We start from the raw sequence: 56,380 nt of genomic DNA, 5'->3' as shown, positions 1-56,380 counted from the left end.
TTCATTTCCGGTATGTTTCAAATAAACGGCAGCCATGCGAAGCTGGCGACAGCTCCGCAAAACAACTAAAGCTTTGAGTGAGCACTGAAAATTCTTCAAACGCTCACGCTTCGTCTCTTGGCCCTCTGGGCCAATGCAACAGGGGGCCGTCGCCATGCTGACCCTGCTCAACCTGCTCTCGGCCGTTACGCTTCTGGTCTGGGGCACCCACATCGTGCGTACCGGCATCCTTCGGGTATTCGGCTCGAGCCTGCGGCGCATCATCAGCCAGAACATGAGCAAACGCCCGCTGGCGTTCGTCGCCGGCATTCTGGTCACGGCCATGGTGCAAAGCAGCAACGCCACCGCCATGCTCGTCACCTCGTTCGTCGGCCAGGGCCTGATGGCCATGACCCCGGCCTTGGCAATCATGCTCGGCGCCGACGTGGGTACCGCGCTGATGGCGCGGGTGCTGACCCTGGACCTGTCCTGGCTGTCGCCGCTGCTGATCTTCCTGGGTGTTATCTTCTTCCTCTCACGCAAACAGACGAGGGCCGGCCAGCTGGGCAGGGTAGGCATCGGGCTTGGCCTGATCATCCTGGCATTGGAGCTGATCGTGCAGGCAGCTACGCCGATTACCCACGCCCAAGGCGTGAAGGTGCTGTTCGCCTCGCTGACCGGTGACATCATGCTCGATGCCTTGGTCGGCGCTCTGTTCGCCATGATTTCCTATTCCAGCCTGGCGGCCGTGCTGCTCACCGCAACGCTGGCCGGTGCCGAAGTGATCAGCCTGCCGGTGGCCATCGGCCTGGTGGTGGGCGCCAACATCGGTAGCGGGCTGCTGGCCTTCCTCAGCACCAGCATGCAAAACGCCGCCGGGCGCCGAGTGGCTCTGGGCAGCCTGCTGTACAAGCTGATCGGCCTGCTGCTGATCATTCCTGTGCTGCACCCGCTGGTGAGCTGGATGGACTCACTGAGCTTCAGCCCACAGGAGCTGGTCATCGGCTTCCACCTGCTCTACAACACGCTGCGTTGCCTGATCATGCTGCCCACGGTCAAACCCATGGGCCGGCTGTGCAACACCCTGCTGCCCGAACGGGAAAACGGCAACGGCCAGATTCGCCCGCGCCATCTCGACACCTCGGCGCTGGAAACACCCAGCCTGGCCCTGGCCAACGCCTCCCGCGAAACCCTGCGCCTGGGCGATATCGTCGACAGCCTGCTCGAAGCCATGCTCGGTGCCCTGCGCGGTACCCAGGCCGCCTTGCCGCAGCAGGTCCGCGCCCTCGGCGAGGACGCCGAAGCCTTGTACAGCGCGATCAAGCTGTACCTGGCGCAGATGTCGCGTGAAGACCTCAGCGAACAGGACAACCGCCGCTGGGCGGAAATCATCGAACTGGCGATCAACCTCAAGCTGGCCTGCGACCTGATCGAGCGCATGCTGCGCAAGGTCCAACAGCAGAAAACCAGCCAGCGCCGGGAGTTTTCCCAGGTGGGCCTGGAAGAGCTGACCGGCTTGCAGGAACAGCTGCTGGCCAACCTGCGCCTGGGCTTGTCGGTGTTCCTCAGTGCCGACCCGGAAAGCGCCCGCTTGCTGCTGCGGGAAAAACGCCGTTTTCGCGCCCAGGAACGGCGCCTTGCCCACGCCCATGTCAGCCGCTTGCAGCGCAAGGTACTGCAAAGTATCGAGACCAGTTCGCTACACTTGGAGCTGATCGCCGACATGAAACGGTTGAACTCTTTGTTCTGTAGCAGTGCCTATGTGGTACTGGGCGGCTCGGACACGGGCGGGCTGATGCTCGACAGCGTGCCGGACGAAGCCCGTCTGCCGTGATTTCGCCTACCTGAGGACCCAAGCTCGCCCATGCGTTGCCTGATGTTCGTTTGCCTGCTGATCTGCAGCCTGCCCTCATTCGCCCTCGACCGCTCGCGGGTTGAAGGTTACCTGTTGCCCAACGGCCTGCAGGTCATCCTGAAAAACGGTTATGAACGTGACCATGTGGCGATTCGCCTGGTGGTCGGCGTCGGCCTGGATGACTTCAATTGCGAGCAGAAAGAGCTGCCGCACCTGCTCGAGCACCTGCTGTTCAGCGGCATCGACGAAACTGGCGAGGGCGGCCTGGAAGAGCGCCTGCAATCGCTGGGCGGCGAGTGGAATGCCTACACCAGCAGCGCCGACACCACCTTCGTCATCGAAGCCCCGGCGCGCAACCAGCGCAAAATCCTCGATCTGCTGCTGGCGGTGATCCACGACACCCGCATCGATGCCAAGGCCCTGGCCACCGCCAAGCGCATCATCGAGCGCGAGGATGGCGGCCACTATGGCCACCTCCAGCGCTGGCTCGACCGCCAGGACATCGGCCACCCCGCCAGTGACCAGCTGGCCACCGAGCTGGGCCTGAAATGCCCGGAGCGCTCCAACCTCGACGACATGACCCTGGAGCAGGTGAACACGTTGCGTGACCGCTGGTACGCGGCCAACAACATGACCCTGATCGTGGTCGGCGGCCTCGACCGCCTGCTGCCGGCCTACCTGGAGCGCACCTTTGGCGAACTGCCCGCCACCGAGCCGGAGGAACGCCGCACCCTGGAAAGCATCGGCCAGCAAGCTGCACAGCGCCGCGACCTGACCCGCGGCTGGCTGGGTGACAGCGTCAAGCTGCACTGGCTGTTCGTCGAGCCGGTGCTGGACAACGACCACCAGGCCACCCTCGACCTGCTGTCGCACTACCTGGACTGGGCGCTGTACGACCAGCTGCGCCTGCGCAACGGGTTGTCCTACGGCCCTTCGGCAAAACGCGAAAGCTTTGGCGACACCGGCCTGCTAAGCCTCAATGCCGACCTGGAGCGCGAGGATATCGACCAGGCGGTCGAGGTGATGCAGAAATTGTTCGACCACCTGCGCAAGGAAGGCCTCGACCCGGACACCTTCGAGCGCATCAAGTACGCCAGCGTCGCCAAGGAAAGCTGGAGCACCCAGGGCAACAGCGCCTTGGCCGACTACTACTGGGGCGCGCTGAACGACTATAGCGACGGGCGCTTCGTCAACCCGGTGCGCAAGCTGCGCCAGGTCAGCCTGGCGCAGGCCAACCAGGCGCTGAAGGAAATGCTCAAGGAAGATGGCTATGTGCGTATCGAGAAACCATTGCTTGGCTATGATGAGCTCTACGGACTGGTTGCCTTGCTGTTGGGGCTGATCCTGGCAGCGGGGCTGTTGCGCTGGCGTCGGCATGGTCCGGAAAAACCGAGCGGTGCTACACGCGAGCAGTGAAACGACGGTATCCTTTTGCCAGTACCGGCCTCTTCGCGGGCACGCCCGCGAAGAGCCCAGCACAGTCACCTCACCCATTCTGTTGTAGCCCCCAATGCCCCAAATCCCCCACATCGTCCAGCGCATCATCGAACTGCTCAAACGCTACCCCGGCATCATCGCGCTCGGTGGTTTCCTCTCCGGCATCGGCAGTTTCATCCTGGTCGACCGCCAGGCTGGCCTGGCCAGCTGGGTAGCTGTGCTCATGCTGGTCAGCTGGCTCTGGCTGATGCTGGAAAACACCCTAACCGGCCTGTTCGCGCGCACCTTCAACCGCGAAATACCGCAGCCATTGCTGCGCTACGCGACGCAGATGATCCACCAGGAATCACTGTTCTTCGTACTGCCGTTCTTCTTCATCACCACCACCTGGAACAGCGGCCAACTGGTGTTCACCGGCCTGCTCGGTGCCGCCGGGCTGATTTCGATCATCGACCCGCTGTACTACAAGTGGCTGGCACCGCGGCGCTGGCTGTTCCTGGCGCTGCATACACTGACCCTGTTCGCCGCCCTGCTGACCGCGCTGCCGATCATCCTGCACCTGACCACAGCGCAAAGCTTCAAGCTGGCCCTGATTGCAGCCATGGCCCTGTCGTTCCCCAGCCTGGCCAGCAGCTTCCCGATCAACAACTGGCGCCGCGCCGTGGCCCTGGTGCTGGTCACCCTGTCGGTCGGCGGCGGGGGCTGGCTGCTGCGTTCCTGGGTGCCGCCAGCGACCCTGTGGATGACCGAAGTGGCAGTAAGCACCGAAGTGCTGAACCGCCAGCCGGGCGATTCGCTGCACGAAATTGCTGCCAGCCGCATCCGTAGCAGCGGCCTGTACGCCTACACCGCGATCAACGCGCCACGCGGCCTGAACGAGCGGATCTACCATGTGTGGCAAAAGGACGGCCAGGAAGTCGACCGTATTGCCTTGGACATCCACGGCGGGCGCAAGGAGGGTTACCGGGCCTGGACGCACAAGCAGAACTTCCCGCCGAACCCGGTGGGCAAGTGGCAGGTGAGGGTACTGACCGAAGATGGGCAGGTCATTGGCGTGCTGCGCTTCAAGGTGGTCGACGAAGCGCCCGCGGGGTGAGTGAAAGGGGCCGCTTTGCGGCCCATCGCCGGCCAGCCAGCTCCCACAGGGCCAGCGACAACCCGCTCCATGTGGGAGCTGGCTTGCCGGCGATGGGCTGCAAAGCAGCCCCCAAGGTCCGTGAAGACAGCACATAATCACCAAACAGCCCATGCCCGCTGCGCTATGATCAGGCCCTAAGCCTTAGCGCCGAGTCAGTAGCATGGAGCCGATGACCACCCCCAGCGCCACCCTGGACACCAGTAGCCAACCGGCCTGCCTGCGCATTACCGGTGACTGGACCCTGGCGCACTACGCCAGCCTCAAGCGTGAGAGCGAGCGCCTGCGCGCGCAATACGCTGCCGATACCGTCGCCGACCTCAGCCAACTGGGCCGCCTGGATACCGCCGGTGCCTCGCTGCTGGCCGAACTGCTCGGCTCCGAGCGCCTGTCGCGCTGCACCCACGGCCTGCCCGAAGCCAGCCGCGCTCTGCTCAAGAACGTCTACTGCTCGGTGCAGGACTACTGCATCCCGGTCAAGGAGCCCGAGCGTAACGTGCTGCTGTTGCTGCTGGAACGCATCGGCTGCGCCGTCGGTACCTTGTGGCAAGACACCATGCAGGTGCTCGGCTTCGTTGGCCTGATCCTCGAAACCCTGCTGCGCCGCGCCCTGCAACCTCATCGCTGGCGCTTCACCCCGGTCGTGGCGCACATCGAACAGACCGGCCTGGACGCCGCGCCCATCGTCGCCCTGCTGACCTTCCTGGTGGGGGCGGTGGTGGCCTTCCTCGGCGCCACGGTGCTGGCCGATTTCGGTGCGACCATCTTCACCGTCGACCTAGTGGCATTCTCGTTCCTGCGCGAGTTCGCCGTGCTGCTCACCGCTATCCTCATGGCCGGCCGCACCGCCAGCGCGTTCACCGCGCAGATCGGCTCGATGAAGGCCAACGAGGAAATCGATGCCATCCGCACCCTTGGCCTGAACCCCATGGAGATGCTGGTGGTGCCGCGCGTACTGGCGCTGTTGATTTCGCTGCCCTTGCTGACCTTCATCGCGATGATTTGCGGCATCGTCGGCGGTGCGGTGGTGTGCGCGCTGTCACTGGACATCTCGCCAGCCATGTTCCTGTCGCTGCTGCAAAGCGACATCGGCGTACAGCACTTCCTGGTCGGCCTGGCCAAGGCACCGTTCTTCGCCTTCCTGATCGCCGCCATCGGCTGCCTGGAAGGCTTCAAGGTCAGCGGTAGCGCCGAATCGGTGGGCGCACACACTACCTCGGCGGTGGTGCAGTCGATATTCGTGGTCATCGTGCTGGATGCGGTGGCCGCACTGTTCTTCATGGAGATGGGCTGGTGAGTGGCCAGGAACGCGTGATCGAGGCCCGCGGCATCTGCAACCGCTTCGGCCGCCAGAGCGTGCACGAAAACCTCGACCTCGACCTGTATCGCGGCGAGATCCTCGCCGTGGTTGGCGGGTCGGGCAGCGGCAAGTCGGTGCTGCTGCGCAGCATCGTCGGCCTGCGGCGGCCCGACGAAGGGCAGATCAAGGTGTTCGGCCAGGACCTGGCCGGCCTGCGCGAAGAGCAGCGTTCACTGGTCGAGCGGCGCTTCGGCGTGCTGTTCCAGAAGGGTGCGCTGTTCTCTTCGCTGACCGTCACCGAAAACGTGGCGTTGCCGCTGATCGAGCACGCCGGGCTGTCCCGTGCCGATGCCGAGCACCTGGCCGGAGTGAAGCTGGCCCTGGCCGGGCTGCCGATCTCGGCCGCTGACAAGTACCCGGCCTCGCTGTCGGGGGGCATGATCAAGCGCGCCGCGCTGGCCCGGGCCCTGGCATTGGACCCGGACATCCTGTTCCTCGACGAGCCCACCGCTGGCCTGGACCCGATCGGCGCCGCCGCCTTCGACCAGTTGATCCTGACCCTGCGCGATGCCCTGGGCCTGTCGGTGTTCCTCATCACCCACGACCTCGACACCCTGTACACCATTACCGACCGCATCGCCGTGCTGTCGCAGAAGAAGGTCCTGGTGGCCGGCCCGCTGGCCGAGGTCGAGCAGACCAACGACGCCTGGATTCAAGAATACTTTCATGGCCCACGCGGGCGCGCAGCCGAGCAGGCCGCCACCCGTGCCGGGCAGGAGCGCTGAGCAATGGAAACCCGAGCCCATCACGTTCTTATCGGCCTGGTCACCGTCCTGGTGGTGGCCGGCGCCATGCTGTTCGGCCTGTGGCTGGCCAAGTCGAGTGTCGACGACACCTTCAAGGACTACGAAGTGGTGTTCAACGAAGCCGTCTCCGGCCTGTCCCGCGGCAGCCCCGTGCAGTACAACGGCATCAAGGTAGGCGACGTGTCCACCCTGCGCCTGGACCCGAAAGACCCGCGCCGGGTACTGGCACGGGTGCGCCTGAGCGCCGACACCCCGGTGAAGGAAGACACCCAGGCCAAGCTGACCCTGGCCGGCGTGACCGGCAACTCGTTCATCCAGCTCAGCGGGGGCACCCCACAAAGCCCCGAGCTGAAAGGCAAGGACGGCAAGCTGCCGGTGATCATCGCATCGCCCTCGCCAATCTCGCGCCTGCTCAATGACAGCAGCGACCTGGTGACCAACATCAACCTGCTGCTGCACAACGCCAACCAGATGTTTTCCGAGGACAACATCGGCCACCTCAGCAACACCCTGTCCAACCTCGACAAGACCACCGGCGCCTTCGCTGGCCAGCACGGCAGCATCACCCAGGCCATCGAGCAACTGGTGCAGGTGGGCAAGCAGGCCAGCGCCACCCTGGCCGAAACCCAGGCACTGATGCGCAATGCCAACGGCCTGCTGGGCAGCGAAGGCAAGCAGGCAATCGGCAGCGCCGAGCAGGCCATGCAGTCACTGGCCGAGAGCACGGCCACCATCAACCGCCTGCTCGAGGACAACCGCGAAGCCATCGGCGACGGTGCCCAGGGCCTGAACCAGCTGACCCCAGCGATTCGCGAGCTGCGCGAAACCCTCAACGCACTCAAAGGCATTTCCCGGCAACTGGAGGCCGACCCTAGCGGCTACCTGCTCGGCCGCGACAACAACAAGGAGTTCCAACCATGAAACCGTCGCTGCGCCTGCTGGCCCTGGCGGCCGCACTGAGCCTGGCCAGTGCCTGCTCGATCCTGCCGCAGAGCGAGCCCGTCGACCTGTACCGTCTGCCGGTGAACCAGCCCGGCCGGACGGCGCCGGCGCTGGACTGGTCATTGCGCCTGAACAAGCCGCTGGCCAGCGAAGTGCTGGCCGGGCCACGGATTGCCGTGATTCCCCAGGGCGATGTGGTCAGCAGCTACAAAGGCGCGCGCTGGAGCGACGCAGTACCGGTGCTGCTGCGCAACCGCCTGCTCGACGGTTTCCAGCGTGACGGCCAGGTACAGCGCCTTAGCGCCGACGACAGCAACCTGCAGGCCGACTACGAGCTGGCTGGCGAGCTGCAGGCGTTCCAGGCCGAATACCGCGAGGGCGGGGCGGTGGAGGTAGTGATCCGCTATGACGCACGTCTGGTCCAGGGCCGCAGCCAACGCATTCTGGCCAGCAAACGCTTCGAAATCCGCCAGCCGCTGGCCGACAAGCAGGTATCAGCGGTGGTTGCCGGCTTCGGGAAGGCCTGCGACCAGCTGACCGGGCAGGTGGTCAGTTGGACCATTGCCCAGGCGGGTAGTGCACAGCCACCATCAGTCCGTTGAGTCAGGCCCGGTTCTATCTCCTGTCAGGGCCTCATCGCCGGCAAGCCAGCTCCCACAGGTACTTCGCATGCCTTGAAGTCTGTGAGGTCAAGGTGGGAGCTGGCTTGCCGGCGATGGGCCGCAAAGCGGCCCCAAAAAAGGTCAGGTGAAGAACCAGTAGCAGACGAAGATCGCTGCGATGACACCGGAAAACTCCGCCAGCAATGCGCAACCGACGGCATGGCGCACGCGCTGGATACCCACCGCACCAAAGTAAACCGCCAGCACGTAGAAGGTGGTTTCGGTACTCCCCTGAATCGTCGCCGCCACCAGCGCCGGGAAACTGTCCACACCGTGGGTCTGCATGGTCTCGATCAGCATCGCCCGCGCCGCACTGCCGGAGAACGGCTTGACCAGCGCCGTGGGCAGGCCTTCGACGAAGCGGGTGTCCAGGCCCAGCCAGGTCACCGCATGGCGAATACCGTCCAAGGCCAGCTCCAGGGCGCCTGAGGCCCGCAGTACACCCACCGCCACCAGCATCGCCACCAGGTAAGGCAACAGGCCCTTGGCCACATCGAAGCCTTCCTTGGCGCCTTCGACAAAGGCTTCATACACCTTCACCCGCTTCAAGGCGCCGATCACCAGGAACAGGATGATCACGCCAAACAACGTGAGGTTGCCCAGGATCGACGACAGGCTCGCCAGCGCGGCCGCCGAGAGGGTGCCGAGAAAGGCCATGAACCCGCCCAGCAGCAATGCACCGGGGATCAGGTAGGCGAGCACTACCGGGTCCCACAGGCGCAGGCGCTGCATCACCGCCACCGACAGCAGGCCGACCAGGGTCGAGACGCTGGTGGCCAGCAGGATGGGCAGGAACACCATGGTCGGGTCCGCCGCGCCTTGCTGGGCCCGGTACATGAAGATGGTCACCGGCAGCAGCGTCAGCGACGAGGCGTTGAGCACCAGGAACAGGATCTGCGCGTTGCTCGCCGTGGTGCTACTGGGGTTCAGCTCCTGCAGTGCGCGCATGGCCTTCAGGCCGATCGGCGTGGCGGCGTTGTCCAGGCCCAGACCGTTGGCGGCGAAGTTCATGGTGATCAGGCCCAGAGCCGGGTGGCCGGGCGGGACTTCCGGCATCAGCCGGGCAAACAGCGGGCCGAGCACCTTGGCCAGCCACTCGACGATGCCAGCCTTCTCGGCGATCTTTAGAAAGCCCAGCCACAGGGTCAGCGTGCCGAACAGCAGCACCATCACATCGACCGACAGCTTGGCCATGGCAAAGATGCTCTCGACCATCGCCGCGAAGATGCCGGCGTTGCCGCCTACCAGCCATTGGGCCAGGGCGGACACTGCCGCCACCAGGAAAAAGCCAAGCCAAAGGCCGTTGAGCATCCGTGTGTTCCCCCTGAAAAATGCCCGAATGATAGCGTATCGGGGCGTAAGGCTGGAGACCGCAGGCGAGGGCTGCGCCCTCGTATCGCGACACAAGGCCGCTCCCACAGAGTCGGTGTACGCCGGCCATTGTGGGAGCGGCCTTGCGTCGCGAAAGGGGCCGCAAAGCGGCCCCAAGATCTCACAGGCAACAAAAAGCCCCGACAGGTCGGGGCTTTTTGTTCAGCTCATCAGGCTCAGCGCTTGGCAGCTTCGCCAACCATGGCCGCTTCCTGTTTGCCGGCCATCAGCGAGGCGTAGTACTTCTCGCCCTTGGCGGCGTCGTACATACCCTCCCAGCGAGCAATGACCAGGGCTGCCAGAGCGTTACCCACAACGTTCAAGGCGGTACGGGCCATGTCCATGATGCGGTCGACACCGGCGATGAAGGCCAGGCCTTCCAGCGGGATACCCACGCTGCCCAGGGTGGCCAGCAGCACCACGAAGGAAACACCCGGTACGCCAGCGATACCCTTGGAAGTGACCATCAGGGTCAGCACCAGCAGCAGCTGCTGGCTCCAGGACAGGTCGATACCATACAGCTGGGCAATGAAGATGGCCGCGATGCTCTGGTACAGGGTCGAGCCGTCGAGGTTGAACGAGTAGCCGGTCGGTACCACGAACGAGCAGATCGACTTCGGTGCACCGTACTTCTCCATCTTCTCGATCACGCGCGGCAGCACGGTCTCCGAGCTGGAGGTGGAGTAGGCGAGGATCAGCTCATCTTTCATGATGCGCATGATCTTGATCACCGAGAAGCCGAACAGGCGGGCAACCAGGCCCAGCACCATGAAGGCGAAGAAGGCGATGGCGAAGTACACCAGCAGCACCAGCTTGGCCAGCGGCAGCAGCGAGCTGAAACCGAAGTTGGCGACGGTCACGGCGATCAGGGCGAACACGCCGATAGGGGCGTAGTTCATGATCATGTGGGTGACCTTGAACATGGTCTCGGAAACCGCCTGGAAGGTACGCACCAGCGGGTCGCGCAGCTCTGCCTGCAGGCTCGACAGGCCCAGGCCGAACATTACCGAGAAGAAGATGATCGGCAGCATTTCGCCACGCATCAGCGCTGCGAAGATGTTCGACGGGATCAAGTTCAGCAGGGTTTCGATGAACGCGTGCTCATGCTGCACTTCGGCCGCGGTAGCCTGGTACTTGGAGATGTCCACGGTACCCAGGGTGCTCATGTCGATGCCGGCGCCCGGGTGGAACAGGTTGGCCAACACCAGGCCCACGACGATGGCGATGGTGGTCACCACTTCGAAGTAGATGATGGTCTTCAGGCCGATGCTGCCCAGTTTCTTCGCGTCGCCAACCCCGGCGATACCCACGATCAGCGACGAAATCACGATCGGGACGACGATCATCTTGATCAGGCGAATGAAGATGTCACCAGCGGGCTGGAGGACGTTGCTGATCCACCATGCCTTTTCTGCACTGAAATGATTCAGTAGCGCGCCGATTGCAACACCCAGGACCAGACCGATGACGATCTGCCAGGCGAGGCTCAGTTTTGCCTTCTTCATGTCTTTACCCTTTGTTCTAGTGGTCATGGGCACCCAACGGAAACGCGCGTAACAGAGCCGTTGGCAAGGTCACGAGCAGCAGATGCTTCCGTCCGGCACCTTCATGTAAGGACACCGCAGGCGAGCGACAGGGCGCTCGGGCCGGCGAAAAAGGCGGCAACTATTGCGATGGCAAAGGGGGAAATCTAATGCCGGAAGCGCATACCCCATGCCGTTTATGCATAACATTTTTGACCAAAACGGGAGGTTCGCAAGTGCTTGATTTACAACGTTCGGAATCCCGAACAAGACCAAACCGCCATATTTAGGCAGATTTGGCAGGGTAAGAAGAACAGGGGCGATGGCTTGTTCGACAATCCGAATGGCCGAAATGCCACTTGAACAAGCGCCAGGTTGATCGAAAAAAAATTGATGTACGGTCGAGACAAAATGTGTCTCGAAGAGAAAATCGCGCAGGGAAGAGACGTTTCCTACATGGCTCCTCGGAAGTCAGGTCTGGCCAGATGCCCCTATGGCATCGCCGACCTGAAACTTCCGATTCCGCCTTTCCTGACCCGGCCCATTGCTGGAGGCACTCCCTGTACCCCTAGGCCACTCCGATCCTGCAACAATCAGAACAGCCCGGCCCCTTGGTCATGAGCAGCCCCTCCTCGGGGCGGCGCATCATAGAAGGCTGAAAATATAGAAAGGTTCAGCTTCTATTTCGTGACAGTGCATGACCTTTTCTCCGTACCGGGTGCAAATGCTCAGTACCAGTTCGGGTCACGCTTGAGCTGCTCCTGCAGCATCGCCTTCATGCCGTCGTCCGGCTTACCCAGCCAGCGGTACTGCGCGTGACGGGTGGGCGACTTGTCGCTCGGCAAACCTTCGGGTACCTCCACGAGCATCCCGTAGGCATCGTCCTTGTCCCAGCTGAACGCCACGATCAGGCGCTTGTAGGTGCAGTTGTCCTGGCGTTCGCACAATGGGCCGACCAGGTACTTGTCGCCGTCTTCGGTAACGGCAGACATCTGCTGCTGGGCACTGCCGGTCAGATTGACCACCCAATCAGGCAGACGTTCCTCGCCTTCAATCGTGTCCTGCCAGGTTTCCCGGTACTCCGGGTCCGAGCCGAGCAGCTGGTCGACTCGGACCTGGCCGTCATTGGCCGCCATCGCCGCCGCACTGCCGCCCAGTAACAGGGCGGCAGCCAGGGATGTCCAACGCTTCCTGCCCATCTTCAACCTCGTCCACGTCCAAAGAAGAAGGAGGCTACGAACAGCACCAAGAAGACAATGAACAGAATCTTCGCGATACCGGTGGCAGCGCCCGCGATACCACCGAAGCCCAGTACGGCGGCGACAATGGCGATGATGAGGAAAGTGATAGCCCAACTCAGCATGGTGGTTCTCCTTTCTTTTTTGAAATCGTTAAGGCCAGCGGTCAGAACACCCAGCGGTCCTGGGGTACGACCCTTTCCAGGGTGGCCGGTGACGCGGTGGCCTGGCCAGTTGGAAGCGGGTCGGCGGCCTTGACCAAGGTATTGGCACGGGTTGCCTGAATCTGCGTCAACAGGGCGGTCTGCGCCGCCACTTGCTCGGTCAGGCGCGCGGTCTGCCAGCTGTAATAGAAGAGGCCAGCGGCCAAGGTCAGCAACAGCGCCAGGCCGAGTGAAAGCACCTGGCTCAGGGGCAGTGCAGCGCTCTGCAAGCGGTTGACGGATTGGCGGGTCATGCCGGCTCCTCCTGCTGTAATTCTTGTTCAAACCTGAACAGGTAATTGCAGCCTGCATGCCAGCCTTACGAATCAAATAAACTCCATTTAAATCATATAGTTATGTGAATTCTGCAAAACCGGCAAGGACGTATCCTGCACGATGCCGCCCTGGCAGTCGTGCGAATTGCACGATCAGCCCTCGACCTTGGTCGCCACCTTGAGCAGGTCGGCATCCACCCCGCGCACGCCGATGATCTGCCGGGCGATTTCCACGGCAATGGTTTTCTGCTCGCTGCTGACCACCTCGCCCGAAAGCCGCACCAAACCCTCCTCGCTGGCCACTTTCAGGTTCAGGCCATCGAGGTTACGGCTGAAGCGGTAGCTGTTCTGGATCTTGTCGATGATCCAGCTGTCGCTCGGTTGCGGCCCAGTCGGCGTCCCCACCGGGGTTTCCCGGGCCTTGGCCATGGCGGCGCTATCGAGGCTGACCAGGTTGTTGACCAGGTGCACACCCTCGGTGGTACGCGCCACCACGCCGGCCAGCTCCTTGGCCTCGGCACTGTCGACCTTGCCGCGCAGGGTCACCACACCTTCGCTGCTCTGTACGTCTATAGGCGCCTTCTCGGTGGTGCGGCTCCATAACAGCCGCGCACGGATCACCGCGGCCAGGGTGGCATCCTCCAGGCGCTGGGCATAGGCACGCAGCGCCAGCGGGCGCTCCACCAGCTGGGCATTGACCCGCAGCTGGTTGTCGACTTGCTCGATGCCACGGGTAGCCAGCGCCACATGCTCGGCCAGCTGGCGTTCGACGTCGTTCTCCACCTCACCGGAAAGCCGCGCCTGCTTGCCGTCCACCTCGACCTGGATACGGAACGGGTCGAGCATGCGGTTCAGCGACAGGGCAGTTTGCAGGGCCCCCTCCAGGCGGGCGTCCTGCACCGGGCCGGCGAATGCCGGGGTGAACATCGGCAGCAGGGTGGTTGCCAACACGGCGGTGCGAATGGAAAAGGACATGGCAGTGCCTCCTTTTGTAGAGCAAAAGCTAAAAATCCTCGCAACCAATGTGCCACCGCAGACCTCTAAGGAAATCATCGGGATATCGAGGCCTTCCAGGCGTTGATTGGCCATTGGCTAGCATGCAAAGGACAGGTTCCTTCACAATGGACCATGCAACTTGCCCGATTTTTCCCACACTAAATGAAGATCTTTCCTAAAGGAGCGCAGCACATGGAGTCAGCCCAGGACAACCAAGGCCGCATTCTGCTGGTGGATGACGAGTCCGCGATCCTGCGCACCTTCCGCTACTGCCTGGAGGACGAGGGCTATAGCGTGGCGACGGCCAACAGCGCTGCTCAGGCCGAAGCCCTGCTGCAGCGCCAGGTATTCGACCTGTGCTTCCTCGATTTGCGCCTGGGCGAGGACAACGGCCTCGATGTGCTGGCGCAGATGCGTATCCAGGCCCCATGGATGCGGGTGGTGATCGTCACCGCACACTCGGCGATCGATACGGCGGTAGACGCGATCCAGGCAGGCGCCGCCGATTACCTGGTCAAACCGTGCAGCCCCGACCAGCTGCGCCTGGCTACCTCCAAGCAGTTGGAAGTGCGCCAGCTTTCCGCGCGCCTGGAGGCCCTGGAAGGTGAAGTACGCAAACCCAAGGACGGCCTCGACTCGCACAGCCCGGCCATGATGGCGGTACTGGAAACCGCCCGCCAGGTCGCTACCACCGACGCCAACATCCTCATCCTTGGCGAGTCGGGCACAGGTAAAGGTGAGCTGGCCCGGGCCATCCACGGCTGGAGCAAGCGCGCGCGCAAATCCTGCGTGACCATCAACTGCCCGTCACTGAACGCCGAGCTGATGGAAAGCGAGTTGTTCGGCCACACCCGCGGCGCCTTCACCGGCGCCAGCGAAAGCACCCTGGGGCGAGTCAACCAGGCTGATGGGGGCACGCTGTTCCTCGACGAGATCGGCGATTTCCCACTGACCTTGCAGCCCAAACTGCTGCGCTTCATCCAGGACAAGGAATACGAGCGCGTCGGCGACCCGGTCACCCGTCGCGCCGATGTGCGGATTCTCGCCGCCACCAACCTCAACCTCGAAGAGATGGTGCGTGAAAGCCGCTTCCGCGAAGACCTGCTGTATCGCCTGAACGTCATCACCCTGCACCTGCCGCCCCTGCGCGAGCGCAGTGAAGACATCCTGACCTTGGCCGACCGCTTTCTCGCCCGCTTCGTCAAGGAATACTCCCGGCCTGCCCGCGGCTTCAGTGACGAAGCCCGTACGGCCCTGCTCAACTACCGCTGGCCCGGCAACATTCGCGAATTACGCAACGTGGTGGAGCGGGCCAGCATCATCTGCCCGCAGGAACGCGTGGAAATCAGCCACTTGGGCATGGGCGAGCAGCCCGCAGGCAATGCCCCGCGGGTTGGCGCCGCGCTGAGCCTGGATGAGCTGGAACGCGCCCACATCGGTGCGGTGCTGGCCGCAAGCGACACCCTGGACCAAGCCGCCAAGACCCTGGGGATCGATGCCTCCACCCTGTACCGCAAGCGCAAGCAGTACAACCTATGAGGTGGCCGCCCATGAAGCTGCGCACGCGGCTTTTCCTCAGCATTTCGGCGCTGGTCACCGTGGCCCTGCTCGGGCTGCTGCTGGGCTTGGTCAGCGTGCTGCAGATGGCCACGGTGCAACAGCGACTGGTGCGCGATACCACCCACGCCCTGGAAATCGGGCTGAAGTTGCGCCAGAACCTTGGCGAACAGTTGACCCTGATGCTCGATGACGAGACCGCCCCGGAAAACCTGCGGCTATTGCAGGACAACTTCCAGACCCTGCTCAACCAAGGGCTGGACCAAGGTGGCGAGCGCACCGGTTTCAGCAAGGCCAGCAGCAATTACCAGGCTTTTCTCCAGGCCTACCGCGACAGCCCGGCGCCTTCGCGAAGCATGGGGGTTGAACAACCACTGGGGGCCGCGTTCAACCAGGTCCGCACCGACCTGATCGATTCCCACAAGCAGGCCTTGGAGCACATCACCCGCAGCGAGGAGCACACCCGCGATCACGCCTTGCTGGTCAGCGGCGTACTTGGCCTGATGGGCTTGGTGGTGCTGGTACTGGGCTTCATCACCGCGCACAACATTGCCCGGCGCTTCGGCCAGCCGATCGAAGCCTTGGCCATAGCGGCCGACCAACTCGGCAAGGGTAATTTCGACGTAACCCTGCCGGTCACCCAAGCCACCGAACTTAACCAGCTGACCCGCCGCTTCGGCCTGATGGCCGATGCCTTGCGCAAGCACCAGGCCACCAACGTCGATGAACTGCTGGCCGGCCAGCAACGCTTGCAGGCGGTACTGGACAGCATTGACGATGGCCTGCTGATCATCGACCGCCAAGGCCGGCTGGAGCACCTCAACCCGGTGGCGCAGCGCCAGCTGGGCTGGACCGATAGCCGCGTGGGCAGCAGCCTGGCCGAAGCCCTGCAGCGCCCGGAGCTGGAACAGCAGCTACGCCAGGTACTGCGCGGCGGCAACCTCGACCGCCAGCCGGACGACCTGAACATGGAGGTCGATGACGAAACGCGCCTGCTCGCCTACAGCCTGACTCCGGTCAGCCACCCGCAAGGGCCGATCCTGGGCGCGGTGATGGTGCTGCACGATGTAACCGAGCAGCGAGCCTTCGAACGCGTGCGCAGCGAATTCGTGCTGCGTGCTTCCCACGAGCTGCGCACCCCGGTGACCGGCATGCACATGGCCTTCGGCCTGTTGCGCGAGCGGCTCAAGTTTCCGCCCGAGGCGCGCGAACATGACCTGCTGGAAACCATCGGCGAGGAAATGCAGCGCCTGACCCAGTTGATCAACGATCTGCTCAACTTCAGCCGCTACCAGAGCGGGATGCAGAAGCTCGAGCTGGCTCCCTGCGCCATCGACGAATTGCTGGAGCGTGCACAACAGCGCTTTGCCGAGCCGGCGGTAAACAAGCAGATCGAGCTGATCACGGAGCTGGAGCCGCCGCTGCCGCGTATCCAGGCCGACGTCTCCCAACTCGACCGGGTGCTGGACAACCTGTTGCACAACGCCATCCGCCATACCGCCAGCGGCGGGCGTATCCGCCTGCATGCACGACGGCATGCGGAGCGGGTGATCATCAGCGTCGAGGACAACGGAGAGGGCATTGCCTATGGGCAACAGGGGCGCATCTTCGAGCCCTTCGTGCAGGTAGGGCGCAAGAAAGGCGGCGCGGGGCTGGGACTGGCGTTGTGCAAAGAGATCGTGCAACTGCATGGCGGGCGCATGGGCGTGTTTTCCCGACCGGGGCAGGGGACCCAGTTCTACATGGCACTGCCGGTCTGAATGTTGCCTGTCCTGGCCCCATCGCCGGCAAGCCAGCTCCCACAGGGATCGCACCGCACCTGAGGCCATTGCAATACCTGTGGGAGCTGGCTTGCCGGCGATGAGGCCGGTACAGGATCACTCAATGCTCAACCCGCCGCGGCAGCCGTCCGCGGGTCACCAGCTCAGCAAACTGCCGGGCATTCAGTGGCCGGGCAAACAGCCAGCCCTGGCCATAATTGACCCCTTCGCTGTTCAGCAGCACCGCCTGGTCTTCACACTCGATGCCTTCGGCAATCACCCGCAGGTGCAGGTCGTGGGCCATGCGGATGATATGCGGGGCAACACCGCTGCTGGCGGCGTCATGCCCAAGGGCATCGATAAAGGCCTTGTCGATCTTCAGGCAGTCCACCGGCAGGGTCTGCAGGTAGGCCAGGCTGCAATAACCCGTACCAAAATCGTCGATCAGCACCTGATGCCCTACTGCACGCAACGCCTGCAGATTGTCGCGCGCCACCACCACATCGATCAGGCCGCGCTCGGTCACTTCGAAGGCAATCTGGCTGGCCGCCACCCGGTGCATTGCCAGCAAGCGCGCAGCTACCCGGCCAATACGCGGCACCATCACATCGCAAGCTGCCAGGTTCACCGAAATGTACAAGTTGGGGTGCGAGCGCAGCAGTTGCCCTAACTGTTCCAGCACACGCTGCAGGACAAAGTCGGTGATCTGGCGAATCTGCCCGGTGTTTTCCGCCAGCGGGATGAACAGGTCCGGGCTGGTCAGGGTGCCGTCCGGGCGACGCCAGCGCACCAGGGCCTCGGCTCCGACACAGCGCCGGCTGTCGAGCTCGAAAATCGGCTGGTAGAGCACCTGCAGTTCGCCGCGGCGCAAGGCATTCTGCAATTCCGAGCTCATCGACCGCCGCTGCAGGATCAGTTGCAGCACCAGCCAGCCAATGCAGCAGGCCGCCAGCACACTGCCGGGGAACAGGAGCCAGAGCATGCCATTCATCCTCAACGGCAGGCTCGCCCGCGGGGCAATCAGCACCAGCTGGTAGTCCGGTGACTTGGTCGGCATACGGTAGATCAGGCGGTCGCTGAGCTCGAGCAGCGACTTGTGGCTGGTCGACCAGGCCGAGGGTGGCGGCCATACCTGTGGTGGGCCCAGCACAGGGATGGCCCGGGTACCGTTGTCCAGCACCACCACAAGGCTGCCGCCAGGGGGCAGGTCGACCACATCGGTCAGGTGGCCACGAGAGGTGGATACCACGAACTTGCCCCGCCCCAGCATCAACGCGGCCAGGTTTTCGTTCGGCTCGGTCGTTGTGTTCAGCCAGTAGCTGTAGGTCGGCCCCTGGATGTCGGGGACCCGCAAGGGTTCGAACGCCCGCTCATCACCGCGGTTCGAACAGGCGATATCCCCATCCACGTATGCCGCTTCATAAATGAAGCGTGAACTCAGGCCTACCTGCTGCAATGCCGTCAGCATCGCCGGGCTGCAGCCGCGCAAGGGCTGCGCCTGCAGCAGGTCGACCCCTTCGCGCAACTGGCCGAACACCTGCTCGAGGCGCTCGAGAAAGCGCTCGCCCTGGGCATTCATCTGTGCGCTCTCGCTTTGCTTCATCTGTTGCAGGGCAATGCCGATGCTGGCAGAGAGCAACAGTGCCGCGCTGGCCAGTGCTGCCAATGTGGCCAGCATCCAGGGACGGTAAAAAATTTGGCGCATCAAGGCGACGAAGGCTGACATCGAGGGCATCCAGTTGATAACTAAGGTATAGCAACTGAATCAGGAATCACCTCGCCGTTTGGCGTTTCGCTACAATCGCCGAGGGCCTGTTGTAGGAGCGGCCTTGTGTCGCGATAGGGCCGCAAAGCGGCCCTGGCAGTTTGTGCTGGAACCAAGATCTTGGGGCTGCTGTGCAGCCCGTTGCGACACAAGACCGCTCCTACACAAAGCCCGTCCCACCTTGGCAGCTCAACGCATCCGGTTGAGCACCTGCAGCATCGCGGCCGTCTGCGCATCCGGCATGCCATCGAAGCGCTGCGGGCGGAAACGCATCTGGAACGCGGCGATCACATGGCGGGTGGCAACATCCAGTACCCCGGTCTGCTCGATCGCATAGCCAAACCGCGCCAGCTCCTGCTGATACCAGCCAACGCTCGGCGGGTTGACGCTGAAATAGGCTTGCTGCCGTGCCACGGCATTTGCATCCGGCCAGACACCCAATCCGGCGTCGGCCAGGCGCTTCCACGGGAACAGCGGCCCTGGGTCAAGCTTGCGCAGCGGCGCGATATCGCTGTGGCCAATGATGTGCCGTGGCTCGATGTTGTTGCGTTTGACGATGTCCTTGAGCAGTGCGATCAGCGACTGGACCTGCGCTTCGCTGTAAGGGTGCCAGACCCGGCCATTCGGCGTGTCGGTGAAGCCCGGGTTGACGATTTCGATACCAATGGACGAGGAGTTCAGCCAGGTCCGACCCTGCCACTGGCTATCACCGGCATGCCAGGCGCGGCGGTTTTCATCCACCAGCTGATACACCGTCGCCGGGCCGTCGCCAATCAGGTAGTGGCTGCTGACTTCGCCATGGGTCAGCAACGCCAGGGAACGCTCCAGCGAAGCATTGGTGTAATGCAAGACCACGAACTGGATGCGGTTGTCCTGGTTGACCGAAGGGTGGCTACGGTCGATGCGCAGGCCTGTCGAGCAACCGGTGACAGACAACAGCAGGAAGGAAATCAGGGTTTTTTTAAGCGTGGAAAGCACGTCAGTAGCCTCAGCGTATGAGCGCTACAGTATAACGTGCTCCCCAAGGGCCGTGCTTGCCGCGAGTCAGCGGCTGCCGGCTATGCCTGCTCGACGCGGTTGCGCCCCGACTCCTTGGCCCGGTACAGCGCCGCATCAGCGCGCTTGAGCACCTGGTCGCCGCGCTCGCCGGAACGGAATGCACCCAGGCCGATGGACGTGGTGATCACCACCCGTTCGCCCTTGAAGTGGAACGGGCACGCCTCGACCGTGGCCCGTAGCACCTCGGCTATCTGGGCAGCGGCGGCCGGCGAGGTCTGCGGCAGCAACAGCACAAACTCCTCGCCGCCGAAGCGGGCGATGAAGTCACCGCTGCGCAGGCGCTTGCGCAACTGGTCGGCGACAATCTTCAGTACCTTGTCCCCGGCCAGGTGCCCATAGCTGTCGTTGATACGCTTGAAATGGTCCAGGTCGAGGATCGCCATCGCCAGATGGCCGCCGTGTGCCTGCCATTCGAGCATTTCGCGCTCGACCCGCTCGCTCCAGGCCGCACGGTTGGGCAAGCCGGTGAGGGGGTCGAGCAAGGCCTTCTGGCGCTGCTCTTCAAGGTGCTCGCGGTAGCCGAGCGCCTCCTGCTCCATGTTCGCCACCCGCTCCGACAGCCCTTGCAGGCGCCCAGCCAACTCCTGCTCGCGGCGATCACGCTCATGCTTGTGCTCGTCCATGGTCACCAACAGGCCTTCCAGGCGGTTTTCCAGGATGTGCTTGAGGCTGTCGACGTCGGCGGCACCTTGCACACTGCTCTGCAGCCCGTCGACGTGCTCACGCAGCTGGGTATCCAGCTCTCGGGCGGCCGAGCTGTTGTCGGCGTGACCGGCGCTGGCCTCGTGCAGGTGGCTCTGGAAACCTTCCAGGCGTTCGTTGAGCTGCTGCAGGTAGGTTTCGAATTCGTGCTGGCCGCTGTCGGTGATCGCCAGCATGAGCACAGCCAGGTCATCCAGCACCGGGATCAACTCATACCAATTCAAACCGCGGGCGACCCGTTCACGCATCTCGAGCGCCTGGGCCTTGTGTCGCTCCGGCAGGCTGAGGTCATCGAGCAGGCCGATCAGGGTGTGCTCGATGTGCTCGGCAACCTGGCTGTAGGGCGGCTCCACCGCGTAGGGCAGGGCATAGGGGCCGTCTTCGCCGAAGGTTTCTTCGAGTGTTTGCGCCGGTCCTGCTTCAGCCGGAGGCTCGCTGGCGACAGCTTCCGGTGCCGGCACATCGTCCGGTAGCGGCTGCGGCAGCGGGGCTGGTGACAGTTCGGCCGTTTCGATCAGCGCCGGGCCAGGTGCCTCCAGCGCGGGCTCTGGCCCTACGGGCGCCTCGACAACAGATGCTGATGAGGCTGGCAGCGGCTGCAGCGCGTCCACGTCGTCGGGCTGCGGAGCACCGACGTTGGCCGGTGCCGCCAAGGGCTGCGCCTCGGCAACCGGCAGCGTCAGCGGCACAAGCGCTGGCTCGCCTTGCGCGTCATCCTCGCGGCTGCCGAACAAGCGCTGCAAGAAGCCGGGGCGGGCGTCCTCCGCCGACTTGCCCAGGGCTGACAGCGCGCGGCCCTGCAAGCCGCTCAACTCGCCCAGCAACGGTGGCAGGTCGCGTGACTGGGCCACGCCACCGTCGAGCTTCTTCGCCAGCTTTTTCAACGGCCGCGACACATCGTTCGGCAATGGCAGGCCTTGCAGTTGGTCGACCAGCGCGGTCAGCGCATCGCTGACCTGATTCATGCGAGCTTCCCGGCGCTGTTCGGAGTCCAGCACCGCCTTCTCAAGACGCGGAATCAGCCCGGCAAGGCCAGCGTCCATGTTGTCGCTGCGGATAACCTCGCGCATTTCCTTCATGCACTGGTCCACCACCTTGTCACTGCCTTCGGCAGCCAGGGTGCTGCGTACCAGGCCGCGACGCAGCAGGTCGAGACGGGCGTCCCAACGGCGCTCGAGCTTTTCCTGCTGCTCGATGCTTTTCAGGTATTTTTCTTTCCAGCGCTCAGCGTCTTCAGTCATGCCCAGGTCCGCAAACGGTGATGGCAATTAGCTCAGGACCGGCAGCGTATCCACAGTCAATGCATCAGGCAATCGAATCTCGACAGCAACGGGAAGGTGGTCGGAAATTGGCTGCGCCAGCACCTCGACACGCTCCAGCGTGAGGCTTGGGCTGAGCAGAATGTGGTCCAGGCAACGCTGTGGACGCCAGCTGGGGAAGGTGGCCTCGACTTGTGGGGCAATCAGGCCCAGGTCGCGCAACGGCGAGTGCTCCAGCAGGTCGGTGGCATGGGTATTCATGTCGCCCATCAGCACCTGGTGGCGGTAACCGCCAATCAGCTCGCGGATGTAACCCAGTTGCAGGGCGCGGGTCTTGGCGCCGAGGGCCAGGTGCATCATCACCACGATCAGCGCATCTTCGCCCTCGCCAAAGCGCACCAGAATCGCACCACGCCCAGCCGGGCCGGGCAATGGGTGATCCTCGAGCAGTTGTGGCTTCAGGCGGCTGAGCACGCCATTGCTGTGCTGGGCAAAACGCCCAAGGTTGCGGTTGAGTTGCTGGTACCAGTAGGGGAAGGCACCCAGGTGGGCAAGGTGCTCGACCTGGTTGACATAGCCCGAGCGCAGGCTGCCGCCATCGGCCTCCTGCAAGGCCACCAGGTCAAAGTCGCCCAGCAGTTGGCCAATCTTCTGCAGGTTGCCTGCACGCCCGTTGTGCGGCAGCAAGTGCTGCCAGCTGCGGGTCACGTAATGCCGGTAGCGCTCGGTGCTGATGCCCACCTGGATGTTGAAACTGAGCAGCCGCAGACGACCATCCTCGGGCAGGCCAGGGGCCTGCAGGTGATGCTCGTTGACCTGCGGCTGGTGCAGGCCAATGCCACGCGCGGTTCTGAAGCGGCGCATGGGTTACGCCGCTTACTTAGCGGCGCGCTCCTTGGCGATCAGCTGGTCGGCAACGTTCAGTACGCCTTCCGGCCCGCCGGCAGTACCCAGGTCGAAGCGGTACTTGCCGTTGACCACCATGCTCGGTACGCCGGTGATCTCGTATTTCTTCGCCAGTTCCTTGGCCTGGTTGACCTGGCCCTTGATGGCGAACGAATTGAAGGTGGCGAGGAACTTGTCCTTGTCCACGCCCTGGGTGGCGAGGAAGTCGGCCATGTCCTGCGGGTCGGTCAGGCGCTTGCGCTGGTTCTGGATGGCATCGAACACCGCGGCGTGTACCTTCTGCTCGACGCCCATGGCTTCGAGGGTCAGGAACATCTGGCCATGGGCGTCCCATGCGCCACCGAACATGGCTGGTACGCGCTTGAAGTTGACGTCCTTGGGAAGTTTTTCAACCCACGGGTTGATGGTCGGCTCGAAGTGATAGCAGTGTGGGCAGCCGTACCAGAACAGCTCGACCACTTCGATCTTGCCAGGCACGGAAACCGGAACAGGGTTGCTCAGCTCGAGGTATTCCTTGCCGGCGACAGGCTCGGCGGCCTGGACGGCAGTCATACCGAATACGCTGGCAGCGACCAGCGCGGCGCTGAGAATCAGTTTACGCATGCTTTACTCCTGGGCAGTCATTGGTCGCCACGACGCGACCTGCACTGAGACAGGCCGGGAAGGGGCCGAGTTCTGTAGTGTAACGGCTGCGGACGGAAAAAAGGGCGGTCCGGCCGCCCTTTCATCATTGGCCTACAACATTAACTGAAGGTTAATGCGCCGCCTGTGATGGCCCTATCGCCGGCAAGCCGGCTCCCACCTCGAGCGCATCGACCTCAAGCCATGCAGCATCTGTGGGAGCTGGCTTGCCGGCGATAGGGCCATCACAAGCGGCCGAAGGGCCTCAGTGCAGGCCCTGGATGTAGCTGGCCAGCGCCTCGATGTCGTGGTTGCTCAGCTTGCCGGCGATGGTGCGCATGGTCATGGCATCGCCATCGTTGGTGCGGTTGCCTTCGCGGAAGTCGGTGAGCTGCTTGGTCACGTACTGTGCATGCTGCCCGCCCAGGTGCGGGAAGCCGGCCAGGGCGATACCCGCGCCGTTCGGCGAGTGGCAGCCGGTGCAGGCAGGCATGCCTTTTTCCAGGTCGCCGCCGTTGAACAGCGCCCGGCCACGTTCGACCAGCTTGGGATCGGCCGCGCCCACGCTGCCTTTCTGGCTGGAGAAGTAGGCGGCGATATCGGCCAGGTCCTGGTCGTTGAATGCGGCCAGCATGCCGGTCATCTCCAGTACGGTACGCTTGCCCGACTTGATATCGTGCAATTGTTTTTCGAGATAGCGCTGGCCTTGGCCGGCCAGTTTCGGGAAGTTCGGTGCCAGGCTGTTGCCGTCGGGGTTGTGGCAGGCGCCACAGACGGCCGTCTTGGCCTGGCCGGCGGCGGCATCGCCTTTGACGGGTTGCGCAGCAGTGGCCGCACCTGCGACACCCAAGGTCAACAGCAGACTCACGACTAGTTTGTTCATCAGCTAATCCAACACGGCTAAGGGTGAAATGTTATGTATCGGGACTGCCACTCATCCAAAGGATGACCAAACGGTAGTCCTCGGCACTGCAGTCCATGCACAATCCACGCGGCGGCATAGCCTTGAAACCCTGGGTCACGTGCTTCACCAGTACATCCATGCCTTGCGCCAGCCTTGGCTCCCATGCTGCCCGGTCACCCTGCCTGGGTGCCTGTGGCAACTGCCCGGTGTGACAGGCCGCACACGTGCGGTTGTACAACACCTCGGGATCCTGTGTAGCCTGTGCGCTGAAAAACGGCAGGAACATACCGACAGCAAGCAGCCATTTCGCCATGCGGAACGACCTTCAGGGTTGGGGGCCGCGCTGCGTTCTGTTGCGCGAGCTATTGTTCGACACCCCATGCCCGTTCTCCTTCGCCGGGAGAATGAGCACACAAAAACTGGGGCATTATATACTTCCGCCATCCAAACGGAAACGACACCGCTTGCCAGGCTCGGGCCTATAGAGTCAGGCAACACCCACATCGGATATCCCATGCAAGTCAAGAACCCCATCCTCGGCCTCTGCCAGAAAGCCAAATTCGCCCTCAGCGCTGCCAAGGTCGAACAATGCCCGGACGACCAGGGTTACGAGGTGGCTTTCGCCGGCCGCTCCAACGCCGGCAAATCCAGCGCCCTCAACACCCTGACTCATGCCAGCCTGGCGCGCACCTCGAAAACCCCCGGGCGCACCCAGCTGTTGAATTTCTTCAGTCTGGACGATGAACGGCGTTTGGTCGACCTGCCAGGCTACGGTTATGCAAAAGTCCCGATTCCGCTCAAGCAGCACTGGCAGAAACACCTGGAAGCCTACCTGGGCAGCCGGGAGTGCCTGCGTGGCGTGATCCTGATGATGGACGTGCGCCACCCGATGACCGACTTCGACAAGATGATGCTCGACTGGGCCAAGGCCAGCAGCATGCCGATGCACATCCTGCTGACCAAGGCCGACAAGCTGACCCACGGCGCGGGCAAGAACACTCTGCTCAAGGTGCAGTCGGAAATCCGCAAGGGTTGGGGCGACGGCGTGACCATCCAGCTGTTCTCGGCGCCCAAGCGCCTGGGCGTGGAAGAGGCCTACCGGGTGCTGGCGGACTGGATGGAGCTGGAAGACAAGCCAGCTGCTTGAGGGCCCTATCGCCGGCAAGCCAGCTCCCACAGGTACAGCACAGGCCTTGAGGGCAGTGATACCCCTGTGGGAGCTGGCTTGCCGGCGATGAGGCCAACACGGCCGAGGCAAATTCCGGGCAAAAAAAACCCCGGACTTCGTATGGGGAGGGGGAAGTTCGGGGTCCAAGTCCGGACCGCTAGGGCGGGGTCCAGATATCTGCCAACACTTAACACAACATAGGAGCATCGAAAGGCTTCACCAGCCATTCAGTTACTCTGAGTTCCGCTTCACCGGTTTAGTTCCAAAGCCCTGAAAACTATTTGCGATAGTTTCATGAAGCCTCAGCACCACTGGCACTGAGCGGTGCCAGGATCCGCATCCCTACATCACGGATCCTACACAGCTTTCCCCGCCCGATCAGTGAGCTTCGTCCCAATTCGCACCAATTCCTGCCTCGACCAGCAGCGGTACATCCAGCTGCGCGGCCTTGCTCATGTGCTGGCGAATTTCATCTTTCACCTGCTCCACCAGGTCCTCGCGCACTTCCAGCACCAGTTCGTCGTGTACCTGCAGGATCACCCGGGCGTCCAGCCCGCTCTCGCTCAGCCAGTTATCCACATTGACCATGGCCCGCTTGATGATATCGGCCGCAGTGCCCTGCATCGGGGCGTTGATCGCCGTGCGCTCGGCGCCTTTGCGCAGGGCCGGGTTCTTGGCATTGATATCCGGCAGGTACAGGCGGCGACCGAACAGGGTTTCGACAAAGCCTTGCTCCGCCGCCTGGGCGCGGGTGCGCTCCATGTAGGCCAGCACGCCCGGGTAGCGGGCGAAGTAGCGGTCGATGTAATCCTGCGACTGCTTGCGGTCTACGCCGATCTGCTTGGCCAGGCCAAAGGCGCTCATGCCGTAGATCAGGCCGAAGTTGATGGCCTTGGCACTGCGGCGCTGGTCGGTGGTGACGTCTTCCAGGGCTATGCCGAATACTTCCGCCGCCGTGGCGCGGTGCACGTCCAGGTTGTTGCGGAACGCATGCAGCAAGCCTTCGTCCTTGGCCAGGTGGGCCATGATGCGCAATTCGATCTGCGAGTAGTCCGCCGCCAGCAGCTTGTAGCCCGGGCTGGCGACGAAGGCCTGACGGATGCGCCGGCCTTCGGCAGTGCGGATCGGGATGTTCTGCAGGTTCGGGTCGCTGGACGACAGCCGGCCGGTGGCCGCTACCGCCTGCTGGTAGGAGGTGTGGATACGCCCGGTGCGCGGGTTGATCTGCCCCGGCAGCTTGTCGGTGTAGGTGCTCTTGAGCTTGCTCAGGCTGCGGTACTGCATCAGTACCTCCGGCAGCGGGTAGCCTTGCTCGGCCAGTTCGTCGAGCACCGCTTCTGCCGTGGATGGCTGGCCCTTGGTGGTCTTGCTCAGCACCGGCATGCCCAGCTTGTCGTAGAGGATCGCGCCCAGCTGCTTGGGCGAGCCGAGGTTGAACTCCTCACCGGCCAGCTCATAAGCCCGCTGCTCCAGCTCGGCCATCTTCACCCCCAGCTCACCGCTCTGCACCTGCAGCAGCGCGGCATCGACCAGCGCCCCCTGGCGCTCGATCTTGGCCAGCACCGGCACCAGCGGCATCTCGATGTCCATCAGCACCGGCTGCACGCTCGGCGTCTGCGCCAGACGCGCCTGCAGCGCCTGGTGCAGGCGCAGGGTGATGTCGGCGTCTTCGGCAGCGTAGGGGCCGGCCTTGTCCAGGTGGATCTGGTTGAAGGTCAGCTGCTTGGCGCCCTTGCCGGCGATGTCCTCGAAGGCGATGGTGGTGTGGTCGAGGTACTTCAGCGCCAGGCTGTCCATGTCGTGACGGGTGGCGGTGGAGTTCAGCACGTACGACTCGAGCATGGTGTCGTAGGCAACGCCGCGCATTTCGATGGCGGGCGAGCCATTGGCGAGGATGTTGATGTCGTACTTGGCGTTCTGCCCGACCTTGGCCTTGGCCGGGTCTTCCAGCAGCGGCTTCAGCGCCAGCAGCACGGCGGCGCGGTCCAGCTGGACCGGCGCGCCTTCATAGTCGTGGGCCAGCGGCACATAGGCCGCTTCATGCGGCTCGACGGCGAACGACAGGCCGACAAGCTGCGCCTGCTGTGCGTCCAGGCCTGTGGTCTCGGTGTCGAAGGCGAACAGTGGCGCCTGACGCAGCTTCTCCAGCCAGAAGTCGAAACGTTCCTGGTCGAGAATGGTTTCGTACCTGGGCTCGGTCTTGGCCACCGGCTCCGCGATCGGCGCGATGTCGTCACCGGCCTTGGCAGCGTCACGCTGCACCTCGGCGACCCAGCTCTTGAATTCCATCTCGGTGTACAGCGCCAGCAACGCGTCGCGATCAGGTTCGCCGCACACCAGGGCATCTACTTCGATATCCAGCGGCACGTCGACCTTGATGGTAGCCAGCTCATAAGACAGGAACGCCGCGTCGCGGTGCTCTTCCAGCTTGGCCGGCAGGGTCTTGGCGCCGCGAATGGCCAGCGTCGGGACCTTGTCCAGGTTGGCGTACAGGTCGCTGAGGCCGCCGCCGATACCGGTCAGCAGGCCCACCGCGGTTTTTTCGCCCACGCCCGGCACACCGGGGATGTTGTCGACCTTGTCGCCCATCAGCGCCAGGAAGTCGATGATATGTTCCGGGCCGACGCCAAATTTCTCGTGCACGCCAGCCACGTCCAGCACGCTTCCGGTCATGGTGTTGACCAAGGTAATGTGCCCGTCCACCAGCTGCGCCATGTCCTTGTCACCGGTCGAGATGATCACCGGGCGGCCCAGCGCGGCGCTGCTGCGCGCCAGGGTGCCGATCACGTCGTCGGCCTCGACCCCCTCGACACACAGCAGCGGGTAGCCCAGCGCCTTGACGCTGGCGTGCAGCGGCTCGATCTGTACCCGCAGGTCGTCCGGCATGCTTGGGCGGTTGGCCTTGTATTCGGCGAACATGGCATCGCGGAAGGTGCCACCCTTGGCGTCGAACACCACCGCGAACAGGCTGTCGGGGTATTGCTTGCGCAGGCTCTTGAGCATGTTCAGCACCCCCTTCACCGCGCCGGTCGGCATGCCTTTGGAGGTAGTCAACGGCGGCAGCGCGTGGAAGGCGCGGTACAGGTAGGAGGAACCGTCCACCAGGACGAGGGGCGCTTGGCTCATGAGCAGAATCAACCTTTTCGACGGGTCCGGCGCTAGAATAGCCAGAATCATTGACGACAAAGGGACAAGGTTATCATGCGTACACTCAATCGCCTGTTACTGCTCGGTCTGTTGGCCACCATGCCTGTCGTCACCCTGGCGGCGGAAGACGCCCCCTCGGCCGATCCCGAGGTGACCATTCGCACGGAAGGCGACAAAACCATCCAGGAGTACCGGCAGAACGGGTTCCTGTATGCGATCAAGATCACGCCGAAAAACGGCAAGCCTTATTTCCTGGTACGCGCCGATGGCTCTGATGGCAATTTCATTCGTTCCGACCAGCCGGACATGCTGATTCCGTCCTGGAAGATCTTCGAGTGGTAATCTGACGCGCACCGTTCACATCAACCCGGCACTTCCCGGCGGAAGTGCCCGTATGGGCAAATTTTCATCATGTCAGTCTTCACCCCCGTGACCCGGCCTGAGCTGGAAACCTTTCTGGCGCCGTACGCGCTGGGTCGTCTGCTCGATTTCCAGGGCATCGCCGCCGGCACCGAGAACAGCAATTTCTTCGTCAGCCTCGAACAGGGGGAGTTCGTCCTGACGCTGATCGAGCGCGGGCCCAGCGAGGACATGCCGTTCTTCATCGAGCTGCTGGACACTTTGCACGCAGCCGACATGCCGGTGCCCTATGCCATACGCGACCGCGACGGCAATGGCCTGCGCGAGCTGTGCGGCAAGCCGGCGCTGCTGCAGCCACGGCTGTCGGGCAAGCACATCAAGGCACCGAACGCCCAGCACTGCGCCCAGGTCGGCGAACTGCTGGCGCACATTCACCTGGCTACCCGCGAACACATCATCGAGCGCCGCACCGACCGCGGCCTGGACTGGATGCTGGCCTCGGGTGCCGAGCTGCTGCCGCGCCTTACCGCCGAGCAAGCCGCGCTGCTGCAGCCGGCGCTGGATGAAATCAGCGCGCACAAGGCACAGATCCTGGCCCTGCCACGGGCCAACCTGCATGCCGACCTGTTCCGCGACAACGTGATGTTCGAAGGCACCCACCTGACCGGTGTGATCGACTTCTACAATGCCTGTTCCGGGCCGATGCTGTATGACATCGCCATCACCGTGAACGACTGGTGCCTGGATGAACACGGTGCGATCGATGTGCCACGCGCCCAGGCATTGCTGGCGGCCTATGCGGCGCTGCGGCCGTTCACCGCCGCCGAAGCCGAGCTGTGGCCGGAAATGTTGCGGGTAGGCTGCGTGCGCTTCTGGCTGTCGCGCCTGATTGCAGCGGAATCGTTTGCCGGGATGGATGTGATGATCCACGACCCGAGCGAGTTCGAAGTGCGTTTGGCGCAGCGCCAGCAGGTGGCTTTGCACCTGCCGTTTGCCCTCTAGTCCAGCTTCTGCTTCTTCGCGGGCATGCCCGCTCCCACGGGGATAACACAAACCTCAAGGTTGTCGTTGTACCTGTGGGAGCGGGCGTGCCCGCGAAGAGGCCAGTCCAGGCTTACAACTGCTCCAGGCACCCAACCAGGTCGCCACCCAGCTTCTCCAGCAAGCGCTCATAGCCCTTGCCATCCACCGGGTCGGTACCGCCCAGGGCATCCAGCTCGGCCAGGCGCACCGGCAGCCCGGCGGTCAAGGTCTCGGCCAGCCGCGGCCGCAGCGGCGGTTCGCTGAACACACAGGTCTTGCCCACTTCCTGCAAGCGCTTGCGCATGGCTGCCACGTGCTGCGCACCCGGCTGCACCTCGGATGCCACGCTGAATACCCCGGTGTGCTTCAGGCCATACTCGGCCTCGAAGTAGTCGAACGCTTCGTGGAACACGAAGTAAGGCTTGCCGGCAATCCCGGCCACCCGCGCCTTGATCCGCCCATCCAGTGCGTTCAGGCGTTCGTCGAAGGCCTTGAGGTTGCTCTGGTAGCGCACCGCATTGGTCGGATCGATCTGCGCCAGGTCAGCCGCCATTTTCGCTGCAATCACCCGCGCGTTGACCGACGATAGCCACAGGTGCGCGTCCAGGCTGCCCGGGCGGTGATCATGATCATGGTCGTCGTGGTCTTCTTCCTCGTGGGAATGGCTGTCCTCGCCAAAATGCCGCAGTTTCATGCCCGGTAACGCCTGCACGGCCACCGTGGCCTTGCTGCGATTGCCCAGCACCCGCGGCAGGAAGCCCTCCATGTCCGGGCCGATCCAGTACAGCAGGTCGGCATCGCCCACCCGCCGTACGTCGGACGGGCGCAGCGCGTAGTGGTGCGGCGAAGCACCCGGCGGCAGCAATACCTCGGGGTTGCCAACACCATCCTGCACGGCGGCGGCAATCTGCTGCAGGGGTTTGATACTGGTCAGCACGCGCACATCGGCCTGGGCGGAAAATGCGATGAAAGCGACAAAAAGGACTAGGAATCGGGACACGGTGAATACTCGAGTCGTCAGAAACAGGTAACATAATAACGTCTCCATCCAGAACCGTCGCTGCCCATGTCCATCACGCCGCTGGCCAACCGTCCTCACGATCATTCCCATTGCGTACACAGCGCACTGGCTGAAGCCGACGCCTTGTGCACCCGCCAGGGCCTGCGCCTGACCGCGCTGCGCCGTCGAGTGCTGGAACTGGTGTGGCAAAGCCACAAGCCGCTGGGCGCCTACGATATCCTCGCCGTGCTCAGTGAGCAGGACGGCCGCCGCGCCGCGCCCCCCACGGTGTACCGTGCGCTGGACTTCCTGCTGGAAAACGGCCTGGTGCACCGCATCGCCTCGCTCAACGCCTTCATCGGCTGCAGCCACCCGGAACACCTGCACCAGGGGCAGTTCCTGATCTGCCGGGCCTGCCATGTGGCCATCGAGCTGGAACAGGACAGTATCAGCGACGCCATCATCAGCAGCGCCAAGGGCGTGGGCTTCACGGTCGAGACCCAGACGGTGGAAGTGGTCGGCCTGTGCAGCAATTGCCGGAGCGCGGCATGAGCAATGCACTGATCCGCCTGGAGCAGGTCGGCGTCACCTTCGGTGGCGAGGCGGTGCTCGACAGCATCGACCTGTCGGTCGCACCTGGCCAGATCGTCACCCTGATCGGCCCGAACGGCGCGGGCAAGACCACCCTGGTGCGCGCCGTGCTCGGCCTGCTCAAGCCGCACCGCGGCAAGGTATGGCGCAAGCCGAAACTGCGCATTGGCTACATGCCGCAAAAGATCCAGGTCGATGCCACGCTGCCGCTGTCGGTGTTGCGCTTCCTGCGCCTGGTGCCCGGTGTAGACCGCGCGGCAGCCTTGTCGGCGTTGCAGGAAGTGGGTGCCGAGCAGGTCATCGACAGCCCGATCCAGACCATTTCCGGCGGCGAGATGCAGCGCGTGCTGCTGGCCCGCGCCCTGCTGCGCGAACCCCAGCTACTGGTGCTCGACGAGCCGGTGCAGGGCGTAGACGTGGTCGGCCAGACCGAGCTGTACAACCTCATTACCCGCCTGCGCGACCGCCACGGCTGCGGCGTGCTGATGGTTTCCCACGACTTGCACCTGGTGATGAGCGCCACCGACCAGGTGGTGTGCCTGAACCGCCACGTGTGCTGCTCGGGCCACCCCGAGCAGGTAAGCGGCGACCCGGCATTCGTCGAGCTGTTCGGCCAGACCGCCGCACCCAGCCTGGCCATCTACCACCACCATCACGACCACAGCCACGACCTGCATGGCTCGGTGGTCGCCCCTGGCACCCATGTTCACGGAGCGCACTGCAAGCATGGCTGATTTTCTTCTCTACGCCCTGCTTGCCGGTTTGTCCCTGGCGCTGGTGGCCGGCCCACTGGGCTCCTTCGTGGTGTGGCGGCGCATGGCCTATTTTGGCGACACCCTGTCCCACGCCGCCCTGCTCGGCGTGGCCCTTGGCTTTGCCCTGGACGTCAGCCCGGCGCTGGCGGTAACCGTGGGCTGCCTGTTGCTGGCGATCTTGCTGGTGACCTTGCAGCAACGCCAACCGCTGGCCTCCGATACCCTGCTCGGCATACTCGCCCCCAGCACATTGTCGCTGGGCCTGGTGGTGCTGAGCTTCATGCATGATGTACGCATCGACCTGATGGCCTACCTGTTCGGCGACCTGCTGGCCATCAGCACCACCGACCTGGCCTGGATCCTCGGCGGCAGCGCGCTGGTGTTGCTGCTGCTCGCTGCGCTGTGGCGGCCGTTGCTGGCAGTCACCGTGCACGAAGAGCTGGCCATGGTCGAAGGCCTGCCGGTGGCCGGGCTGCGCATGGCGCTGATGCTGCTGATCGCGGTGGTGATTGCCGTGGCCATGAAGATCGTCGGCGTGCTGCTGATCACCTCGCTGCTGATCATTCCTGCCGCTGCGGCGCAACGTCACGCCCGTTCTCCCGAGCAGATGGCCTTGGGCGCCAGCCTGCTGGGCGTGACCGCGGTATGCGGTGGCCTGGCCATGTCCTGGTTCAAGGACACCCCCGCCGGCCCGTCGATCGTGGTCTGCGCGGCGGTGCTATTCTTGCTGAGCCTGGCCCTGCCAAAACGCTGAAAAACAGGGCGCGTGAAGGCGCGCCCTGCAACCTTTTCGCACGTAAAGGGTCTGTAAGACTTGTTTTCGAGCGTGCGCACCTGGGTGTAGACTTGCTCGCTTTTTGCGCAAATAGAGAGTCGCAGGAATGAAGCCGTTCGCCTCCCGTTATCTGCTTGTTGCCGCGTTTTCCCTGTTCCTGGCTGCGTGTTCCAGCGCGCCGGTCGAACAGGCCACCGCACCTGCCCAAGCCGATGCCTGGCAGCAGTTGCAACAGAACATCGCCAGCAACGAGCTGGCCACCGCCGAAGACCAGCTGGCAGCCCTGCAGGCCCAGGCGCCGGATGACGCGCGCCTGGAGCAATACCAGCGCCAGCTTGCCGAAGCCTACCTGCAACGCAGCCAGATCTTCCTGCAGAAGGGTGATGTGAACGCTGCCGCCACCGCCCTGGCCCGTGCCCGCGCGCTGATGCCGCAAGCCCCGGCGGTGACTGGTGGCGACGCCGTGACCCAGGCGCGCAAGGCCGAACTGGAGAAGGCTGAAGCGGCGCTGAAAGCGGCCGAGGCCAAGCCCAAGGCGCGCATCATCGACCCGGCTGCACCGAGCACCGTCGTGGCCTTGAAGACCACCGACAGCCGCGCCATGCGTCGCCAGCTGGATGACATTGCCGCCGATGTGGTGAGCTACCAGTGCGATGTGGTGTTCCAGGTGCCGCGCACCGAGGATGCGCCTTGGCTGAAGACCTTGCTGGAGAAGCGCGTGCGCAAGATCGACAGCGGGTTCGAGCTGAAGCAGAAGCACGAGATTCAGCGGTCGCTGCCGGCGCAGGTAGTTCTGGTTCCGCATCAGCAATAAGCCTCCCGGGCCCTATCGCCGGCAAGCCAGCTCCCACCTCGACCGCACCAATTTCAAGCCTGGTGCAGTACCTGTGGGAGCTGGCTTGCCGGCGATGGGCTGCAAAGCAGCCCCTTAGGCAGGCACAGCCTCCGCAGCCGCCTCCCGCTCCCACACCCGATGCCCTTCTACCGCTTTGACGAAGGCATCCACGGTCTTCTGCTCATCCCCCAGCAGCAACCCCTTGTCTTCTTTCAGCCCCAAGCTGCCCAAAAGCTCTTTGGTCAACACCATCGCCTTCAGGTGCTTGTAGCCCTCCAGCAGGAAATGCTTGGCCAACCCGCTGGTCGCCAGCGCATCGGTCGAAGCCTTGCCATCCGGCACGACAATTCCGTCGAACATGATCGATGGCATCCCCTCCATGGAAGCATCCACCGGCAGTTGCTTGCCGTCCGCAGCCTTCACCGGTGCTGAGGTCGGCCCCAGGAGCAATGGCCGGGCACTGTGTGCTTCGAGGGCCTTGACCAACTTGTCCACGCTGGCAGCGTCTACGCCATCTGCTACCAGCACGGCAATCTTGCGCCCCTTGATGCCAACCGAACCCGGGTGGTTCATCTGGCTCAGGGCAGGCGACTGCGCAAGCTGGCTTCCCTTCACTTGAACAGTGCCCGCGCTCGGAGCAGGCAAACCGAGGTTGGCAGCAACCGCAGCCGCCAGCTTCAGGTCGATGTTGGCGAGAATCTCATTCACTTCCCGAGCACGGATCGTCTCCCGCTCCACCTTGCCCAGTTCAAAGCTGTAAGCCTTGATGATGTGCTGCTGCTCGGTCGGGCTCATGCTCTGGAAGAACAACCGCGCCTGCGAGAAATGGTCGCCGAACGAATCGCTGCGCTGGCGGATCTTGTGTGCATCGATACGCTCCTGGTAGCTCTCGAAGCCGCCATCCTGCGCGGCTGGTGGCGTTTCCTTCGGCCAGCCACCGTCGATGGAATTGGGCTCGTAGGATGCGCGACCTTTGTGAACCACATGCTGATGCAAGGCGTCACGCTGGTTGTTGTGGTTAGGAGCGACGGGGCGGTTGACGGGGATCTGGTGGAAGTTGGGCCCGCCCAGGCGGCTAAGCTGCGTGTCGGTGTAGGAGAACAGCCGCCCCTGCAGCAAGGGGTCGTTGGTAAAGTCGATACCAGGCACGATATGACCTGGGCAGAACGCCACCTGTTCCACTTCAGCAAAGAAGTTGTCCGGGTTGCGATTCAGGATCATCTTGCCCAAAGGTGTGACCGGCACCAGTTCTTCCGGGATTATCTTGGTCGGGTCCAGCAGGTCGAAATCAAATTTGTGCTCGTCAGCTTCCGGCACAATCTGCACACCCAATTCCCATTCAGGGTAATCGCCCGTCTCGATAGCCTCCCACAAGTCGCGACGCTGGAAATCAGCGTCCTTGCCTGCCAGCTTCTGCGCTTCGTCCCATAGCAAGGAGTGCACACCCTGGCGCGGCTTCCAGTGGAATTTGACGAAACTGGCTACGCCCTGGGCGTTGATCAGGCGGAAGGTATGCACCCCGAAACCTTCCATCATCCGCAAGCTGCGCGGGATAGCTCGGTCCGACATCGCCCACATGACCATATGGGCCGACTCCGGTACCAGCGAGACGAAATCCCAAAAGGTGTCATGGGCCGAAGCGCCGGTCGGGATCTCGTTGTGCGGCTCTGGCTTTACGGCGTGGACGAAATCCGGGAATTTGATCGCATCCTGGATGAAAAACACCGGCATGTTGTTGCCCACCAGGTCGAAGTTGCCTTCATCGGTGTAGAACTTGACCGCAAAGCCCCTCACGTCACGCACGGTGTCGGCTGAGCCACGCGGGCCCTGTACCGTGGAAAATCGCACGAACACGGGCGTGATTTTCTCCGGGTCCTGCAGGAAGCCCGCCTTGGTCAGCTCTGCGTGGTTGCCATAGCTCTGGAAATAGCCATGCGCCCCCGTCCCTCGCGCATGCACGATGCGCTCAGGGATGCGTTCGTGGTCAAAGTGCGTGATCTTCTCGCGCATGATGAAATCTTCGAGAAGCGAGGGGCCTCGATCTCCGGCCTTCAGCGTGTTCTGGTTGTCAGCGATGCGCACCCCCTGGTTGGTGCGCAGCGCATGACCCGTCGCATCGCTACGGTCAGCCTCCAGGCTCTGTAACTTGGGGTTGGTGTTGGCCCGGTCCGGGGTCTGGGTGCCAGCGGCTTCGCTGTGCTTCGGCGCGTCCGTGTTCTTGCTGGGCATGGTCGGCTCTCCTCGTCAGTCTTCAGGCGTACCCGTTTCGGGCTTGTGCAAGTAGTGACCGGGAGGCTTTGCCGAGCGTTCAATCAGGATTACCGGTTGTCGCGATATGCCCGAAGGATTGGTGCATTACGAAATAAATGCTAAGAACAGCTATGGGAAAAGGCTAAAATGCGCGACCCCAGCCAACCGCTGACCCAAATTCCATGCGCCCCACAAGGTTCGCTACGTGATCGAGTTCCAACAGGTACACAAGACCTACCGCGTCGCCGGTAGGGAAATCCCCGCACTGAATCCGACCAGCCTGACCATCGAAGATGGCCAGGTGTTCGGCCTGATCGGCCATTCCGGCGCCGGCAAGAGCACCATGCTGCGCCTGATCAACCGCCTGGAAGAGCCTTCCGGCGGCAAGATCATCGTCGACGGCGAAGACGTTACCGCGTTCAACGCCAGCCAGCTGCGCGGTTTCCGCCAGCAGGTCGGGATGATTTTCCAGCACTTCAACCTGCTGGCCTCCAAGACCGTCGCCGACAACGTTGCCCTGCCACTGACCCTGGCCGGCGAGCTGTCGCGCAGCGAAATCGACAAGCGCGTGACCGAGCTGCTGGCCCGCGTCGGCCTTTCCGACCACGCCAGAAAGTACCCGGCGCAGCTGTCCGGTGGCCAGAAGCAGCGCGTGGGCATCGCCCGCGCCCTGTCCACCAACCCGAAGATCCTGCTGTGCGACGAGGCCACCAGCGCCCTCGACCCGCAAACCACCGCCTCGGTCCTGCAATTGCTGGCCGAAATCAACCGTGAGCTGAAGCTGACCATCGTGCTGATCACTCACGAAATGGACGTGATCCGCCGGGTCTGCGACCGCGTGGCAGTGATGGACGCCGGCCAGATCGTCGAGCAGGGCTCGGTGGCCGAGGTGTTCCTGCACCCGCAGCACCCCACCACCAAGCGCTTCGTCCAGGAAGACGAGCAGGTCGACGAAGGCGAGCAGCGGGACGACTTCGCCCATGTGCCGGGCCGTATCGTGCGCCTGACCTTCCAGGGTGACGCCACCTATGCGCCGCTGCTGGGCACCGTGGCCCGCGAAACCGGCGTGGACTACAGCATCCTCGCCGGGCGTATCGACCGCATCAAGGATGTCCCCTATGGCCAGCTCACCCTCGCCCTGATCGGCGGTGACATGGACGCGGCGTTTGCCCGCTTCAAGGCAGCTGACGTACATATGGAGGTACTGCGTTGATGGACGCCCTGAATTTCTTTGCCAACGTCGACTGGGCCGAAATCTGGCTGGCCAGCGTCGACACCATGATCATGCTGTTCGGCTCGCTGTTCTTCACCGTGCTGCTCGGCCTGCCGCTGGGCGTGCTGCTGTTCCTGTGCGGGCCGAAACAGATGTTCGAGCAGAAGGGTGTGTATGCGCTGCTGTCGCTGATCGTCAACATCCTGCGCTCGCTGCCGTTCATCATCCTGCTGATCGTGATGATCCCGATCACCGTGCTGATCACCGGCACTTCGCTGGGCGTTGCCGGCGCCATTCCGCCGCTGGTGGTAGGTGCCACGCCGTTCTTCGCGCGCCTGGTGGAAACCGCCCTGCGTGAAGTGGACCGCGGCATCATCGAAGCCACCCAGTCGATGGGCGCCACCACCCGCCAGATCATCACCAGCGCACTGCTGCCGGAGGCCCGCCCGGGCATCTTCGCGGCCATTACCGTCACCGCCATCACCCTGGTGTCGTACACCGCCATGGCCGGTGTGGTCGGTGCCGGCGGCCTGGGCGACCTGGCCATCCGCTTCGGCTACCAGCGTTTCCAGACCGACGTGATGGTCGTCACCGTGGTGCTGTTGCTGGTACTGGTTCAAGTCCTGCAGAGCGTGGGCGACAAACTGGTCGTGCATTTTTCCCGTAAGTAACCCCAATGGGGTCGGCCCGGCCGACCCGTTCGGGGGCCGTCGCGGCCCTCACAAGGAGTGATCAATGAAGAAGCTGCTTGCTGTTGTCGCCGCTGTCGCGGCCTTCTCGGCCCACGCCGAGTCCCTGACCGTTGCCGCTACCCCGGTACCGCACGCCGAGATCCTCAACTTCGTCAAACCTGCACTGGCGAAAGAGGGCGTGGAGCTGAAGGTCAAGGAATTCACCGACTACATCCAGCCGAACGTGCAGGTGGCCGAAAAGCGCCTGGACGCCAACTTCTTCCAGCACCAGCCGTACCTGGATGAGTTCAACAAGGCCAAGGGCACCAACCTGGTGAGCGTTGCCGGCGTGCACATCGAACCGCTGGGCGTGTACTCGACCAAGATCAAGAAGCTGGACGAGCTGTCCTCCGGCGCCACCGTGGTCATCCCCAACGACGCCACCAACGGCGGCCGCGCGCTGCTGCTGCTGGACAAGGCCGGTGTGATCAAGCTGAAGGACAACAAGAACATCCTGTCCACCGTGAAGGATGTTGCCGAGAACCCGAAAAGCCTGAAGTTCCGTGAGCTGGAAGCAGCCACCATCCCGCGCGTGCTGACCCAGGTCGATGCTGCCCTGATCAACACCAACTACGCGCTGGAAGCCAAGCTGAACCCGGAGAAAGACGCCCTGGTCATCGAGGGCAGCGACTCGCCTTACGTGAACATCCTGGTTGCCCGCCCGGACAACAAGGACTCGGACGCCATGAAAAAGCTGGCTGCTGCGCTGCACTCGCCTGAGGTGAAGCAGTTCATCAACGAGAAGTACAAAGGCGCTGTGGTTCCGGCGTTCTGATCCGAAATCCCCGGGGCCGCTTTGCGGCCCATTCGCCGGCAAGCCAGCTCCCACAGGTACAGCGCCAGCCTCAGGCCCTGTGAGGTCCCTGTGGGAGCCGGCTTGCCGGCGATTTGCCCTGGCAGCCAAACCATGAGGACCGAGACGTACGCCGGACTTTGTGGGAGCGGCCTTGTGTCGCGATAGGCCTGCGCAGCAGGCCCAAAAATCTCAATCCCGCTTCACAAGCCCGGGCAACTGCGCCACCAGCTTCTGGTTGTTGAACGGCGCCCGAATGAACCCGCGCTGACGCCCATCCGGCCCCACAACCGCCAGGTTGCCGCTGTGATCCACGGTATACCCCGGCTTGCTGGTATCGGCCGGAATGAACGGAATGCTCAAGGCATTGGCCAGCTTCTGGGTATCCTCGATCGACCCCGCCACCCCGACGAAATCCTTGTCGAAATAACCCAGGTACTGCTTCAGCTGGTTCGGCGTGTCGCGGTTCGGGTCAACGCTCACCAGCACCACCTGCAGCCGGTCGACGGCCTCCTTGGGCAGCTCGCTCTTCACCTGGCGCAGCTGGGCCAGGGTGGTCGGGCAGATGTCCGGGCAGTAGGTGTAGCCGAAGAACAGCAGCGACCATTTGCCCTTCAGGTCATCCAGTTGCACCGGCTGGCCGTCCTGGTTGGTCATGGTCACATCGGCCACGGTACGGCTCTGCGGCAGCAGGATGATGCCGGCATCGATCAGCTCGGTGGGGTTGGGCTGGTCGCGGCCATTGAGCACCTTGTTGACGGTCAGGCCCAGGATCAACGCGACCAGGGCAACGAGGATGAAGACGGTTTTCTGGGTTCGGGTCATAGGTTCAGCAACAGGTAGTGGTCGAGGAGCAACGCGATGAACAGCGCGAACAGGTAGCCGATAGAGTACTTGAAGGTGCCGATCGCTGCGTGCGGCCGGCTGCCACGGTACAACACCCAGGCCCATTGCAGGAAGCGCAGGCCCAGCACCAGGGCGCAGGCCAGGTACAGCGGGCCGCTCATGTGGATGGCGTACGGCAGCAGGCTCACCGCCAGTAATACCAGGGTGTACAGCAGGATATGCAGCTTGGTGTAGCGCTCGCCGTGGGTCACCGGCAGCATCGGGATATCGGCCTTGGCGTATTCCTCCTTGCGGTGGATGGCCAAGGCCCAGAAGTGTGGTGGGGTCCAGGCGAAGATGATCAGCACCAGCAACAGGGGCTCGGCGCTGACATGGCCGCTGACCGCCACCCAGCCCAGCAACGGCGGGGCGGCGCCAGCCAAGCCGCCGATGACGATGTTCTGCGGCGTGGCGCGCTTGAGAAAACCGGTGTAGAGCACCGCATAGCCGAGCAGGGAAGCCAGTGTCAGCCAGGCGGTGAGGGCGTTGGTGAACACCAGCAGCAGGGCCATGCCCAGTAGCGCCAGCGCCAGGGCGAACAGCAGCGCCGGCAGCGGCTCGACCCGGCCCTGGGCCAGCGGCCGCTTGTGGGTACGCGCCATCAGCGCGTCGATGCGTCGGTCCACCACATGGTTGACCACCGCCGCGCCGCCTGCACAAAAGCCGATGCCCAGGTTGCCGAACAGCAGCACGCTCCAGCTGACACCCGCACGGGTGGCAAGGAACATACCCGCCAGCGAGGTGATCAGCATCAGCACCACCACCTTGGGCTTGGTCAGCTCCAGGTAATCACGCCAACTGGCCCTCTGTGTGCTCAGAAGCGTCGCCACGAATCATTCCTCATGTGGTGGGAAATGCCCACGCCAGCCACGGGCCGCAGGCGCCAGCCATGGCCGACACCCACGCGAACTTTGTCGACCACACGGATGCGGTAGTTCACCAGCACCATGCTCAGCAGCAACAGCGCCCCACCAGCGTTGTGCGCCACGGCTACGGCCAGCGGCAGGTGCAGCAGCACATTGCTGATGCCCAGGCCGACTTGCACCACCAGCGCCAGCAGCACCAGCCGCGCCAGGCCAGGGAGGCCGCAGCGGTGCAGCTTCCAGCTGAGCATCAGCAGCACGCAGGTCACCAGCAATGCGCCCAAGCGGTGGCTGATGTGGATGGCCGTGCGCGCATCACTGTCCAGTTGCCCGCCCAGGTAATTGGGCCCGACGTGCTGGGTCAGATGGAACCCGTTGCTGAAGTCCGCCGCCGGCCACCACTGGCCGTGGCAGGTGGGCAGGTCGATGCAGGCGACGGCCGCGTAGTTGGCACTGACCCAGCCGCCCAGGGCGATCTGGCCGATCACCACCAGCAAGGCCAGCGCAGCGATCCGACGCAGGCTCAATGGCAGCTTTGGCAAGGGCGCAAAGGCCCGGGACAGACGCAGGGACAACAGGAACAACAAACTCAGGGTAGTGAAGCCGCCGAGTAGATGCGCGGTGACCACCTGCGGCCACAGCTTGAGGGTGACCGTCCACATGCCGAAGGCTGCCTGGGCGAGCACCACGCCCAGCAGCAGCAAGGGCAGGCGGTAAGGCTGGCCATCGCGGGCATGCCGGCGCAGCGCCTGCAAGGCGAGCAGGGCGATCACCATCGCCAGGGTGCCGGCGAAATAGCGGTGGACCATCTCGGCCCAGCCCTTGGCGGCTTCCACCGGGTGTTCGGGGAAATGCAGCTCGGCATGAGCCAGCTGCGCTTCGCTCTTGGGCACGCTGATGAAGCCGTAGCAACCCGGCCAGTCCGGGCAGCCGAGGCCGGCGTGGGTCAGGCGGGTATAGGCACCGAGCAGGACGACCAGCAGTGCCAGCAAGGTGGCGAACACAGCAAGGCGGAATCCGGGTCTGGCCATGGCAGGCTCCTAGCCGATGTTGGACAGCTTGAGCAGGTGGCGCAGGTCGTCCAGCACATGCTTGCCGTTGACCTTGGCGTCGTAGCGCAGCACCAGGTTGCCGTGTGGGTCGACGATCCACAGCTGCGGGCCGGCCTCGCCGACCTTTTGCAGGTAGCGTTGCGCATCCAGCGGGTAACGCTGCAACTGTGGGTATTCGCGGCCGAGCAACGCCTGGTAGTCGGCACTTGCCGGCTGGGCGGCCGCCAGGGCATGGCTGGCACGGCTGGCATCACGGCCCAGGCCGACCTGGATCTGCCGGGCCAGGTACACCAGCCGCTGGCAATCCTCGGCACAGGCTGTGGGTGTGCTCACCAGCAGCTGCCAGCGCTCGTCCTGGCCCGCCACGCCGATATCGGAAAGGCTCTCACCGTTGCCGATCATCACGCCGTGGTAGCTGCGGCCGTCCGGCACCCAGAACTTGAGCTTGTACATGCTGGTGGCCAGAACCATCGGCCCGAGCACCACCAGCAGAATCAACAGCAGCTGCAAACGCCCGCGGGCTCTGGGTTTGCTACGTTCAGGCACTTCCAGTGGAGTGGCGGTGGCCATGGCGTTTCTCCTTGTTGTGGTGCCAGCCGAAGTAGAGGTAGAGCAGTACCAAAGTGGTTGCCAGGGCAAACCACTGCACGGCGTAACCCAGGTGTTTTTCCGGGCCCATGGCAACGACCGGCCAGTCCAGGCGATAGGTCGCCGGGCCGGGCTCCAGGCGCAGCTCATGGGCGAAGCCTTCGCGATCGAGCTGTTGCCATAGCTGCGCGGCATCCACGGCAGTCAGCAGGTGCGGCCATTGGCCGCCTGCAGGGTCGGGGTGCAGCTGGAACGTGCTGCCAGGCGCGACATACACCGAAGCGTCCAGCGCCAACGCCTGGGCAGGGGTATCGAAATGCACCGGCACGCGGCGGTCCGGCCAGGGCAGCCAGCCGCGGTTGACCAGCAGCCACACGCCGCTGGCCTGATCATGGAAGGGTTGCAGCAGCTCGACACCGGCCTGGCCATCACGCATGCGGTTGTCCAGCAGCAGGCTGTGCTCGGCGTCGAAGCGGCCATAGAGATGCACGCGGCGGAAGGCATTGTCCTGGTTCGCTGTCAGCTGGGCCGTGGCCACGGGCGCTTCGACCCGCCGCTCGGCATAGGCGGCCAGCAGCACGCGCTTTTCCTCGGCACGGCCGAGTTGCCAGCAGCCAAGCGCGATCAGCCCCGGCAGCAGCGCAAGCACCACAAGGGTTGGTACCCAGCCCGGACGAAACGGCCTCATCGGAGCCTCGTCGGGCCGATCGCTATACTTATCCACATCACCGCATCCCCCCGGAGTATCGCCATGCTCAAGGCCGCGATTGTCCTGATGCTGTTGGCCACGATTGCCAGCCTGTTCAGCGGCCTGGTGTTTCTGGTCAAGGACGATGAAAACTCGACCCGTTTATTGAAAGCGCTGACCGTGCGAGTGACCCTGGCGGCGCTGACCATCGGCCTTGTCGCCTGGGGCTTCATCAGCGGTCAGCTCGTATCTCATGCCCCTTTCTGAAGTTTTCACCTGACCCTGTGGGAGCGGGCATGCCCGCGAATGCGATGTTGAATGTACCGACGCATTCGCGGGCGCGCCCGCTCCCACAGGGTTCTCTATTCACAGCACATAGACAAAGATGAACAACCCCACCCACACCACATCGACGAAGTGCCAGTACCAACTGGCCGCCTCGAAACCAAAGTGTTTCTCCGGGTTGAAATGCCCGCGCAAGATGCGCACGAACATCACGATCAGGATGATCGTGCCCAAGGTCACGTGCGCGCCGTGGAAGCCGGTGAGCATGAAGAACGTCGCGCCGTAGATACCCGACCCCAGCGTCAGCCCCAGCTTGGTATAGGCCTCGTGGTACTCGTAGGCCTGCAACGCGATGAAGCTGGCGCCCAGGACGATGGTCAGCGCCATCCAGAATTTCAGCGGGCCACGGTGGCCGCGACGCAGGGCATGGTGGGCGATGGTGATGGTCACGCTGGAGCTGACCAGCAAGATGGTGTTGATCAGCGGCAGGTGCCACGGGTCGATCACTTCCTTGGGCGGCGGGAACAGTTTCGGGTCGGGCGTGTGCAGCAGCGGCCAGGTGAATTCGAAGGTCGGCCACAACATGTGCGCAACACCCTTGGCCCCTTCACCGCCCAGCCACGGCCCGGCCAGCACGCGCACGTAGAACAGCGCACCGAAGAAGGCCAGGAAGAACATCACCTCGGAGAAAATGAACCAGCTCATGCCCCAGCGGAACGAGCGGTCCAGTTGCGGGCTGTACAGCCCCGCGCGGCTCTCCCGCACCACCGAACCGAACCAGCCGAACAGCATGTAGGCCAGGAACAACGCGCCGATGAAGAAGATCAGCGGCCCGTGCGACTCGGGGTGGCCGGCCTTCATGTCGTTGAACCAGGTACCCAGGCCGAACACCGTGATGAACATGCCGATGGTGGCGATGATCGGCCACTTGCTCTGCGCCGGAACGTAGTAGTGCTCATGACTTGCCATTGCTGTTCTCCTTCCCTTAACGGGCGCCCTGGACGTCCTGGGCCGCGACATGCGCGACCGGCGGGTGGCGAGCGGTGATGTCGAACAAGGTGTAGGCCAGTGTCAGGTGCTTCACGCTGGCCGGCAGGTCGCGGTCGACGATGAAGCGCACCGGCATCTCGATGCGTTCGCCGGGCTGCAGCACCTGCTGGGTGAAGCAGAAGCACTCGGTCTTGTGGAAGTACGCCGCGGCTTCGGCCGGGGTGATGCTGGGGATGGCTTGCGCACTCATCGGCCGATCGGTCGGGTTGTGGGCGATGAAGATCATCTGGTTCACCGCACCCGGGTTGACCTCCAACTGGTCGGCGGTGGAATAGAAGTCCCAGACCATGTCGCTGGCATTGGTCGACATGAACTGCACCCGCACCGAACGCGTCGGGTCGCTGACCTGGCTGCCTTCGTACTGCCCTCCGGTCTTGCCGTTGATGCCGAAGGCCTTGCACATCACGTCATAGATAGGCACCAGGGCGAAGCCGAAGGCGAACATCACCACCGTCAACATCAACAGGCGCAATACCAGGCGTTTCAGCGAAAGGCCGTTCATGGCACGGTTCCTATTTCACTTCCGGTGGCGTCTGGAAGGTGTGGTAGGGCGCAGGCGAAGGGATCGACCACTCCAGGCCCTCGGCGCCATCCCATGGCTTGGCCGGTGCCGGCGCGCCGCCGCGGATGCACTTGATGACGATGAACAGGAAGAAGATCTGCGTGGTGCCGAACATGAACGCGCCGATCGACGACACCATATTGAAGTCGGCGAACTGCAGGTTGTAGTCGGGGATCCGCCGTGGCATGCCGGCCAGCCCCACGAAGTGCATGGGGAAGAAGGCCATGTTCATGCCGATGAACGATAGCCAGAAGTGCAGCTTGCCGAGGGTTTCGTCATACATGTGGCCGGTCCATTTCGGCAGCCAGTAGTAGGCCGAGGCGAAGATGCCGAAGATAGCCCCAGGCACCAGCACATAGTGGAAGTGCGCCACCACGAAGTAGGTGTCGTGGTACTGGAAGTCCGCCGGGGCGATGGCGAGCATCAGCCCGCTGAAACCGCCGATGGTGAACAGGATGACAAAGGCGATGGCGAACAGCATCGGCGTTTCGAAGGTCAGCGAGCCTTCCCACATGGTGCTGACCCAGTTGAACACCTTCACCCCGGTAGGCACGGCGATCAGCATGGTGGCGTACATGAAGAACAGCTCGCCGACCACGGGAATACCGACCACGAACATGTGGTGGGCCCAGACGATGAACGACAGGAAGGCGATGGCGCCGGTGGCGTACACCATCGAGGTGTAGCCGAACAGCGGCTTGCGCGAGAACGCCGGGATGATCGAGCTGACCGCGCCGAAGGCCGGCAGGATCATGATGTACACCTCGGGGTGGCCGAAGAACCAGAACACGTGCTGGAACAGCACCGGGTCACCACCGCCGGCGGCACTGAAGAAGCTGGTACCGAAGTGGATGTCCATCAGCATCATGGTCACGACGCCGGCCAGCACCGGCATCACCGCAATCAGCAGGAATGCGGTAATCAGCCAGGTCCAGACGAACAGTGGCATCTTCATCAGGGTCATGCCCGGGGCGCGCAGGTTGAGGATGGTGGCGATCACGTTGATCGCGCCCATGATCGAGCTGATGCCCATCAGGTGGATGGCAAAGATGAAGAAGGTGACGCTGGCCGGCGCGTAGGTGGTGGACAGCGGGGCGTAGAAGGTCCAGCCGAAGTTGGGCCCGCCGCCCGGGCTGAACAGGGTCGAGACCAGCAGCAGGAAAGCCGCCGGCAGCAGCCAGAAGCTGAAGTTGTTCATCCGCGGCAGGGCCATGTCGGGCGCGCCGATCATCAGCGGGATCATCCAGTTGGCCAGGCCGACGAAGGCCGGCATCACCGCACCGAACACCATGATCAGGCCGTGCATGGTGGTCATCTGGTTGAAGAACTCCGGCTGGACGATCTGCAGGCCGGGCTGGAACAGCTCGGCGCGGATCACCATGGCGAACGAGCCGCCGAGCAGGAACATGATGAAGCTGAACCACAGGTACATCGTACCGATGTCCTTGTGGTTGGTGGTCAGCACCCAGCGCATCAGGCCCTTGGCCGGGCCGTGCGCATGGTCATGGCCGTGGGCGTGGTCGTCGATCACTGCACTCATGTCCTGTCTCCTGCAATCCATTGATTGCCGCGAGTAACCCGGTTCATTGCGCTTCTGCCTGCTTCAGCGCCAGCACGTCCTTCGGCGTGACCATGTCACCCTTGTTGTTGCCCCAGGCGTTGCGCTCGTAGGTGACCACGGCGGCGATGTCGACTTCCGAGAGCTGCTTGCCGAACGCGGCCATGGCAGTGCCGGGCTTGCCGTGGAAGACGATGCCCAGGTGGGCTTCCTTCGGCCCGGTGGCGATCTTCGAGCCCTTGAGCGCCGGGAACATCGGCGGCAGGCCCTGGCCTTCGGCCTGGTGACAGGCCACGCAGGTGGTGTGGTAGACCTTGTCACCACGTTCCACCAGCTCCTCCAGGGTCCATTCCTTGCTGGTCAGCTCCTTGAGCTTGGCAGCTTCGGCCTTGCGCTCGCCCAGCCAGCTGTCGTAGTCGGCCTTGGACTTGACCTCGACCACCACCGGCATGAAGCCGTGGTCCTTGCCGCACAGCTCGGTGCACTGGCCGCGGTAGATGCCGGGCTTCTCGATACGGGTCCAGGCTTCGTTGACGAAGCCGGGGATGGCATCACGCTTGACCGCGAAAGCCGGCACCCACCAGGAGTGGATGACGTCGGCAGCAGTCACCAGGAAACGCACCTTGGCGCCCACCGGCAGCACCAGCGGCTGGTCGACTTCGAGCAGGTAGTGCTCGTCCTTGGGTGCCTTGTTGTGGATCTGCTCGGTGGGGGTGGCCAGGTTGCTGAAGAACTCCACGTCCTGGCCCAGGTATTTGTAGTGCCACTTCCACTGGTAGCCGGTAACCTGGATATCGATGTCCGACTCGCTGGCATCGTAGATGTCGATCAGAGTCTTGGTGGCCGGGATGGCCATGGCCACCAGGATCAGGAAGGGGACCACGGTCCAGAGGATTTCCACCCAGGTGTGCTCGTGGAAATGCGCAGCCTGCTGGCCGGTGGAACGGCGGTGGATGACCATGGACCAGAACATCGCGCCAAAGACAACGATGCCGATGATCACGCAGATCCAGAAGATGGTCATGTGCAGGTCGAAGACGGCGTTGGAGACTTCCGTCGCCCCTGGGTGCATGTTCACGGTCCAGGCGGCGTTCGCCTGACCAAAAACCGACCACAACAGGAGGCCCATCCAGACATGTGGATGTCGCATCATTGCGGGTTCCCCTTCTCGTTCTTGTAGTCCCGGAGGCGTGGCCTGCGGCAAGAGGGAACGGTGGTCAAGACTACCTGGCTTCGACGACCGAGCCCCTGCTAAAAGCAGTTGGGCCTCATCAACGAATCACGTTCACCGGGAGTATAGACAGCGACCAACGGCACGCAACGAAGGCCGTGAAATGAACTTCATGAAAGGGCCGAACGCCCCGAAAACCGCGTGCTTGATAGGGTATGGCGCAATAATGGCATTTCGATATGCCTGAGCATGCACACGTTTGTGCGACTTATAACAAATACGTCTTAGGTATTCTGTATACCGAGCTAATTTAGTGTCTTCCGTTTGAAACGTAATGTCCCTGGAGTTGTCATGAACATCGCTGCTGTACGCGAGCAGGTAAGCCAAGCCCATCAACACGAAGGCCAGACCGGCCAACTGAAAAAGCGTCTCGAGCTGCAACTGCCCCACCTGCACCCCTCGATCCAACTGCCTGAGCAGGACGCCCAGGGTACTTTGGCGCGCTTCGTCAGCGCCTACATCGACCAGGTTCCGGAACTGCTGGAGGCCGCCCATGAGGTCGCCCGCGAGGCCGGGATCGAATCGCAGATCAAACCTGTACTGAAAATCGCCGAAGCCTACTTCCTGCAGCCGCCCAGCGTGATGCAAGGGCATGTGGGCCTGGACTGCCTGCTGGATGAGGCCTACCTGGCGCACCGCCTGGTGGAAGAGGTGAACGACCTGTACATCCGTCACTTCCAGCAACCGTTGATCCCGGTCGACACCACCGTCGCCAACCTGATTGCCCACCAGTTGATTGGCGAGACGTTTGCCAACCAGCTGGATGAAGTGGTGCACCACTCGGTGGATGAAATGTTGAATGATGAAAGCTTCGCGGTGGAATCGGTGGAGGCCTACCGCGAGAAATTGAGCAGCCCGGAAACAGGCGCGGCGTGGAAGCGCTGGCCGTGCCTGTCACGGCAGCTGGGGGTGGAGCTGGGCCAGCCGGCCTGAGGTTCCTGGCCCGGCCTCTTCGCGGGCACGCCCGCTCCCACAGGGAAAGCACATGCCTTGATGACTGTGGATTACCTGTGGGAGCGGGCGTGCCCGCGAAAGGGCCGGCTCATGCAGCAAAGATTCCGGCTCTAGGCCCCAACCCCGGCGGTAGTCCGCATCCGCCCCTCGATCCGCCGCTTCAAGCGCCGCTGCTCGATCAGCAACCGCGACCCATTGGCCGAATTACTGCGACCCCAATCTTCAAGCAGCTCAAGGCACGAGTGGTCGATATAGCTAAGGTTACCCAACGGCACATGCAGCGTGGTCCCCGCCGGCACGCTATCCAGCACCTGGGTCAGCGCCGGCACCTTGAGAAAGGTGGCCGCGCCACTAAGCCGCAATTCCATGTGCCCAGCCTTCTCCAGGCTGACCAGGTTGATCTTCAACCGCGCCGCCTTCAGTGCCAGCTTCAGCAAGGTCAGGGCAAAGCCCAGCAATACGCCAGTCAGCAGGTCGGTAAAGATGATCGCCAGCGCCGTCGCCGCGTAGGTGAACATCGGCATGCGGCCATAGCGGCCCAACCCACGAAACGCCTTGAAATCCACCAGCTTGATCCCGGTAAACACCAGCACACCCGCCAGGCTCGCCACCGGGATCTGCTGCAGCACACTGCTCAGCGCCACCACGAACGCCAGCAGCCACAGGCCATGGAAGATCGCCGAAGCCCGGGTCTGCGCACCCGCCTGCACATTGGCCGAGCTACGCACGATCACCCCAGTCATCGGCAACGCGCCGAGCACCCCGCACAGCATGTTGCCGATGCCCTGGGCCGACAGCTCACGGTCGAAGTCCGAACGCTGGCCGCTGTGCATGCGGTCAACCGCAGCAGCCGACAACAAGGTTTCGGCACTGGCGATGAAGGCCAGGGCAAAAGCGGCGACCAACAGGGTAGGGTCGGCCAGTTGCATCAGGTCACCAGGGCGGATCCAGTCGATGGCTTCGGACAGGTCGGCCGGCACCTGTACGCGGTTCACCGGCAAGGCCAGCCACATGCTGATGGCCGTCATGGCCGACACGCCCAGCAGGGCACCCGGGACGAAGCGCAGCCGCTGCGGCCGCAGGCGCTCCCAGCACCACATGATGGCGATGGTGCCCAGGCCCAGCGCACCGGCCATCCAACCGGAGCCGGCGCTTTCCTGCGGCAGGGCCGCGGCCACGGTCGCCGGGAACTCCAGCAGGTTCTGCATGCCGGATGGTTGCGGCGCGGTGTCGAACATCACATGCACCTGCGACAGCACGATCAGCACGCCAATCCCCGCCAGCATGCCGTACACCACCGCCGGCGCGGTAACCCGGAACCAGCAGCCCAGGCGCAGGCGCCCGGCCAGCAACTGCAGCAAGCCGGCCAGCAGCAGGATCGGCCCGAGCATGGCCATGCCATGCTGGCGTACCAGCTCGAACACCAGTACCGCCAGGCCGGCGGCCGGGCCACTGACCTGCAGCGGCGAACCGGCAAGGAAACCTACGACAATGCCGCCGATAATGCCGGTAATCAGGCCTTTGGCCGGCGGCATGCCCGAGGCGATCGCAATGCCCATGCACAACGGCAAGGCCACCAGGAAGACCACCACCGACGCCAGCAACTCACGCGGCAGGGCCGCTTTCAACTGTGTAATGTTCACCGTGTTTCTCCTTTCTCTGTCACACAGCCATTCCCCTGGCCGTGGGCACGTTTGCCCCTGACGAGCGCGCAGGCGCGGGCCGCCAGCGGGCGTGCCGGCAGGCAGTCAGGGAATTCAAGGCAGCCGAAGGCCGCGCCACACCCCTGCAGGGTGCAGCCGGCTATCAAGGTTCAAGCGGGTGGATGGGTCGCTTAGTAGCGGCCTCTCGGAGTAGCGCAGGGGACCGGCTCGCCAGCAGCCAGGGGCAGGAAGGTATCGCTGGCGGCGTCGTAGGCTTCGATCTTGCTGGTCTCGATGTCGTAGACCCAGCCATGGATGTACAACTCACCGGCTGCCAGGCGCGAAGCCACCGAAGGGTGGGTGCGCAGGTGATGCAGCTGGGCGATGACGTTTTCCTTGGTCAGCACTTGCATGGTTTCGTGTTCGCTGCCGCACGAGCAGTTGTTCTCGACCACGGTGCGGGCCACTTCGGCGTGACGCAACCAGGCGGACACGGTCGGCATCTTGGTCAGCGATTGCGGGTTGAGTACCGCGCGCATGGCGCCACAGTCGGAGTGGCCGCAGACGATGATGTGATGCACTTTCAACGCCAGCACGGCGTACTCGATGGCGCTGGAAACGCCGCCGTTCATCTGGCCATAAGGCGGTACCACGTTACCGACGTTACGGGTCACGAACAGGTCGCCAGGCGAACTCTGGGTGATCAGCTCGGGAACGATGCGCGAGTCGGCGCAGGTGATGAACATGGCACGCGGGGTTTGCGCGGTGGCGAGCTTCTTGAACAGCTCTTGCTGCTCGGGGAAAACGTCATGGTGAAAACGCAGGAAGCCGTCGACGATGTGCTTCAGGGCGGCATCGGCGCTCTCCGCGGGGACCTGCGGTACGACCTTGGATGGGTCCTTGACGGGCATGATTCATCCTCTTGACGGTGTGTAGGTAAATCCATTTTACCGGTGAAAGATTCTGGCTATGCAGGGATTTAGATGACACGCACGGGCCATAGATCACAGTCGGTGAAGACTGATTTCCTACGCTAGCGGGGAAAACTTAACTGAAACTTAATTCGAAGGCTCTAGAACGGGTGTTCCAGATAGAAAAGGCGGGTATTGGATAATAGCAAAAAAACATCAACTGCCAAGAGCCATTACTGCAATTATCAACTTGGATTAGTTGCATTGAGGGCTGGCAATGCGCCCCATGCGGGAACCCGGAACCTGTGGGAGCGGGCGTGCCCGCGAAGGAGGCAACTCGGTACTGGCACCGGCTGCGCCGGTGTTCGCGGGCGCGCCCGCTCCCACAAGGGCCGTGCAATGGGTCCAACATCAGAACAGCGCCATCTGCCCACCCGGCGGGCAAAACGCCGAACAATCCAGCGCCTGCGCTTCTCGCCCCTCGAACTCCAGCCGTTTCATGGCCTTGGCAAAGCGCTGCGCCAGCAACTCGGCAAACACGCCTTCACCGCGCATGCGTGCACCAAACCGGCTGTCATACAGTTCGCCGCCGCGGCTCTGGCGGATCAGGCTCAATACATGCGCCGCCCGCTGCGGGTAATGGTCCTGCAGCCATTGTTCGAACAACGGTGCCACTTCCAGCGGCAGGCGCAACATCATGTAGGCTGCGCTCTGTGCACCTGCCTCCCTCGCCGCCTCCAGCAGCCGCTCCAGTTCACTGTCGTTGATCATCGGAATCATCGGCGAACACAACACGCCCACCGGCACTCCCGCCTCGCGCAACACGCGGATCGCCCGCAAGCGCGCCTTGGGTGACGCCGCACGCGGTTCCAGCACCCGTTTCAAGTCATCGTCCAGCGTGGTCAGGCTGATCATCACCCGCACCAGGCGCTGGCGAGCCATCTCGACCAGCAGGTCGAGGTCGCGCAACACCAGCGACCCCTTGGTGACGATAGTCACCGGGTGGTGAAAACGCAGCAGCACTTCGAGCAGGCGTCGGGTCAGCAGTTGTTCACGTTCGATCGGCTGGTACGGGTCGGTATTGGAACCCAGGTTGATCGGCGCGCACACGTAACCCGGTTTGCTCAGTTGTTGCGCGAGCACCTCGGCGGCGTTGGTCTTGGCAATCAGCTTGGTCTCGAAATCCAGGCCGGGGGAAAGGTCCCAGTAGGCGTGGGAAGGGCGGGCATAGCAGTAAATGCAACCGTGCTCGCAGCCACGGTAAGGGTTGATGGAGCGGTCGAAGGGCAGGTCGGGCGAGGTGTTGCGGCTGATCACCGACTTGGCCGTCTCTACCCGCACCTCGGTGCTCTGGGTTTGCGGCACCTCCTGGTACCAGCCGTCATCCTCCGCCACCGAATGGCTGGGGGCAAAGCGGTTGTGCGGATTGTGCGCCGTGCCACGGCCCTTTTGCGGTGCTGGAGGAATCATGGCCTACCCCGGATACTGTATTCATATACAGTATATTGCCTGCCTGATTCTTTCCAGCACCTCCGGTCAGCGCACGTTCACTTCAGGCCATGCCAACGTAGAAAGGGCAGCTGGCTCGACTGCCGGCCGAGGAACACCTCGATACCTTCACGCAACGGTCGCGATGCCCCTGGGGCAAGCAATGTCTCCTGCAGCGCCCGGCCTGTGGCCCGGTCCAGCAGGCCTTGGGCCTCGAAGCGGGTGAACAGGTCGAAGGCGTGCACGTCTGACCACAGATAGGCGTAATAACCGGCATCGTAGCCGTTTACCAGATGGTCGAAGGCATGCGCCGGGTGCTCGAAATCGGCCAGGGGCCAGTAGCCACAATGCTCACGGGCATCGCCCAGGCGCTGCTCGAGGGACCGGCCATCGTTCGGCATGCCATGCAGGTCCAGGTCGAACAGCGCCATGCTCAGGTCGCGCGCGGTTTCTTCCACACCTTGCTGCCGCAAGCGGCGCAGGCACTCATCGACCCGGGTCCGGGAAAGCTTGCTGCCATCCTGGAGGGGCGAAGAGATCTCCACCAGGTAATCCGCGTCCCAGACCCAACGTTCGAACAGCTTGCCGAACAGCTCCACGCCATCGGTACCGAGTTCGGTGACGTTGGACATCACGTGGTTGGTCGTGCGCACCAGCAAATGGTGCAAGGCATGGCCAAACTCATGGAACAGCTTGCGCAGTGACAGATGGTCCAGCAACGGCTGGCTACCCGGCAGCGCTGCAGGCACGTCGCTGTAGACCACCACCGAGGCCGCCTGGAAGATGCCCTCGGCATCGACCCGGCGGTTGCGAATGTAGGTGGTGAACACCGAGTCAGGTTGCTTGCCGGCATGCTGTACGGCGTCCAGGTACAGGAAACCGATCAAGGCGTTGTCCTGCCACACCTCGAACGGTTGCACGCTGTCATCCCAGGTTGCCAGCGGCTTGGCCAGCAGCGTTACGCCAAACAGTTTTTCCGCCAACTGCTGCAATGCGCTGACCACGGCATTCAGCGGGAAGTGTTCGCGCAAGGCTTCGGTGGAAAGCACCTCGCGCGACGAGGCTTGCAGGTAGGCAATGTCCCAGGGTTGGACATTCCCCAGCCCTTTGGCTGCGGCCTGGCGCTGCATATCTGCACGCCACTGCAGCACGGCCGGCCGCACATGGTCGGCCAGGTCATGAAGAAAGCCGCGCACCTGGGCAACCGAACCTGCGCTCTTCATCTGCAGGCTCTGCTCCAGATGGCTGGCAAAGCCGAGCAGGTGGGCCTTTTCTTCCAGCAGCCTCGCCAGTTGCTCCAGGTGCGAGCGATTATCCTGCCGTTGGCCGAGGCCGACGCCTCGGGTGTTATAAGCCCGGTACACGCGCTCGCGCAGCTGCCTGTTGTCAGCATGTTTGAGCACGGCGTCGGTGGTCACGCTTTCACACGCAATCAACCAACCCGGCTCACCCGCCTCCTGTGCCCTTGTAGCCAGCTCGTCACGGATGCGTTGAGGTACACCGCTCAGTTCGGATTCGTCCGTGATGCTCAGCCCTGGTCGGTTGATGTTGCTGCGAAACGCCTCCCGCGCAGCGCCAATCTGTTTCAGCAGTTCGGCCAGGCGCAGCTTGCCTGCAGGGTCGAGCGATGCACCACTGGAGGCGAACTTGCGCAGATGCCAGCGCAACGTGGCGCGTTTCTGGGCATCCAGCTGCTTGCCGATGTCGCTGTTGGCCAAGCGCTCATACAGGGCCTGCAGTGCGGAATTGGTGAACTTCTGTTCGAACCGCTCCGTGGCCTTGGCGAAGAAGTCGAAAATGGCACCGGCCCAGGCTTCGTCCCGACCAACCAATGGCGAGGCAGCATACAACACCGTCAGAAGCTGACTATCCAGCCCGTCCACCGCCAGCACCATGTCATCCCAGGTGGGCAGTGCCTGCTGGTCGCGGATGATGCGTTCGATGCCTTGCTCGTGCGCCAACAGCACATGGTCGAAGGCAACTTGCATGTTTTGAAGCGTGATCGACGGATAATCGACGGGGATACGGCTATTTTGCAGAAGGGGGTTGTCCATGGTGCAACACCTTGCTCGTAGAGAAGAGCAGGCGAGCTTGCATGGCCAGCGTGCAGCAGGTGGCCTGACTATCTACCACCCGGGCATGCCGGCCCGGGCACGGCGCCCGGGCGGCAGGACGGCTTTATTCAGCCGGTTTCTTCAGCTTCGGGTTGGGGAAGAACTGCACCGTCTGTACCTTGGCCGGCGCGGCTTTCGGCTCCAGATGGTTGACCCGGGTGCCGAGCTCCTTCGGCACCGACAAGCCCTGCTCGTTGAGGGTGTCGGTAAAGCCGCAGGCCACGCACTCGCGGTGCGGTACGCCGTCTTCGTTCCACATCATCAGCTTGTCGGTCTCGCTGCACGCCGGGCATACCGCCCCGGCAATGAAGCGTTTCTTGGTCTTGTTCACGGCTACCTCGCTCATGCTGCAGCGTCCTCGCTCAGACCACTATGGCGCAGCAAGGCATCGATGGAAGGCTCACGGCCACGGAAGTCGACGAACAGCTCCATCGGCTCGCGCGAGCCACCGCGTGCCAGGATAGCCTCGCGGAAGGCACGGCCGGTTTCGGCATTCAGCACGCCTTCTTCCTCGAAGCGCGAGAAGGCGTCGGCCGACAGCACCTCGGCCCACTTGTAGCTGTAGTAGCCTGCCGCATAACCACCAGCGAAGATGTGCGCAAAGCTGTTGGGGAAGCGGTTGTACGCCGGTGGGCGCATGACCGACACCTCGTCGCGCACGCCTTCGAGCACCTGCAGCACGCTGCGGCCGTCGCCATGGGTGGCATGCAGCTCAAAGTCGAACAGCGAGAACTCCAGCTGGCGCACCATCATCATGCCCGACTGGAAGTTTTTCGCCGCCAGCATCTTGTCCAGCAGGTCCTGGGGCAGTGGGGCACCGGTTTCGTAGTGGGCGGAGATCAGTGCCAGGCCTTCCGGCTCCCAGCACCAGTTTTCCATGAACTGGCTCGGCAGTTCGACCGCGTCCCAGGCCACGCCGTTGATGCCGGATACACCGGCATGCTCGATGCGGGTCAGCATGTGGTGCAGGCCGTGGCCGAACTCGTGGAACAAGGTGGTGACTTCATCGTGGGTCAACAGCGCCGGCTTGCCGGGCGCGGCCGGGGTGAAGTTGCACACCAGGTTGGCCACCGGGCTCTGCAACTGGCCAGCGGCTGTGCGGCGACGGTCACGCGCGCCATCCATCCAGGCGCCGCCACGCTTGTTGGCGCGGGCGTAGAGGTCGAAGAAGAAGCGGCCGACGTGCTGGCCGTTTTCCTTGATCTCGAACAGGCGCACATCCGGGTGCCAGCTGTCGAAGCCCTTGAGTTCGGCGATCTCGATGCCGTACAGGCGCTGCACGATGCTGAACAGGCCACCCAGCACCTTGTCGATCGGGAAGTAGGCGCGCAGGGCCTCCTGCGACACGCTGTAACGTTGTTCGCGCAGCTTCTCGCCGAAATAGCCGGCGTCCCAGCTGGCCAGCTCAGGGCAGCCCTGCTCGGCGGCGTAGGCCTTGAGCTGCTCCAGGTCCTGGGCGGCGAACGGCTTGGAACGCTTGGCCAGGTCACGCAGGAAGCTCAGCACCTGGTCGCTGGACTCGGCCATCTTGGTGGCCAGGCTCAGCTCGGCGTAGTTCTTGTAGCCCAGCAGTTCGGCCAGCTCCTGGCGCAGGCCGAGGATTTCCTGCATC

General features: G+C 63.4%; 51 protein-coding genes and 1 pseudogene (1 of these 52 running past the window's edge). 21 read left to right on the top strand and 31 right to left on the bottom strand.

All coding sequences use genetic code 11. From position 1 onward, the window contains the following. The first annotated feature begins 154 nt into the window (after positions 1-154). The 7 genes from CAG44_RS03155 to CAG44_RS03125 all read left to right on the top strand — a co-directional run bounded on the left by CAG44_RS03155 (position 155) and on the right by CAG44_RS03125 (position 8,056). Positions 155-1,813 carry a Na/Pi cotransporter family protein gene (locus tag CAG44_RS03155; RefSeq protein WP_085691570.1) on the top strand — a complete coding sequence of 553 codons (1,659 nt, stop codon included), beginning with the start codon at positions 155-157 and terminating at the stop codon, positions 1,811-1,813. A gap of 30 nt (positions 1,814-1,843) precedes the next feature. Continuing rightward, a complete protein-coding gene (locus CAG44_RS03150) occupies positions 1,844-3,250 on the top strand; it encodes a pitrilysin family protein (RefSeq protein WP_085691569.1) in 1,407 nt (468 codons plus the stop codon). 94 nt (positions 3,251-3,344) lie between these two features. Beyond that, positions 3,345-4,367: a DUF5924 family protein gene (locus CAG44_RS03145; RefSeq protein WP_085691568.1), complete on the top strand. Its 1,023-nt coding sequence runs from the start codon at positions 3,345-3,347 to the stop codon at positions 4,365-4,367. A gap of 202 nt (positions 4,368-4,569) precedes the next feature. Beyond that, a complete protein-coding gene (locus CAG44_RS03140) occupies positions 4,570-5,703 on the top strand; it encodes an ABC transporter permease (RefSeq protein ID WP_025337239.1) in 1,134 nt (377 codons plus the stop codon). Then, positions 5,700-6,491 (top strand): ABC transporter ATP-binding protein, encoded by a 792-nt coding sequence (locus tag CAG44_RS03135; RefSeq protein ID WP_015268492.1) that lies wholly within the window; start codon positions 5,700-5,702, stop codon positions 6,489-6,491. The genes CAG44_RS03140 and CAG44_RS03135 overlap by 4 nt, the downstream gene beginning before the upstream one ends. Positions 6,492-6,494: 3 nt before the next feature. Continuing rightward, positions 6,495-7,433 carry an MlaD family protein gene (locus CAG44_RS03130; RefSeq protein WP_085691567.1) on the top strand — a complete coding sequence of 313 codons (939 nt, stop codon included), beginning with the start codon at positions 6,495-6,497 and terminating at the stop codon, positions 7,431-7,433. Then, complete coding sequence (locus CAG44_RS03125) at positions 7,430-8,056, top strand: ABC-type transport auxiliary lipoprotein family protein (RefSeq protein WP_085691566.1); 627 nt, start codon at positions 7,430-7,432, stop codon at positions 8,054-8,056. The genes CAG44_RS03130 and CAG44_RS03125 overlap by 4 nt, the downstream gene beginning before the upstream one ends. Positions 8,057-8,197: 141 nt before the next feature. Here the strand turns inward: CAG44_RS03125 and CAG44_RS03120 are convergent, their stop codons facing one another. The 6 genes from CAG44_RS03120 to CAG44_RS03095 all read right to left on the bottom strand — a co-directional run bounded on the left by CAG44_RS03120 (position 8,198) and on the right by CAG44_RS03095 (position 13,701). Continuing rightward, positions 8,198-9,427 carry a nucleoside recognition domain-containing protein gene (locus CAG44_RS03120; protein WP_085691565.1) on the bottom strand — a complete coding sequence of 410 codons (1,230 nt, stop codon included), beginning with the start codon at positions 9,425-9,427 and terminating at the stop codon, positions 8,198-8,200. A 236-nt stretch (positions 9,428-9,663) separates the two neighbouring features. Beyond that, positions 9,664-10,992: a glutamate/aspartate:proton symporter GltP gene (gltP, locus tag CAG44_RS03115; RefSeq protein ID WP_025337235.1), complete on the bottom strand. Its 1,329-nt coding sequence runs from the start codon at positions 10,990-10,992 to the stop codon at positions 9,664-9,666. 746 nt (positions 10,993-11,738) lie between these two features. Next, positions 11,739-12,209 (bottom strand): inhibitor of vertebrate lysozyme family protein, encoded by a 471-nt coding sequence (locus tag CAG44_RS03110; RefSeq protein ID WP_025337234.1) that lies wholly within the window; start codon positions 12,207-12,209, stop codon positions 11,739-11,741. 2 nt (positions 12,210-12,211) lie between these two features. Then, complete coding sequence (locus CAG44_RS03105) at positions 12,212-12,373, bottom strand: DUF1328 domain-containing protein (protein ID WP_003252966.1); 162 nt, start codon at positions 12,371-12,373, stop codon at positions 12,212-12,214. Positions 12,374-12,414: 41 nt separating this feature from the next. Continuing rightward, positions 12,415-12,705 (bottom strand): hypothetical protein, encoded by a 291-nt coding sequence (locus tag CAG44_RS03100; protein ID WP_025337233.1) that lies wholly within the window; start codon positions 12,703-12,705, stop codon positions 12,415-12,417. A gap of 174 nt (positions 12,706-12,879) precedes the next feature. Continuing rightward, a complete protein-coding gene (locus tag CAG44_RS03095; RefSeq protein WP_025337232.1) occupies positions 12,880-13,701 on the bottom strand; it encodes a BON domain-containing protein in 822 nt (273 codons plus the stop codon). Positions 13,702-13,914: 213 nt separating this feature from the next. Between CAG44_RS03095 and algB the strand changes: the two genes are divergently transcribed. Together algB and CAG44_RS03085 are read left to right on the top strand one after the other, a co-directional pair. Then, positions 13,915-15,261: a sigma-54-dependent response regulator transcription factor AlgB gene (algB, locus tag CAG44_RS03090; RefSeq protein WP_025337231.1), complete on the top strand. Its 1,347-nt coding sequence runs from the start codon at positions 13,915-13,917 to the stop codon at positions 15,259-15,261. After that, positions 15,258-17,039, top strand: coding sequence for a KinB sensor domain-containing domain (locus CAG44_RS03085; RefSeq protein ID WP_085588947.1), 1,782 nt, complete (start codon positions 15,258-15,260; stop codon positions 17,037-17,039). Before algB ends, CAG44_RS03085 begins: the two co-directional genes overlap by 4 nt. 121 nt (positions 17,040-17,160) lie before the next feature. Here the strand turns inward: CAG44_RS03085 and CAG44_RS03080 are convergent, their stop codons facing one another. From CAG44_RS03080 to CAG44_RS03050, 7 genes and pseudogenes are all read right to left on the bottom strand, one after another. Then, a complete protein-coding gene (locus CAG44_RS03080) occupies positions 17,161-18,765 on the bottom strand; it encodes an EAL domain-containing protein (RefSeq protein ID WP_085691564.1) in 1,605 nt (534 codons plus the stop codon). 228 nt (positions 18,766-18,993) lie between these two features. Then, positions 18,994-19,782, bottom strand: a complete 789-nt coding sequence (locus CAG44_RS03075) for an N-acetylmuramoyl-L-alanine amidase (RefSeq protein ID WP_085691563.1) — start codon at positions 19,780-19,782, stop codon at positions 18,994-18,996. An 80-nt stretch (positions 19,783-19,862) separates the two neighbouring features. Further along, positions 19,863-21,806: a GGDEF domain-containing protein gene (locus CAG44_RS03070; protein WP_085691562.1), complete on the bottom strand. Its 1,944-nt coding sequence runs from the start codon at positions 21,804-21,806 to the stop codon at positions 19,863-19,865. Between the two features lie 27 nt (positions 21,807-21,833). Next, positions 21,834-22,666 (bottom strand): annotated as a pseudogene (locus CAG44_RS03065) (endonuclease/exonuclease/phosphatase family protein). Positions 22,667-22,700: 34 nt separating this feature from the next. After that, positions 22,701-23,333 (bottom strand): thiol:disulfide interchange protein DsbA, encoded by a 633-nt coding sequence (dsbA, locus tag CAG44_RS03060; protein WP_085691561.1) that lies wholly within the window; start codon positions 23,331-23,333, stop codon positions 22,701-22,703. Between the two features lie 283 nt (positions 23,334-23,616). Continuing rightward, the gene (locus CAG44_RS03055; protein ID WP_085691560.1) at positions 23,617-24,234 is read right to left on the bottom strand and encodes a cytochrome c; all 618 of its coding nucleotides are present in this window, start codon (positions 24,232-24,234) and stop codon (positions 23,617-23,619) included. 31 nt (positions 24,235-24,265) lie between these two features. Continuing rightward, the gene (locus tag CAG44_RS03050) at positions 24,266-24,568 is read right to left on the bottom strand and encodes a cytochrome c5 family protein (protein WP_015268479.1); all 303 of its coding nucleotides are present in this window, start codon (positions 24,566-24,568) and stop codon (positions 24,266-24,268) included. A gap of 201 nt (positions 24,569-24,769) precedes the next feature. Here CAG44_RS03050 and yihA point away from each other — a divergent pair, with 201 nt between their 5' ends. Continuing rightward, positions 24,770-25,402, top strand: a complete 633-nt coding sequence (gene yihA, locus CAG44_RS03045; protein WP_085588940.1) for a ribosome biogenesis GTP-binding protein YihA/YsxC — start codon at positions 24,770-24,772, stop codon at positions 25,400-25,402. Between the two features lie 399 nt (positions 25,403-25,801). Here yihA and polA read toward each other — a convergent pair whose 3' ends face one another. Then, on the bottom strand, positions 25,802-28,549 hold the full coding sequence (gene polA / locus CAG44_RS03040; RefSeq protein ID WP_085691559.1) for a DNA polymerase I: 2,748 nt from the start codon (positions 28,547-28,549) through the stop codon (positions 25,802-25,804). Positions 28,550-28,624: 75 nt separating this feature from the next. On the opposite strand from polA, the gene CAG44_RS03035 reads away from it, so the two are divergent. Both CAG44_RS03035 and CAG44_RS03030 read left to right on the top strand, forming a co-directional pair. Continuing rightward, the gene (locus CAG44_RS03035; RefSeq protein ID WP_015268476.1) at positions 28,625-28,912 is read left to right on the top strand and encodes a DUF2782 domain-containing protein; all 288 of its coding nucleotides are present in this window, start codon (positions 28,625-28,627) and stop codon (positions 28,910-28,912) included. Positions 28,913-28,981: 69 nt separating this feature from the next. After that, positions 28,982-29,932 carry a homoserine kinase gene (locus CAG44_RS03030; RefSeq protein WP_024087954.1) on the top strand — a complete coding sequence of 317 codons (951 nt, stop codon included), beginning with the start codon at positions 28,982-28,984 and terminating at the stop codon, positions 29,930-29,932. Between the two features lie 112 nt (positions 29,933-30,044). On the opposite strand, the gene CAG44_RS03025 is transcribed toward CAG44_RS03030, so the two are convergent. After that, positions 30,045-31,001 carry a zinc ABC transporter substrate-binding protein gene (locus CAG44_RS03025; protein ID WP_085691558.1) on the bottom strand — a complete coding sequence of 319 codons (957 nt, stop codon included), beginning with the start codon at positions 30,999-31,001 and terminating at the stop codon, positions 30,045-30,047. An 18-nt stretch (positions 31,002-31,019) separates the two neighbouring features. Here CAG44_RS03025 and zur point away from each other — a divergent pair, with 18 nt between their 5' ends. From zur to CAG44_RS03005, 4 genes are all read left to right on the top strand, one after another. Next, on the top strand, positions 31,020-31,505 hold the full coding sequence (zur, locus tag CAG44_RS03020) for a zinc uptake transcriptional repressor Zur (RefSeq protein WP_025337220.1): 486 nt from the start codon (positions 31,020-31,022) through the stop codon (positions 31,503-31,505). After that, positions 31,502-32,278 (top strand): zinc ABC transporter ATP-binding protein ZnuC, encoded by a 777-nt coding sequence (znuC, locus tag CAG44_RS03015; RefSeq protein ID WP_085691557.1) that lies wholly within the window; start codon positions 31,502-31,504, stop codon positions 32,276-32,278. The genes zur and znuC overlap by 4 nt, the downstream gene beginning before the upstream one ends. After that, positions 32,271-33,053 (top strand): zinc ABC transporter permease subunit ZnuB, encoded by a 783-nt coding sequence (gene znuB / locus CAG44_RS03010; protein ID WP_003253007.1) that lies wholly within the window; start codon positions 32,271-32,273, stop codon positions 33,051-33,053. The genes znuC and znuB overlap by 8 nt, the downstream gene beginning before the upstream one ends. Positions 33,054-33,180: 127 nt before the next feature. Further along, positions 33,181-33,888: a PA5502 family lipoprotein gene (locus CAG44_RS03005; RefSeq protein ID WP_046615275.1), complete on the top strand. Its 708-nt coding sequence runs from the start codon at positions 33,181-33,183 to the stop codon at positions 33,886-33,888. Between the two features lie 114 nt (positions 33,889-34,002). On the opposite strand, the gene katE is transcribed toward CAG44_RS03005, so the two are convergent. Further along, positions 34,003-36,138, bottom strand: a complete 2,136-nt coding sequence (gene katE, locus CAG44_RS03000) for a catalase HPII (RefSeq protein WP_085691556.1) — start codon at positions 36,136-36,138, stop codon at positions 34,003-34,005. Positions 36,139-36,364: 226 nt separating this feature from the next. Between katE and CAG44_RS02995 the strand changes: the two genes are divergently transcribed. The 3 genes from CAG44_RS02995 to CAG44_RS02985 all read left to right on the top strand — a co-directional run bounded on the left by CAG44_RS02995 (position 36,365) and on the right by CAG44_RS02985 (position 38,878). Further along, the gene (locus CAG44_RS02995; protein ID WP_085691555.1) at positions 36,365-37,372 is read left to right on the top strand and encodes a methionine ABC transporter ATP-binding protein; all 1,008 of its coding nucleotides are present in this window, start codon (positions 36,365-36,367) and stop codon (positions 37,370-37,372) included. Next, positions 37,372-38,043: a methionine ABC transporter permease gene (locus tag CAG44_RS02990; RefSeq protein ID WP_013970307.1), complete on the top strand. Its 672-nt coding sequence runs from the start codon at positions 37,372-37,374 to the stop codon at positions 38,041-38,043. Before CAG44_RS02995 ends, CAG44_RS02990 begins: the two co-directional genes overlap by 1 nt. A gap of 64 nt (positions 38,044-38,107) precedes the next feature. After that, entirely contained in the window at positions 38,108-38,878 is a 771-nt protein-coding gene (locus tag CAG44_RS02985) for a MetQ/NlpA family ABC transporter substrate-binding protein (protein ID WP_025337216.1), read from the top strand. A gap of 210 nt (positions 38,879-39,088) precedes the next feature. Here CAG44_RS02985 and CAG44_RS02980 read toward each other — a convergent pair whose 3' ends face one another. The 5 genes from CAG44_RS02980 to CAG44_RS02960 are packed head-to-tail and all read right to left on the bottom strand — an operon-like array spanning position 39,089 to position 42,972. Beyond that, positions 39,089-39,721: an SCO family protein gene (locus CAG44_RS02980; RefSeq protein ID WP_013970305.1), complete on the bottom strand. Its 633-nt coding sequence runs from the start codon at positions 39,719-39,721 to the stop codon at positions 39,089-39,091. Beyond that, entirely contained in the window at positions 39,718-40,611 is an 894-nt protein-coding gene (gene cyoE / locus CAG44_RS02975) for a heme o synthase (RefSeq protein ID WP_025337214.1), read from the bottom strand. Before cyoE ends, CAG44_RS02980 begins: the two co-directional genes overlap by 4 nt. Then, complete coding sequence (locus tag CAG44_RS02970) at positions 40,596-41,675, bottom strand: heme A synthase (RefSeq protein ID WP_015268468.1); 1,080 nt, start codon at positions 41,673-41,675, stop codon at positions 40,596-40,598. The genes cyoE and CAG44_RS02970 overlap by 16 nt, the downstream gene beginning before the upstream one ends. A gap of 9 nt (positions 41,676-41,684) precedes the next feature. Then, the gene (locus CAG44_RS02965) at positions 41,685-42,266 is read right to left on the bottom strand and encodes a hypothetical protein (RefSeq protein ID WP_025337212.1); all 582 of its coding nucleotides are present in this window, start codon (positions 42,264-42,266) and stop codon (positions 41,685-41,687) included. Continuing rightward, on the bottom strand, positions 42,235-42,972 hold the full coding sequence (locus CAG44_RS02960) for an SURF1 family protein (RefSeq protein WP_075046854.1): 738 nt from the start codon (positions 42,970-42,972) through the stop codon (positions 42,235-42,237). The genes CAG44_RS02965 and CAG44_RS02960 overlap by 32 nt, the downstream gene beginning before the upstream one ends. Before the next feature lie 63 nt (positions 42,973-43,035). Here CAG44_RS02960 and CAG44_RS02955 point away from each other — a divergent pair, with 63 nt between their 5' ends. Next, the gene (locus tag CAG44_RS02955) at positions 43,036-43,239 is read left to right on the top strand and encodes a twin transmembrane helix small protein (protein WP_003258925.1); all 204 of its coding nucleotides are present in this window, start codon (positions 43,036-43,038) and stop codon (positions 43,237-43,239) included. Between the two features lie 99 nt (positions 43,240-43,338). Here the strand turns inward: CAG44_RS02955 and CAG44_RS02950 are convergent, their stop codons facing one another. Genes CAG44_RS02950 through coxB form a run of 4 tightly spaced genes read right to left on the bottom strand, consistent with a single transcriptional unit; the run spans position 43,339 to position 47,580 of the window. Then, the gene (locus CAG44_RS02950; protein ID WP_003258926.1) at positions 43,339-44,226 is read right to left on the bottom strand and encodes a cytochrome c oxidase subunit 3; all 888 of its coding nucleotides are present in this window, start codon (positions 44,224-44,226) and stop codon (positions 43,339-43,341) included. 16 nt (positions 44,227-44,242) lie between these two features. Continuing rightward, positions 44,243-44,809, bottom strand: coding sequence for a cytochrome c oxidase assembly protein (locus CAG44_RS02945; protein ID WP_015268464.1), 567 nt, complete (start codon positions 44,807-44,809; stop codon positions 44,243-44,245). A gap of 10 nt (positions 44,810-44,819) precedes the next feature. Continuing rightward, complete coding sequence (ctaD, locus tag CAG44_RS02940; protein WP_085691554.1) at positions 44,820-46,409, bottom strand: cytochrome c oxidase subunit I; 1,590 nt, start codon at positions 46,407-46,409, stop codon at positions 44,820-44,822. Between the two features lie 43 nt (positions 46,410-46,452). Continuing rightward, positions 46,453-47,580, bottom strand: a complete 1,128-nt coding sequence (gene coxB, locus CAG44_RS02935) for a cytochrome c oxidase subunit II (RefSeq protein WP_085691553.1) — start codon at positions 47,578-47,580, stop codon at positions 46,453-46,455. Positions 47,581-47,949: 369 nt separating this feature from the next. On the opposite strand from coxB, the gene CAG44_RS02930 reads away from it, so the two are divergent. Further along, positions 47,950-48,591, top strand: coding sequence for a hypothetical protein (locus CAG44_RS02930; protein WP_043935172.1), 642 nt, complete (start codon positions 47,950-47,952; stop codon positions 48,589-48,591). A 131-nt stretch (positions 48,592-48,722) separates the two neighbouring features. Here CAG44_RS02930 and CAG44_RS02925 read toward each other — a convergent pair whose 3' ends face one another. The 6 genes from CAG44_RS02925 to prlC all read right to left on the bottom strand — a co-directional run. After that, complete coding sequence (locus CAG44_RS02925; protein WP_085691552.1) at positions 48,723-50,255, bottom strand: SulP family inorganic anion transporter; 1,533 nt, start codon at positions 50,253-50,255, stop codon at positions 48,723-48,725. Between the two features lie 191 nt (positions 50,256-50,446). After that, on the bottom strand, positions 50,447-51,166 hold the full coding sequence (locus CAG44_RS02920; RefSeq protein ID WP_013970295.1) for a carbonic anhydrase: 720 nt from the start codon (positions 51,164-51,166) through the stop codon (positions 50,447-50,449). Between the two features lie 411 nt (positions 51,167-51,577). Next, a complete protein-coding gene (locus CAG44_RS02915; protein WP_085691551.1) occupies positions 51,578-52,636 on the bottom strand; it encodes a PA0069 family radical SAM protein in 1,059 nt (352 codons plus the stop codon). 77 nt (positions 52,637-52,713) lie between these two features. After that, complete coding sequence (locus tag CAG44_RS02910) at positions 52,714-54,708, bottom strand: M3 family metallopeptidase (protein WP_085691550.1); 1,995 nt, start codon at positions 54,706-54,708, stop codon at positions 52,714-52,716. A gap of 124 nt (positions 54,709-54,832) precedes the next feature. Continuing rightward, positions 54,833-55,114: a YheV family putative zinc ribbon protein gene (locus tag CAG44_RS02905; protein ID WP_013970292.1), complete on the bottom strand. Its 282-nt coding sequence runs from the start codon at positions 55,112-55,114 to the stop codon at positions 54,833-54,835. Continuing rightward, positions 55,111-56,380, bottom strand: the 3' portion of a protein-coding gene (gene prlC, locus CAG44_RS02900) for an oligopeptidase A (RefSeq protein WP_085691549.1). Its footprint extends 818 nt past the window's final position; the window shows 1,270 of its 2,088 coding nt (coding positions 819-2,088); the start codon falls outside the window, past its right edge; it ends in the stop codon at positions 55,111-55,113. The genes CAG44_RS02905 and prlC overlap by 4 nt, the downstream gene beginning before the upstream one ends.

It is taken from the genome of Pseudomonas sp. B13(2017), assembly GCF_002113245.1.
Lineage (GTDB): Bacteria > Pseudomonadota > Gammaproteobacteria > Pseudomonadales > Pseudomonadaceae > Aquipseudomonas > Aquipseudomonas putida_Z.
This window is presented reverse-complemented; position numbering and strand designations above follow the sequence as displayed.

What these genes read in the sequence shown, in the direction of transcription:
- CAG44_RS03155 (WP_085691570.1), top strand. Translation starts at nt 155, where the DNA reads ATGCTGACCCTGCTCAACCTGCTCTCGGCCGTTACGCTTCTGGTCTGG.
- polA (WP_085691559.1), bottom strand. Translation starts at nt 28,549, where the DNA reads ATGAGCCAAGCGCCCCTCGTCCTGGTGGACGGTTCCTCCTACCTGTAC.
- yihA (WP_085588940.1), top strand. Translation starts at nt 24,770, where the DNA reads ATGCAAGTCAAGAACCCCATCCTCGGCCTCTGCCAGAAAGCCAAATTC.
- CAG44_RS03035 (WP_015268476.1), top strand. Translation starts at nt 28,625, where the DNA reads ATGCGTACACTCAATCGCCTGTTACTGCTCGGTCTGTTGGCCACCATG.
- CAG44_RS02905 (WP_013970292.1), bottom strand. Translation starts at nt 55,114, where the DNA reads ATGAGCGAGGTAGCCGTGAACAAGACCAAGAAACGCTTCATTGCCGGG.
- CAG44_RS02955 (WP_003258925.1), top strand. Translation starts at nt 43,036, where the DNA reads ATGCTCAAGGCCGCGATTGTCCTGATGCTGTTGGCCACGATTGCCAGC.
- CAG44_RS02960 (WP_075046854.1), bottom strand. Translation starts at nt 42,972, where the DNA reads ATGAGGCCGTTTCGTCCGGGCTGGGTACCAACCCTTGTGGTGCTTGCG.
- gltP (WP_025337235.1), bottom strand. Translation starts at nt 10,992, where the DNA reads ATGAAGAAGGCAAAACTGAGCCTCGCCTGGCAGATCGTCATCGGTCTG.
- CAG44_RS03095 (WP_025337232.1), bottom strand. Translation starts at nt 13,701, where the DNA reads ATGTCCTTTTCCATTCGCACCGCCGTGTTGGCAACCACCCTGCTGCCG.
- CAG44_RS03080 (WP_085691564.1), bottom strand. Translation starts at nt 18,765, where the DNA reads ATGTCAGCCTTCGTCGCCTTGATGCGCCAAATTTTTTACCGTCCCTGG.
- CAG44_RS03120 (WP_085691565.1), bottom strand. Translation starts at nt 9,427, where the DNA reads ATGCTCAACGGCCTTTGGCTTGGCTTTTTCCTGGTGGCGGCAGTGTCC.
- CAG44_RS02980 (WP_013970305.1), bottom strand. Translation starts at nt 39,721, where the DNA reads ATGACCCGAACCCAGAAAACCGTCTTCATCCTCGTTGCCCTGGTCGCG.
- CAG44_RS03050 (WP_015268479.1), bottom strand. Translation starts at nt 24,568, where the DNA reads ATGGCGAAATGGCTGCTTGCTGTCGGTATGTTCCTGCCGTTTTTCAGC.
- CAG44_RS03105 (WP_003252966.1), bottom strand. Translation starts at nt 12,373, where the DNA reads ATGCTGAGTTGGGCTATCACTTTCCTCATCATCGCCATTGTCGCCGCC.
- CAG44_RS02990 (WP_013970307.1), top strand. Translation starts at nt 37,372, where the DNA reads ATGGACGCCCTGAATTTCTTTGCCAACGTCGACTGGGCCGAAATCTGG.
- ctaD (WP_085691554.1), bottom strand. Translation starts at nt 46,409, where the DNA reads ATGAGTGCAGTGATCGACGACCACGCCCACGGCCATGACCATGCGCAC.
- CAG44_RS02970 (WP_015268468.1), bottom strand. Translation starts at nt 41,675, where the DNA reads ATGGCCAGACCCGGATTCCGCCTTGCTGTGTTCGCCACCTTGCTGGCA.
- CAG44_RS03100 (WP_025337233.1), bottom strand. Translation starts at nt 12,705, where the DNA reads ATGACCCGCCAATCCGTCAACCGCTTGCAGAGCGCTGCACTGCCCCTG.
- CAG44_RS03005 (WP_046615275.1), top strand. Translation starts at nt 33,181, where the DNA reads ATGAAGCCGTTCGCCTCCCGTTATCTGCTTGTTGCCGCGTTTTCCCTG.
- CAG44_RS02965 (WP_025337212.1), bottom strand. Translation starts at nt 42,266, where the DNA reads ATGGCCACCGCCACTCCACTGGAAGTGCCTGAACGTAGCAAACCCAGA.
- CAG44_RS03025 (WP_085691558.1), bottom strand. Translation starts at nt 31,001, where the DNA reads ATGGAGACGTTATTATGTTACCTGTTTCTGACGACTCGAGTATTCACC.
- zur (WP_025337220.1), top strand. Translation starts at nt 31,020, where the DNA reads ATGTCCATCACGCCGCTGGCCAACCGTCCTCACGATCATTCCCATTGC.
- CAG44_RS03055 (WP_085691560.1), bottom strand. Translation starts at nt 24,234, where the DNA reads ATGAACAAACTAGTCGTGAGTCTGCTGTTGACCTTGGGTGTCGCAGGT.
- dsbA (WP_085691561.1), bottom strand. Translation starts at nt 23,333, where the DNA reads ATGCGTAAACTGATTCTCAGCGCCGCGCTGGTCGCTGCCAGCGTATTC.
- coxB (WP_085691553.1), bottom strand. Translation starts at nt 47,580, where the DNA reads ATGATGCGACATCCACATGTCTGGATGGGCCTCCTGTTGTGGTCGGTT.
- CAG44_RS02945 (WP_015268464.1), bottom strand. Translation starts at nt 44,809, where the DNA reads ATGAACGGCCTTTCGCTGAAACGCCTGGTATTGCGCCTGTTGATGTTG.
- CAG44_RS02915 (WP_085691551.1), bottom strand. Translation starts at nt 52,636, where the DNA reads ATGATTCCTCCAGCACCGCAAAAGGGCCGTGGCACGGCGCACAATCCG.
- CAG44_RS02920 (WP_013970295.1), bottom strand. Translation starts at nt 51,166, where the DNA reads ATGCCCGTCAAGGACCCATCCAAGGTCGTACCGCAGGTCCCCGCGGAG.
- CAG44_RS03130 (WP_085691567.1), top strand. Translation starts at nt 6,495, where the DNA reads ATGGAAACCCGAGCCCATCACGTTCTTATCGGCCTGGTCACCGTCCTG.
- znuC (WP_085691557.1), top strand. Translation starts at nt 31,502, where the DNA reads ATGAGCAATGCACTGATCCGCCTGGAGCAGGTCGGCGTCACCTTCGGT.
- znuB (WP_003253007.1), top strand. Translation starts at nt 32,271, where the DNA reads ATGGCTGATTTTCTTCTCTACGCCCTGCTTGCCGGTTTGTCCCTGGCG.
- CAG44_RS02950 (WP_003258926.1), bottom strand. Translation starts at nt 44,226, where the DNA reads ATGGCAAGTCATGAGCACTACTACGTTCCGGCGCAGAGCAAGTGGCCG.
- CAG44_RS03145 (WP_085691568.1), top strand. Translation starts at nt 3,345, where the DNA reads ATGCCCCAAATCCCCCACATCGTCCAGCGCATCATCGAACTGCTCAAA.
- CAG44_RS02930 (WP_043935172.1), top strand. Translation starts at nt 47,950, where the DNA reads ATGAACATCGCTGCTGTACGCGAGCAGGTAAGCCAAGCCCATCAACAC.
- CAG44_RS03140 (WP_025337239.1), top strand. Translation starts at nt 4,570, where the DNA reads ATGGAGCCGATGACCACCCCCAGCGCCACCCTGGACACCAGTAGCCAA.
- katE (WP_085691556.1), bottom strand. Translation starts at nt 36,138, where the DNA reads ATGCCCAGCAAGAACACGGACGCGCCGAAGCACAGCGAAGCCGCTGGC.
- CAG44_RS02985 (WP_025337216.1), top strand. Translation starts at nt 38,108, where the DNA reads ATGAAGAAGCTGCTTGCTGTTGTCGCCGCTGTCGCGGCCTTCTCGGCC.
- CAG44_RS03125 (WP_085691566.1), top strand. Translation starts at nt 7,430, where the DNA reads ATGAAACCGTCGCTGCGCCTGCTGGCCCTGGCGGCCGCACTGAGCCTG.
- CAG44_RS03110 (WP_025337234.1), bottom strand. Translation starts at nt 12,209, where the DNA reads ATGGGCAGGAAGCGTTGGACATCCCTGGCTGCCGCCCTGTTACTGGGC.
- CAG44_RS02910 (WP_085691550.1), bottom strand. Translation starts at nt 54,708, where the DNA reads ATGGACAACCCCCTTCTGCAAAATAGCCGTATCCCCGTCGATTATCCG.
- CAG44_RS03070 (WP_085691562.1), bottom strand. Translation starts at nt 21,806, where the DNA reads ATGACTGAAGACGCTGAGCGCTGGAAAGAAAAATACCTGAAAAGCATC.
- CAG44_RS03085 (WP_085588947.1), top strand. Translation starts at nt 15,258, where the DNA reads ATGAGGTGGCCGCCCATGAAGCTGCGCACGCGGCTTTTCCTCAGCATT.
- algB (WP_025337231.1), top strand. Translation starts at nt 13,915, where the DNA reads ATGGAGTCAGCCCAGGACAACCAAGGCCGCATTCTGCTGGTGGATGAC.
- CAG44_RS03030 (WP_024087954.1), top strand. Translation starts at nt 28,982, where the DNA reads ATGTCAGTCTTCACCCCCGTGACCCGGCCTGAGCTGGAAACCTTTCTG.
- CAG44_RS03150 (WP_085691569.1), top strand. Translation starts at nt 1,844, where the DNA reads ATGCGTTGCCTGATGTTCGTTTGCCTGCTGATCTGCAGCCTGCCCTCA.